The 57,671-nt window shown below is 35.3% G+C and carries 57 protein-coding genes (1 of these 57 running past the window's edge); 37 read left to right on the forward strand and 20 right to left on the reverse strand.

Annotated features, from left to right (window positions below; all coding sequences use genetic code 11):
• Window positions 1–1,322: 1,322 nt before the first annotated feature.
• Window positions 1,323–3,857, forward strand: coding sequence for a DUF5686 family protein (locus J2772_RS11230; RefSeq protein ID WP_245365209.1), 2,535 nt, complete (start codon window positions 1,323–1,325; stop codon window positions 3,855–3,857).
• A 62-nt stretch (window positions 3,858–3,919) separates the two neighbouring features.
• Here J2772_RS11230 and J2772_RS24415 read toward each other — a convergent pair whose 3' ends face one another.
• The 5 genes from J2772_RS24415 to rplU all read right to left on the reverse strand — a co-directional run bounded on the left by J2772_RS24415 (window position 3,920) and on the right by rplU (window position 6,084).
• Window positions 3,920–4,087: a bacteriocin-like protein gene (locus J2772_RS24415; RefSeq protein WP_410494426.1), complete on the reverse strand. Its 168-nt coding sequence runs from the start codon at window positions 4,085–4,087 to the stop codon at window positions 3,920–3,922.
• 25 nt (window positions 4,088–4,112) lie between these two features.
• The gene (locus tag J2772_RS24420) at window positions 4,113–4,337 is read right to left on the reverse strand and encodes a bacteriocin-like protein (protein ID WP_410494427.1); all 225 of its coding nucleotides are present in this window, start codon (window positions 4,335–4,337) and stop codon (window positions 4,113–4,115) included.
• Between the two features lie 539 nt (window positions 4,338–4,876).
• A complete protein-coding gene (locus J2772_RS11235) occupies window positions 4,877–5,041 on the reverse strand; it encodes a bacteriocin-like protein (RefSeq protein ID WP_167356193.1) in 165 nt (54 codons plus the stop codon).
• Window positions 5,042–5,238: 197 nt separating this feature from the next.
• A complete protein-coding gene (gene rpmA, locus J2772_RS11240; protein ID WP_027372929.1) occupies window positions 5,239–5,496 on the reverse strand; it encodes a 50S ribosomal protein L27 in 258 nt (85 codons plus the stop codon).
• Between the two features lie 12 nt (window positions 5,497–5,508).
• Window positions 5,509–6,084 (reverse strand): 50S ribosomal protein L21, encoded by a 576-nt coding sequence (gene rplU, locus J2772_RS11245; protein WP_073299989.1) that lies wholly within the window; start codon window positions 6,082–6,084, stop codon window positions 5,509–5,511.
• Window positions 6,085–6,267: 183 nt separating this feature from the next.
• Between rplU and J2772_RS11250 the strand changes: the two genes are divergently transcribed.
• The 8 genes from J2772_RS11250 (at window position 6,268) to J2772_RS11285 (ending at window position 16,311) form a co-directional block, all read left to right on the forward strand.
• Window positions 6,268–7,155 (forward strand): metalloprotease, encoded by an 888-nt coding sequence (locus J2772_RS11250; RefSeq protein WP_209916652.1) that lies wholly within the window; start codon window positions 6,268–6,270, stop codon window positions 7,153–7,155.
• A gap of 118 nt (window positions 7,156–7,273) precedes the next feature.
• The gene (locus tag J2772_RS11255) at window positions 7,274–8,368 is read left to right on the forward strand and encodes an acyltransferase family protein (protein WP_209916654.1); all 1,095 of its coding nucleotides are present in this window, start codon (window positions 7,274–7,276) and stop codon (window positions 8,366–8,368) included.
• Window positions 8,369–8,536: 168 nt separating this feature from the next.
• Window positions 8,537–9,115 (forward strand): tRNA-(ms[2]io[6]A)-hydroxylase, encoded by a 579-nt coding sequence (locus J2772_RS11260; protein ID WP_209916656.1) that lies wholly within the window; start codon window positions 8,537–8,539, stop codon window positions 9,113–9,115.
• Between the two features lie 24 nt (window positions 9,116–9,139).
• Window positions 9,140–9,757, forward strand: a complete 618-nt coding sequence (locus J2772_RS11265; protein WP_045492390.1) for a DUF502 domain-containing protein — start codon at window positions 9,140–9,142, stop codon at window positions 9,755–9,757.
• A 90-nt stretch (window positions 9,758–9,847) separates the two neighbouring features.
• Window positions 9,848–11,224, forward strand: a complete 1,377-nt coding sequence (locus tag J2772_RS11270; RefSeq protein ID WP_209916658.1) for a tryptophanase — start codon at window positions 9,848–9,850, stop codon at window positions 11,222–11,224.
• Between the two features lie 248 nt (window positions 11,225–11,472).
• Window positions 11,473–12,549, forward strand: coding sequence for an FAD-dependent monooxygenase (locus tag J2772_RS11275; RefSeq protein ID WP_209916660.1), 1,077 nt, complete (start codon window positions 11,473–11,475; stop codon window positions 12,547–12,549).
• 3 nt (window positions 12,550–12,552) lie between these two features.
• Window positions 12,553–13,710 (forward strand): pyridoxal phosphate-dependent aminotransferase, encoded by a 1,158-nt coding sequence (locus J2772_RS11280; RefSeq protein ID WP_209916663.1) that lies wholly within the window; start codon window positions 12,553–12,555, stop codon window positions 13,708–13,710.
• A 162-nt stretch (window positions 13,711–13,872) separates the two neighbouring features.
• Entirely contained in the window at window positions 13,873–16,311 is a 2,439-nt protein-coding gene (locus J2772_RS11285; protein WP_209916665.1) for a TonB-dependent receptor plug domain-containing protein, read from the forward strand.
• Between the two features lie 167 nt (window positions 16,312–16,478).
• Here the strand turns inward: J2772_RS11285 and J2772_RS11290 are convergent, their stop codons facing one another.
• Window positions 16,479–17,696 carry a PQQ-dependent sugar dehydrogenase gene (locus J2772_RS11290; RefSeq protein WP_209916667.1) on the reverse strand — a complete coding sequence of 406 codons (1,218 nt, stop codon included), beginning with the start codon at window positions 17,694–17,696 and terminating at the stop codon, window positions 16,479–16,481.
• Window positions 17,697–17,801: 105 nt separating this feature from the next.
• Between J2772_RS11290 and J2772_RS11295 the strand changes: the two genes are divergently transcribed.
• The 3 genes from J2772_RS11295 (at window position 17,802) to uvrB (ending at window position 21,754) form a co-directional block, all read left to right on the forward strand.
• Window positions 17,802–18,173 carry a BlaI/MecI/CopY family transcriptional regulator gene (locus J2772_RS11295; RefSeq protein WP_209916669.1) on the forward strand — a complete coding sequence of 124 codons (372 nt, stop codon included), beginning with the start codon at window positions 17,802–17,804 and terminating at the stop codon, window positions 18,171–18,173.
• 2 nt (window positions 18,174–18,175) lie between these two features.
• On the forward strand, window positions 18,176–19,573 hold the full coding sequence (locus J2772_RS11300) for a M56 family metallopeptidase (protein WP_209916671.1): 1,398 nt from the start codon (window positions 18,176–18,178) through the stop codon (window positions 19,571–19,573).
• 189 nt (window positions 19,574–19,762) lie between these two features.
• Window positions 19,763–21,754, forward strand: coding sequence for an excinuclease ABC subunit UvrB (uvrB, locus tag J2772_RS11305; RefSeq protein ID WP_209916673.1), 1,992 nt, complete (start codon window positions 19,763–19,765; stop codon window positions 21,752–21,754).
• 76 nt (window positions 21,755–21,830) lie between these two features.
• Here the strand turns inward: uvrB and J2772_RS11310 are convergent, their stop codons facing one another.
• From J2772_RS11310 to J2772_RS11325, 4 genes are all read right to left on the reverse strand, one after another.
• Entirely contained in the window at window positions 21,831–22,058 is a 228-nt protein-coding gene (locus J2772_RS11310; RefSeq protein ID WP_209917321.1) for a DUF3820 family protein, read from the reverse strand.
• A gap of 20 nt (window positions 22,059–22,078) precedes the next feature.
• Window positions 22,079–23,155 carry an AI-2E family transporter gene (locus J2772_RS11315; RefSeq protein WP_209916675.1) on the reverse strand — a complete coding sequence of 359 codons (1,077 nt, stop codon included), beginning with the start codon at window positions 23,153–23,155 and terminating at the stop codon, window positions 22,079–22,081.
• 16 nt (window positions 23,156–23,171) lie between these two features.
• On the reverse strand, window positions 23,172–23,909 hold the full coding sequence (locus J2772_RS11320) for a beta-carotene 15,15'-monooxygenase (protein ID WP_209916677.1): 738 nt from the start codon (window positions 23,907–23,909) through the stop codon (window positions 23,172–23,174).
• A gap of 72 nt (window positions 23,910–23,981) precedes the next feature.
• Window positions 23,982–24,707 carry a hypothetical protein gene (locus J2772_RS11325; RefSeq protein WP_052480476.1) on the reverse strand — a complete coding sequence of 242 codons (726 nt, stop codon included), beginning with the start codon at window positions 24,705–24,707 and terminating at the stop codon, window positions 23,982–23,984.
• A gap of 44 nt (window positions 24,708–24,751) precedes the next feature.
• Here J2772_RS11325 and J2772_RS11330 point away from each other — a divergent pair, with 44 nt between their 5' ends.
• Window positions 24,752–25,729: an aminodeoxychorismate synthase component I gene (locus J2772_RS11330; protein WP_209916679.1), complete on the forward strand. Its 978-nt coding sequence runs from the start codon at window positions 24,752–24,754 to the stop codon at window positions 25,727–25,729.
• The gene (locus tag J2772_RS11335) at window positions 25,713–26,339 is read left to right on the forward strand and encodes an aminotransferase class IV (RefSeq protein WP_209916681.1); all 627 of its coding nucleotides are present in this window, start codon (window positions 25,713–25,715) and stop codon (window positions 26,337–26,339) included. Before J2772_RS11330 ends, J2772_RS11335 begins: the two co-directional genes overlap by 17 nt.
• Here J2772_RS11335 and menD read toward each other — a convergent pair.
• Entirely contained in the window at window positions 26,336–28,012 is a 1,677-nt protein-coding gene (gene menD / locus J2772_RS11340; RefSeq protein ID WP_209916683.1) for a 2-succinyl-5-enolpyruvyl-6-hydroxy-3-cyclohexene-1-carboxylic-acid synthase, read from the reverse strand. The two genes, J2772_RS11335 and menD, sit on opposite strands and share 4 nt — an antisense overlap.
• 84 nt (window positions 28,013–28,096) lie before the next feature.
• Here menD and J2772_RS11345 point away from each other — a divergent pair, with 84 nt between their 5' ends.
• Entirely contained in the window at window positions 28,097–29,047 is a 951-nt protein-coding gene (locus J2772_RS11345) for an isopenicillin N synthase family dioxygenase (protein WP_209916685.1), read from the forward strand.
• Window positions 29,048–29,091: 44 nt separating this feature from the next.
• On the opposite strand, the gene J2772_RS11350 is transcribed toward J2772_RS11345, so the two are convergent.
• Window positions 29,092–29,361 carry a hypothetical protein gene (locus J2772_RS11350; protein ID WP_209916687.1) on the reverse strand — a complete coding sequence of 90 codons (270 nt, stop codon included), beginning with the start codon at window positions 29,359–29,361 and terminating at the stop codon, window positions 29,092–29,094.
• 216 nt (window positions 29,362–29,577) lie between these two features.
• Between J2772_RS11350 and J2772_RS11355 the strand changes: the two genes are divergently transcribed.
• Both J2772_RS11355 and J2772_RS11360 read left to right on the forward strand, forming a co-directional pair.
• The gene (locus J2772_RS11355) at window positions 29,578–29,742 is read left to right on the forward strand and encodes a bacteriocin-like protein (RefSeq protein ID WP_209916689.1); all 165 of its coding nucleotides are present in this window, start codon (window positions 29,578–29,580) and stop codon (window positions 29,740–29,742) included.
• Between the two features lie 145 nt (window positions 29,743–29,887).
• Window positions 29,888–30,058, forward strand: a complete 171-nt coding sequence (locus tag J2772_RS11360; RefSeq protein ID WP_209916690.1) for a bacteriocin-like protein — start codon at window positions 29,888–29,890, stop codon at window positions 30,056–30,058.
• 38 nt (window positions 30,059–30,096) lie between these two features.
• On the opposite strand, the gene J2772_RS11365 is transcribed toward J2772_RS11360, so the two are convergent.
• On the reverse strand, window positions 30,097–31,143 hold the full coding sequence (locus tag J2772_RS11365) for a PA0069 family radical SAM protein (protein WP_209916692.1): 1,047 nt from the start codon (window positions 31,141–31,143) through the stop codon (window positions 30,097–30,099).
• Between the two features lie 122 nt (window positions 31,144–31,265).
• Window positions 31,266–31,460, reverse strand: coding sequence for a hypothetical protein (locus tag J2772_RS11370; RefSeq protein ID WP_045492359.1), 195 nt, complete (start codon window positions 31,458–31,460; stop codon window positions 31,266–31,268).
• Window positions 31,461–31,632: 172 nt separating this feature from the next.
• Between J2772_RS11370 and J2772_RS11375 the strand changes: the two genes are divergently transcribed.
• Window positions 31,633–31,983: a hypothetical protein gene (locus J2772_RS11375; protein ID WP_209916694.1), complete on the forward strand. Its 351-nt coding sequence runs from the start codon at window positions 31,633–31,635 to the stop codon at window positions 31,981–31,983.
• Between the two features lie 117 nt (window positions 31,984–32,100).
• Here the strand turns inward: J2772_RS11375 and J2772_RS11380 are convergent, their stop codons facing one another.
• Window positions 32,101–34,758: a hypothetical protein gene (locus J2772_RS11380; RefSeq protein ID WP_209916696.1), complete on the reverse strand. Its 2,658-nt coding sequence runs from the start codon at window positions 34,756–34,758 to the stop codon at window positions 32,101–32,103.
• Window positions 34,759–34,792: 34 nt separating this feature from the next.
• Window positions 34,793–35,590, reverse strand: a complete 798-nt coding sequence (locus J2772_RS11385) for a DUF2797 domain-containing protein (protein WP_209916698.1) — start codon at window positions 35,588–35,590, stop codon at window positions 34,793–34,795.
• Between the two features lie 90 nt (window positions 35,591–35,680).
• On the opposite strand from J2772_RS11385, the gene J2772_RS11390 reads away from it, so the two are divergent.
• From J2772_RS11390 to J2772_RS11440, 11 genes are all read left to right on the forward strand, one after another.
• Window positions 35,681–36,709, forward strand: coding sequence for a GDP-mannose 4,6-dehydratase (locus J2772_RS11390; RefSeq protein WP_209916700.1), 1,029 nt, complete (start codon window positions 35,681–35,683; stop codon window positions 36,707–36,709).
• A 136-nt stretch (window positions 36,710–36,845) separates the two neighbouring features.
• Complete coding sequence (locus J2772_RS11395) at window positions 36,846–37,067, forward strand: DUF2795 domain-containing protein (RefSeq protein ID WP_002662059.1); 222 nt, start codon at window positions 36,846–36,848, stop codon at window positions 37,065–37,067.
• 125 nt (window positions 37,068–37,192) lie between these two features.
• Window positions 37,193–40,267, forward strand: coding sequence for a preprotein translocase subunit SecA (secA, locus tag J2772_RS11400; RefSeq protein WP_209916702.1), 3,075 nt, complete (start codon window positions 37,193–37,195; stop codon window positions 40,265–40,267).
• Window positions 40,268–40,417: 150 nt separating this feature from the next.
• Entirely contained in the window at window positions 40,418–42,646 is a 2,229-nt protein-coding gene (locus tag J2772_RS11405) for a TonB-dependent siderophore receptor (RefSeq protein WP_209916704.1), read from the forward strand.
• A gap of 39 nt (window positions 42,647–42,685) precedes the next feature.
• Window positions 42,686–43,888, forward strand: coding sequence for a PepSY-associated TM helix domain-containing protein (locus J2772_RS11410; RefSeq protein WP_209916706.1), 1,203 nt, complete (start codon window positions 42,686–42,688; stop codon window positions 43,886–43,888).
• A complete protein-coding gene (locus J2772_RS11415) occupies window positions 43,888–45,999 on the forward strand; it encodes a TonB-dependent receptor (protein ID WP_209916708.1) in 2,112 nt (703 codons plus the stop codon). The genes J2772_RS11410 and J2772_RS11415 overlap by 1 nt, the downstream gene beginning before the upstream one ends.
• A 24-nt stretch (window positions 46,000–46,023) precedes the next feature.
• Window positions 46,024–47,235 carry a PepSY-associated TM helix domain-containing protein gene (locus J2772_RS11420; RefSeq protein WP_209916710.1) on the forward strand — a complete coding sequence of 404 codons (1,212 nt, stop codon included), beginning with the start codon at window positions 46,024–46,026 and terminating at the stop codon, window positions 47,233–47,235.
• A gap of 79 nt (window positions 47,236–47,314) precedes the next feature.
• Window positions 47,315–48,283: an ROK family protein gene (locus J2772_RS11425; protein ID WP_209916712.1), complete on the forward strand. Its 969-nt coding sequence runs from the start codon at window positions 47,315–47,317 to the stop codon at window positions 48,281–48,283.
• 241 nt (window positions 48,284–48,524) lie between these two features.
• Complete coding sequence (gene msrA / locus J2772_RS11430; RefSeq protein ID WP_209916714.1) at window positions 48,525–49,079, forward strand: peptide-methionine (S)-S-oxide reductase MsrA; 555 nt, start codon at window positions 48,525–48,527, stop codon at window positions 49,077–49,079.
• A gap of 30 nt (window positions 49,080–49,109) precedes the next feature.
• On the forward strand, window positions 49,110–49,280 hold the full coding sequence (locus J2772_RS11435) for a hypothetical protein (protein WP_209916716.1): 171 nt from the start codon (window positions 49,110–49,112) through the stop codon (window positions 49,278–49,280).
• A 42-nt stretch (window positions 49,281–49,322) separates the two neighbouring features.
• Entirely contained in the window at window positions 49,323–49,493 is a 171-nt protein-coding gene (locus tag J2772_RS11440; protein ID WP_209916718.1) for a hypothetical protein, read from the forward strand.
• A 47-nt stretch (window positions 49,494–49,540) separates the two neighbouring features.
• Here J2772_RS11440 and J2772_RS11445 read toward each other — a convergent pair whose 3' ends face one another.
• Window positions 49,541–50,395: a hypothetical protein gene (locus J2772_RS11445; protein ID WP_209916720.1), complete on the reverse strand. Its 855-nt coding sequence runs from the start codon at window positions 50,393–50,395 to the stop codon at window positions 49,541–49,543.
• Between the two features lie 402 nt (window positions 50,396–50,797).
• Here J2772_RS11445 and J2772_RS11450 point away from each other — a divergent pair, with 402 nt between their 5' ends.
• The 8 genes from J2772_RS11450 to J2772_RS11485 all read left to right on the forward strand — a co-directional run bounded on the left by J2772_RS11450 (window position 50,798) and on the right by J2772_RS11485 (window position 55,822).
• Entirely contained in the window at window positions 50,798–50,959 is a 162-nt protein-coding gene (locus tag J2772_RS11450) for a hypothetical protein (protein WP_209916722.1), read from the forward strand.
• A 75-nt stretch (window positions 50,960–51,034) separates the two neighbouring features.
• Window positions 51,035–52,669, forward strand: coding sequence for a tetratricopeptide repeat-containing sensor histidine kinase (locus tag J2772_RS11455; protein ID WP_209916724.1), 1,635 nt, complete (start codon window positions 51,035–51,037; stop codon window positions 52,667–52,669).
• A 12-nt stretch (window positions 52,670–52,681) separates the two neighbouring features.
• The gene (locus tag J2772_RS11460) at window positions 52,682–53,347 is read left to right on the forward strand and encodes a response regulator (protein ID WP_209916726.1); all 666 of its coding nucleotides are present in this window, start codon (window positions 52,682–52,684) and stop codon (window positions 53,345–53,347) included.
• 122 nt (window positions 53,348–53,469) lie between these two features.
• Window positions 53,470–53,733 carry a hypothetical protein gene (locus J2772_RS11465; RefSeq protein WP_209916728.1) on the forward strand — a complete coding sequence of 88 codons (264 nt, stop codon included), beginning with the start codon at window positions 53,470–53,472 and terminating at the stop codon, window positions 53,731–53,733.
• On the forward strand, window positions 53,705–54,028 hold the full coding sequence (yidD, locus tag J2772_RS11470; protein WP_209916730.1) for a membrane protein insertion efficiency factor YidD: 324 nt from the start codon (window positions 53,705–53,707) through the stop codon (window positions 54,026–54,028). The genes J2772_RS11465 and yidD overlap by 29 nt, the downstream gene beginning before the upstream one ends.
• Window positions 53,994–54,326 carry a YegP family protein gene (locus J2772_RS11475; protein ID WP_209916732.1) on the forward strand — a complete coding sequence of 111 codons (333 nt, stop codon included), beginning with the start codon at window positions 53,994–53,996 and terminating at the stop codon, window positions 54,324–54,326. The genes yidD and J2772_RS11475 overlap by 35 nt, the downstream gene beginning before the upstream one ends.
• A 10-nt stretch (window positions 54,327–54,336) precedes the next feature.
• A complete protein-coding gene (locus tag J2772_RS11480; protein WP_209916735.1) occupies window positions 54,337–55,404 on the forward strand; it encodes a type I restriction endonuclease in 1,068 nt (355 codons plus the stop codon).
• A 76-nt stretch (window positions 55,405–55,480) separates the two neighbouring features.
• A complete protein-coding gene (locus J2772_RS11485) occupies window positions 55,481–55,822 on the forward strand; it encodes a hypothetical protein (protein ID WP_209916737.1) in 342 nt (113 codons plus the stop codon).
• Window positions 55,823–55,916: 94 nt separating this feature from the next.
• Here J2772_RS11485 and J2772_RS11490 read toward each other — a convergent pair whose 3' ends face one another.
• The 3 genes from J2772_RS11490 to J2772_RS11500 form a co-directional block, all read right to left on the reverse strand.
• Window positions 55,917–56,366 carry a GNAT family N-acetyltransferase gene (locus tag J2772_RS11490; protein ID WP_209916739.1) on the reverse strand — a complete coding sequence of 150 codons (450 nt, stop codon included), beginning with the start codon at window positions 56,364–56,366 and terminating at the stop codon, window positions 55,917–55,919.
• Entirely contained in the window at window positions 56,359–56,982 is a 624-nt protein-coding gene (gene yihA / locus J2772_RS11495) for a ribosome biogenesis GTP-binding protein YihA/YsxC (protein ID WP_209916741.1), read from the reverse strand. The genes J2772_RS11490 and yihA overlap by 8 nt, the downstream gene beginning before the upstream one ends.
• 64 nt (window positions 56,983–57,046) lie before the next feature.
• Window positions 57,047–57,671, reverse strand: partial view of an alpha/beta fold hydrolase gene (locus J2772_RS11500; protein ID WP_209916743.1) — the 3' portion only. Its footprint extends 137 nt past the window's final position; the window shows 625 of its 762 coding nt (coding positions 138–762); its start codon lies beyond the right edge, outside the window — the gene reads right to left on this strand; its stop codon occupies window positions 57,047–57,049.

A 57,671-nucleotide genomic window follows, 5' to 3' on the forward strand; every position in this document is an offset into this window, starting at 1 on the left:
ACTCCTGCGCTCCCTTAATTGGGACTGCAAAGATAAGAACTTTATTCTAACTCACAAATTTTATCTGATAAAATTAAAAGCTTTTTTTTTCGTCCCTTTCTTTAGTAGAATAAATCTTTATGCTTATCTAAAAGCCCTTCTGCGCTTACCGAATCTCTTTCGTTTTTCAGTGGGGCAAAGATAACAACTTATTACAACGCAAAACAAACTTTATTAACTTTAATTTCATATTCACGTAATATTCTTCCTTAATACTCTGATAGCATGGATGAAAAATTTTAAACATTTGTTTGAGAGATTGGCATAGAGAATACAGAATACAGGGAAAGAGGGAAATGTGGGTGTTTTGTGAGGACGTGGATATATATAAAATATATGGGTAATGGGCAATCGAAGGTATACATATATTATATAGTACGAAAAATGCATTTGGTTATTTTAAGTATTTAATTGATGAATGGAATAACATTCTTTACATCCTTACTGGATGACAAAGATTTTGCAAAACAGAATGGGAAATAAAGAGACCAAATGATATAATGCTTATTACAAAGGGGCTATTATAAGAAATGGTTAGAGATCAGTGTTTTTTATCTTCCCACTGATCGCACAGATTTGCACGGGTTTTCATAGAGAACCGGAGATAACTGGATAACCACCCCGTCAAAAATTCTTTGAATTTTTGACACCCCTCCAAAGGATGGGAATGATGGAGGACATTCCTTATGGATAATGGTTAATATTACTAATTAATGACACCTATTCTCTATTCCTCATTACTCATCATTTATAATTATGGTCCCCTACCCTAGCCCCGATAGCAACGGTTACCCCGCAGCACGCGTAAGCCTTAGCTTTGGCGCGAGGAGTATGAGTGGATAGCGGGATCAAGCTCCTAATGAAGTTTGAGAGTTTGAGTGCTGAAAAGTAAGAAAGGTGAAAAATAAAGTTGGAGAGACAGGCTACCCACATTATATAATTATAATATATTAAGGTGTAAATAAGGAAACTTAAACATAAGTTCACATTTAAAAGAATTCATTTTTTTTGTGGAGTCGTTAAATACTTTTTATTTTACTCTATGTTAAAAAAGGGAATTTGAGTAAATATAAGTCATAAATAGAGTGACTTTTCACGTTGTCATTAATTAATTGATCCTTATCTACTAAGGTAATAAACATCGTATTTATTTTTTCTCAAATCATAGTACTATTTTTGTTAAATTTGCCGTTTTACATAGAAACTGAAGAATATTTTATTTTTTTATATATTTTTTAAAAAACTGCATACTTTTTGTTTGTGCTAATTGCCTGAAGAAACGAATGATGTTAAACAAGAACTCCAAAAAACACTATTTTTTATTTTTTTTCCTGACCATTACCAGCTTTACCTATGCTCAAAACAGGGCCAGCGGAAAGATTGTTGATGCCAAAAACAACAAGGAAGTAAGCAAAGTTGATATTTTTATCAATGATAATAAAGCCCCCTCTCTTACCACTACCTCGGGAAGCTTCAGCGTTCAGTCTGATAGCATTATCCAGAGACTAAGGTTTATCAGAAAGAATTATACCACAGAAACTCTTGATATTACTCCGGAGAATGCTGAGAATATTTTTGTTCAGCTTTCCCAGGCCAAAGTGAGCAATATCCAGGAAGTAGTAATACAGGCTGGGAAACCTAAATACAAAAACAAGAAGGAAAACCCTGCTTATGCAATTATGCAAAAAGTATGGGCTCAAAAAAGGAATAACGGTCTTGAAAAATTTGATACGTACTCGTATAAGGAATACGAAAAGACTCAATTTGACCTTAACAATATAGACAGCGCCTTCATGAAGAAGAAAATCTTCAATAAGCTGGATTTCATTTTTGATTATGCAGATTCTACTGCCAGTGGAAGACTTGGTCTTCCTGTGTTCTTAAATGAAGCGGTGTATGAAAATTATGGTAAAAACAAACCGGATAAAGACAGTAAAAGAACTTTAATTGCTCAAAAGACTTCAGGTTTTCAGGATAATCAGGTCATTACTGTTTCTGCAAAGAACCTTTACAGGGATGTTAATATTTATGATAATACTTTAAACTATTTTGATATTGGGTTTCAAAGTCCGGCCGGAACAGATGGATTTGGGACTTATGATTATAACCTTGTGGATACCATTTCTATTCGTGGGGAGAAAGCTTTTCAAATAAGATATCAACCTAAACGTAAGGATGTCCTGGCATTTCAGGGAAATCTTTATATAGATACGGATTCCTATGCTGTTTTGGGAGCTACTTTAAGATCTACACAAAAAATCAATGTTAACTTCGTCAACAGTGTTTATACTCAATTGGAATACGACAATCCGGATGAATCAACATTTCTTCCCAAGAAATTGGTTACAGAAGTTGAAATGAGTCCTTTTTCCAAGAAGAAAGGGTCTAAAAGCATTATTGCAAAAAAATCGGTTGATTATTCTAATTACGAATTTAATATTCCTTTAGATCCTAAAGTTTTTAAACGTACTGAAGAGGAATATGAGGATAAGTTCACCGATAAAGATGATGCTTATTGGACAAAGGCAAGACCAGATACTTTATCCAAATCTGAACAGGGAGTATATAAAATGTTAGATCAACTACAGCAGACTCCAAAGTTCAACCGTATGGTGAAATTATTTGAAACTCTTGGTTCACGTTATTATAATGCTTTTAAAGGAGTAGATTTTGGTCCTATCTTTTCAGTTTATGGAAGAAATGAGGTGGAAGGAGACAGAATAAGAATTGGAGCAAGATCGTATTTTGGATTGAATGACCCTTGGAGAGTTCAGTTCTACACTGCTTACGGATTTAAAGATCAGCAGGTAAAATATGGTGCTGAAGCAAGATATATGTTCAACAGACTTAACCGATTTATGATTGGAGCCGGAACCAGCAGAGACATAGTTCAGCTTGGTGGACAGCTTACATCCGGTGACGGAGTAGCATCCCGTTCTTTATCTTCCAGTACATTTTTTGCGAGAGGAGAGAATATTTCTTTAAGTTCTGTAAACCAAACGAGTGTTTTTGCCGCTATTGAGCCATGGAAAAACGTCCAGATAAGGGTTGACGGAGTGATGCAAAGTATTAAGTCTGCGATTCCGGAGAAGTTCAACCTGATGTACTATCAACCTGATGGACAACTAAGAAAAACGGTAAATGATTCTCATGTTACCATTAGCTTAATTGCAAAGCCCGGAGCAAGATTTTCTCAAACGGGAATTGACAGATATCAGGCAAAAAACCTTGCGCCTACTATTGTTTTAAGATATACCAGAGGTATTGAAGGATTATTCAATGCTGACTTCAACTATAATAAGCTTCAGTTTATGTTCTACAAACCATTTTTGATCGGAACATTAGGAAAAACGATTGTGAATTTTGAAGCAGGGAAAAATTTCAATACAGTTCCATTGGCTTTACAGAATATTATTCCTGCTAACCTTTCTTACGGCTTGGCACCTAATACATTTTCACAGCTTAATTATTATGAATTTGTTGCAGACGCTTATACAACTCTTCATTTGGAACATCATTTTAATGGAAAGATTCTTTCTTATATTCCTTTGATCAAAAAGCTAAAACTTAGAGAAGTGGCTTTTATCAGAGGAGCGTATGGTACTTTAAGTGATGCCTCTAAAGCAATTAATGTAGAGGGATTCAAATATTCAGCCCCAAATGAGCATATTTATTTTGAATATGGGTTTGGTATTGAAAATATAGGAATTGGAAACCTAAGAATTTTCAGGGTAGACTTCAACTGGAGAGGTAATTATCTTGACAGGCCTGACATTTCAAAATTCGGCGTTAAAGCTGGTTTCCAGGTAGGATTTTAAAATATACGATAACAATCCGGCGGCTTCTTCGAAACCGCCGGATCTTATTTTAAGCCTTATTATCAGCAATTACAAGACTCTTCTAAAGTATTCAAACAATATTGCTGTTGCCACGAACTCAGTCGACACCATTGTGCACAAGTTGTTATCATGAAGTCCGGACATATATAATCATTTCCACCTCCAATTGATTTCAACTCATTTTTAGTGATTTTCTTAAGATTTTTCATACTCTTTTATTTTAACAATTACAGTTTAGCACATGCACTCCTCTTCTACATCAAGAAGGCAACGCATTTTTTGCAATGGAGTTAAACCACACCATAAATCACATGATCTGATTGGCCTTGCAGGACATAGCACATCCCCACCGCCATTAATTGTTTTCAAACTCATCTTGGTTAATTTTTTCAGATTTTTCATATTGTTTAGTTTTAATTTGTTGCCTACTCTATATGCTTTTCGGCTTCCGCAATTCATTTATTATTTGATTGTTATCAAATATATAAATATCTCACCAATTAAGGATAATTTATAAAGTTTACTTTTGTAAAGAATCAGATACAGAAAAACTCTTTTGCCTTCAAAATTCATATATTAAAATCAACATAAGAAGATCATACGTTGAAATACCCAGCACTAAATAATATTGGTGACTATATATAATTTTACACCATTGTCCTTCTGACGAAGGACAGGGTCATAATAATAAGATAACAAGATTATGGTAAAATTGTATATAATCACCATAATATTAAAGCAAAAAACCACAGCTTCAAAGAAACTGCAGTTTTCTAATTTTCATTTCATCTACATAGGTTAGTAAGGCGCACACGACTCTCCAAGCAGACAATGTGATTTTTGCCACGGAGTCCATCCACACCAATATTCACATGTATCTGTGACGGGGGGACAGTATATTCCGCCACCGTTATTATTTTTCAAACTTCTTTTGGTAAGTCTTTTTAAATTTTTCATTGATTCTATGCTAATTTACTGACTAATTAAATAAGTTCAGATTAGCAATTACATGGCATTTCATCAATAACAGCATTAGCACAATGAGCTTTTTGCCAAGCCGACCATCCACACCACTCACTGCACCATGAAGCAGGAATCGGACATCTCTCACCTCCAGCAATTGTTTTCAACTGTTTTTTCGTTAATTTTTTTGAATTTTTCATATTATTTAGTTTTAATGTGTTGCCTACTCTATGTGCTTTTCGGCTTCCGCAACTGATTTGTTATTTGATAGATAGCAAATATATAAATATTTCACTACAGAAAGAATATTTATAATAAATTTAATTTTTAGAAAGAAAAAACAAAAAAAGCCTCAGCAAAAAATGCTGAGGCTTTAATTTTTATAAAACGCTTTTAATTATGCGTTTGGCTCTACAGATACGAAAGATCTGTTATTTGCTTTCTTTCTGAAAACTACTTTACCATCTACTAATGCAAACAAAGTGTGATCTTTACCGATTCCCACGTTATCACCTGGGTGGTGCTGAGTACCTCTTTGTCTAACAATAATATTTCCGGCAATAGCTGCTTGTCCTCCGAAAATCTTCACACCTAATCTCTTAGAGTGAGACTCTCTACCGTTCTTGGAACTACCGACTCCTTTCTTGTGTGCCATTTTATTACTGGATTATTTGTTAAGTGCTTTAAATTGATCGATATTCTTAATGATAGCAGCATCTACTTCTTCATGAGTAAGAATATTTTTCTCTAATTCAACTTTAACTGCTTTACCTAAAGTAATTAAAGTTTCTCTGTTCTCTTTAGACTGAGACAAGTTGTTTTTCTTTAGGTGATAGTTCAACTCGTGATCTTCACTAAAGTTAACAGTTGCGTTGTCAGAAAGAACTTCAGACTTTACAGTTTCTTTTTTAGCAGCTTTTTTAGCTCCTGCTTCAAATCCTGTAATACCAGTGATTACGATTTGAGTTAAAGATTGTCTGTGACCGTTTTTAACTTTGTAACCTTTTCTTCTTTTCTTTTTGAAAACGATTACTTTATCAGCTTTTACGTGGTCAAGAATCTCTGCTTCCACAGTGATTCCGCTTACAGCTGGGGCGCCTACAGTGATTGCTCCGTTTACAGTAAGAAGAACTTTATCGAAAGAAACTTTCCCTCCTTTATCTCCTTTTAAACGGTTCACAAACAACTTTTGGTCTTGCTCAACTTTGTATTGAAGCCCTGCTATTTCTACAATTGCAAACATTGTTTATAAATTTTTAGTTATTTCGAGGTGCAAATATACAAATAAAATTCTAAACACCTTACAATCAAAGCAATGTTTTTTATTGAAAAAATATATTCACTATGTTTTGAATAATTTTTAATACTAAAGTGCTCATACATAAAAGATAATTTCTTAACTTCGTTTCACCAACTAAATAATTATATGAAAAGAAACTTTAACCTCTGCTTACTGGCAGGCACCATTGCTGCAACATTCCTGACAGCATGTAGTGATGACAAAATGGAAGAAACCGTTCTTCCTCAACAGGAAAGCCTTAGTGCGAAAATTGAACAACCCGGAGCTGTTGAAAAAAACTGTTCTTATGTAGACAACAACTGGAGCTCGTCTTCTGTTTTGGTGACCGGACTTCAGAATTCTACAGACACCAATTTTATGAATTCCCAAATGACTAAAATTGCAAGTTTATGGGGAAGAAGCAATCCTACTCTGAGATTTGTGAATGATCCTTCCAATTTCAATTCAACGTACAATGCCATCTCTTACTCTACAGGAAAAATCTATTATGGATACGCCATCTATTATGATGCAAAGGCCAAAGGCGGAGATATTGTAAATGCAATGATCCTTGCTCATGAGTATGGACATCAGTTACAGTATATTTTTGGACTTCCTTCCGTAAACGAAAACACAGCAAGACCTAATGAACTTGAAGCAGATGGTTTCGCAGGATATTATTTAAGAAGACCAAATGGTTATAACAAAACTAATTTCTCTGAAATTGCTGCAGCTTACGAGTTTGCACAAAGCATTGGAGATTATCAAACATCAGATCCCGGACACCACGGAACTCCTGCACAAAGAAGATCAGCCGTTCGTTTAGGGTTCCTCTTAGGACAGTATGACCTTAATGCTTCCAACTTCGACTATAACTTCTTCTATTATTATCAGGGAGTTCTTAACGGAACTTATAAAATGGCTAAAAATACTGTAAACCCAGAAATTGACGCTTACATGAGCCAATATATAGATGAATTAAGAAAAATTCAGTCCGGAGAAATTTCAGCGGAAGAATTTAAACATCTTCAATAAAGAAACATTCATTTTTAGCATATTTAAGAAAGGAGGCGGACAATTGGGTTCTGCCTCTTTTTATTTGTTTTGAAAAATAACAGAAGTTTATTTACTTTTGACACCATATCCAATACTAATGAACAGAGACCTCTACATTGACTTCGCCAAAGGACTGGCTACCCTATCCATTATCTTCATCCATACAGCTTTCTGGTCGGGCCAGTTTTATATTCCTGCAGAAGTAAGGGTCTTTTCCCTTGTTTTTGATGTTGCATTATTTTATGCATTGAGCGGAATTACTTCAGGAACAAATATTGAGAAAACTTTTTATAGATTACTGAAACTACAGATCACTTATATGATCTTTGTAACCTTTCTGTTCTTTCTGGATTATTTCTTTAAAGTAGTTGGCCTCTCTTTCTTGTCTTTAGAATGGCTACAGAGCTTTTATTCAACATTTGGATCAAAATATTCCACAACCAGTATTTCAACGATGCCTCAATGGCAAAATTTAGGCAACTGGTACCTTCATCAATACACCAATGCTGATACTTTTCCAGTTGTTATGGGAAGCTTCTGGTATCTGAAAGTCTATTACATTCTTACCGTTCTGGGTGTATTAATCTTAAGATTTTTCCCTAGACACATCAATTGGTTCATTGGACTTTGTATTGGCCTAACCTTGCTATTCAATATTTTCCCAGAATATTATCCAACAGGACAAGTGGGTTATGTTGCCTTTTATATGGGAGTATTCTTAATTGGAAACAGAATGCGTGGAAAAAAGATTCCTACGAAGCTTATTCCTATTCTATATATGCTTGTAGGTGTAGCTTTAGCATGGATGTTCTGGTATTACGGAAATGAAATTTTCTATAAAATCAATAAGAATAAATTCCCGCCCCAGATTGCTTATATCATTTGGGTACAATTCTCATTGGTTACCTTATTTGTTCTTTACAACCGATTAAAAGTAACCAAGGAAAACATCATTACTTATATTGGTAAAAATGCCATTTTCTTCTATTTTGCACAAGGAATAAGCTCATCCTTAGTTTATTTTCTGGTAGTTCTTCTAAAGGAAAATATGCCGTGGTGGCTTTTGATGATTATCATTTACGTCATTAATATTGCCTTAGCATTTGTTATTTCTGCAGGATTGAAAAAAGTAGATGCACTCGGATGGAATATCCTTGAGTTTTTAAGAAGAAAAACAGCTATTAAGAACTGATTTTCTCATTTAATGCATTCTGAAGGCTCCATTATAAGAACTCCAGCATTTATAAATACTATACAAAACATGCTCCTCATTAAATAAAACTCAACAGAAAATAAATTCTATCTTATCAGAAGCACCAAATATGTCTAATTTGTTTTAAATTTACAAAAATTTTACAACATGTTTAAGTTGAAACTCCCAACCGATCCAAGGTGGGCAAACATTGCAGAAGGAAACATCGAAGAAATTTTAACAGACCATGCCTGGTGTGAACAAAAAGCAGCTACCAACGCAATCGGACTGATCACAATGCTTCCTGAATATCCGGAGATTGTTACAGAGCTTCTTGCCATTGCTCAGGAAGAACTGGATCATTTCAACCAGGTTCATGAGATTATTAAAAAAAGAGGCTACAAGTTTGGAAGAGCCAGAAAAGATGATTATGTAAATGAGTTGGCAAAATTTATCATCCAAGGAAGCAGAGAGGATCTTATTGTAGACAAAATGCTTTTTGCTGCGATGATTGAAGCCAGAAGTTGTGAAAGATTCAAGGTTCTTACTGAAAATATCAAAGATGAAGAGCTTAAAGTCTTCTACAAAGAACTTATGATTTCTGAAGCTAACCATTATACAACCTTCATTGGATTTGCAAGACAGCTTGGAGATCCTGAAAAAGTAAATGAACGATGGGATGCATGGCTAGAGTATGAAGCCCGTATTATTAAATCTTATGGAAATAAAGAAACCATCCACGGTTAAAATATAAATAGTAAAGAAGAAACGTTGAAGAAACCAAGCTTTGAAAGTATTGCTAATCTATTCCTGAAAAACTTTTTTCAGGGGCTGGTTATTATTGGGCCAATAGGACTGACGATTTTTGTAATCTGGTATATTGTAAGTGCAATAGACAATCTTGTTCCTTCTCTTGCCAAACAGGTTCCAGGGCTTGTTTTCGTTTCAATCATATTACTTACTGCTATTTTAGGCTATCTGGGAAATAAATTTGTAGTGGGAAGATTCTTTTTCGACACTATGGATAGCTTACTGGAAAAAACACCTGGAGTAAAACATATTTATACTCCTACAAAGGACGTTATGTCCTCATTTGTAGGCGACAAGAAAAAATTCAACGATCCTGTATGGGTAAAGACCAACGAAAATCCGGAGATCTGGAGAATCGGTTTTTTAACCCAAAAAGAAATGTCGGATGTTGACAAGCATAATTACGTTGCGGTATATTTACCTCATTCCTATGCAATTTCGGGCTGGGTAATTGTTACTGAAGAAAAAAATATCAAACCTGTAGTGGGGATGACTGCTGCTTCTGCGATGAAGTTTGCCGTGAGCGGCGGTGTAGCCGGATTTCATTCTGATGAAAATATATTTAAAGCACCGGAATAATCCACCTTCACTTTACATGTACATTGATGAATTTGAAAATAATTTTCAAACAAATTTTCTTTTACAAACAATTTAAAAACATACCAACCCATGAATTTACCGTACGCGGAGCCTTTCCGCATTAAAATGGTGGAAGAAATCCGCCAATCCACAAGAGCTGAAAGAGAACAATGGCTTAAAGAAGCTAATTATAATCTCTTCAACTTAAAATCTTCACAAGTTTTTATTGATCTTTTAACTGATTCCGGAACCGGAGCAATGTCTGACAGGCAATGGGGGGCATTGATGACCGGAGACGAGAGCTATGCAGGTTCCCGTTCTTTTGAACAACTTCAGAACAGTGTTGAAAAAATTACCGGATTCAAATATCTATTACCTACTCACCAGGGAAGAGCTGCCGAAAATGTACTTTTCTCTGTATTGGTGAAAGAAGGAAATATAGTTCCGGGAAACTCACATTTTGACACTACAAAAGGACACATTGAGTTCAGAAAGGCCCATGCTATTGACTGTACCATTGACGAAGCTTTTGATATTAACAATACCCACCCTTTCAAAGGAAACATCAACCTTGAAAAACTGGAAGAGATTTATAAAAGCCATCCTAAGGAAAATATTCCTTTCTGTCTGATTACCATTACCTGCAATTCTTCAGGAGGACAGCCTGTTTCTCTGGAAAATATGAAAGCTGTAAAAGGCCTTTCCGATCAATATGGAATCCCTGTATTCTTTGATTCTGCAAGGTTTGCGGAGAACGCTTACTTCATTAAGAAAAGAGAGCAGGGCCAGGAAAACAGAAGCATCAAAGAGATCTGCAAAGAAATTTTCTCTTACGGAGACGGGATGACGATGAGTTCTAAAAAAGATGGATTAGTAAATATTGGTGGATTTATCGCTTTAAACAGCGAGGAAGTTTTCAGAAAAGCATCTAATTTTACAATCATCTATGAAGGATTTATTACTTATGGAGGAATGGCAGGAAGAGATATGGCTGCTTTGGCGGTAGGTCTTGATGAAGCTACAGAATTTGCTTATCTGGAAAGCAGAATTTCTCAGGTAGAATATCTTGGAAACAAGCTCATTGAGTATGGAATCCCAGTACAGAAACCAATCGGAGGGCACGCAGTTTTCATTGATTCTTTAAGTTTCCTTCCTAATGTTTCCCGCGAAGAATATCCGGCACAAACTTTAGGTCTTGAAATCTATAAGGAAGCAGGAATCAGAACTGTAGAAATCGGAACTTTACTGGCCGACAGAGATCCTGAGACAAGACAAAACCGTTATCCGAAACTGGAACTGGTACGCCTTGCCATCCCTAGAAGAACCTATACCAACAATCATATGGATTATATTGCTGCTGCGATAAAAAATGTATATGAAAGACGTGAAGAAATCGCAAAAGGATATAAAATCACCTGGGAGCCGGAAATATTAAGGCATTTTACAGTTCAGCTTGAAAAAGCATAAGAATAAAAATAAAACCGGAATTCATTTCCGGTTTTTTTATACTTTTTATTCATGTGGTTAATATCCTCTTCAAAATCTTACCTTTATCTTCATGTATTCCTTATGCTTTTCATCTTATTTTTCAAAAAACAAGAATCAAATTAATTTATTTTTTAAAAATAATGAATGATTTTAATTTACTTTTGTACCCATAAAAAACAGACCGAAAAGTATTTAAACACCAACCTGAAAAAACCATTATTCCGAACATGAACAAAATTGTTGTCGTGGGCGCTGGTATTTCCGGCTTAAGCATGGCGAATCACCTCGAAAAACACAAAATTGATTATCACATTTACGAAAGAAGAAAAAAAGAAGATTTGGCCGGCCATGGTTTTCTTATTCCACAGGAAGGCATTGAATATCTTAACCAGATTATAGATCCTGCAGTACTTTTTGAACATGGAAGCTTTCTGAAAAAATATGTACAATATTCCCATAACGGAAAAAAACTTGCCGAAAAGGAACTCAAGAATGTTTTTGCCATTTCCAGACAGTCACTCATTCATCTTTTATCCGGAAATATCTCCCCTGAAAAAATAACATATAATGCCACCGTAATTCCCTCTGATACAGAAAAAGGAAAACTGAAACATTCTGACGGAAGTTATATAGATGCAGACATCGCTATTGTTTCAGATGGTTCTAAAAGCCGTATCAGAAGATGTCTCTTCAAGGATGAAAAAATGAGACAAGTACGGGAAAATGAAGTAGTCAATATCATTCAAGATGAAGAAATAGCTGCTTCTATAGAAAATGATTTCATGAAATTTCATCACGATCAGGGTGGGCTTACTTTTGGGATTCTTAAACTGTCTCATGATACTATTCTTTGGTATTCTCAGTTTGACAATGAAAAATATAAGATCAATGAGTTCTGCCCAGATAATCTGAAGAAATATATGCTCGAAGTTTTTGCGGACTGGGATCCTTTAGTTTCTTCAATTATCCAAAAATCGAGTTACAAAAATGTGCATTTATGGTGCGTTTATGAACTGGTGGAACTCAACTCTTTTTATAAAGATAACATTGTATTCATAGGCGATGCAGCGCATCCGCTTATTCCTTTTACAAGTCAGGGAGTCACCTCAGCACTGAAAGACTCTCACATACTGACTAAATATTTAGTTGAAGAACGCTCTATTACAGAAGCTTTTCGTAAATATGAAGCAGAAAGAAAGCCTGAAATAGAAACCCATATCAATAATGGAAGAATATTATTGAACCAGTTTCTTCTCCCGACGGACCAACAGACAGACAATATTTTACCCATATCATATAAATAAAAAATGTTTACCAATAACGATATCAACTTTGAGGCCTTAAAAAGAAAAGCCTATAACGGAAGATGGGCAACTCTGGAAGACGGAATAATCCCTTTAACAGCCGCTGACCCAGACTTTAGAACAGCTGCCGAAATAGAACAGGGCATCATTGAATACATAAAGGATGGCTATCTGAGCTATGGCCCATTCTCAGGAATTCCTGAGTTCAAGAAAAGTCTTGCAGAGCATTTTAACCAGGAAAAGCATGGAAATTTCTCTCCTGAAAATGTATTGGCAGTCAACAGTGCCGCACAAGGGATGTTCCTGATCGCCAAATATGTTTTAAAACCCGGTGATGAAGCTATCATTCTGGATCCTGTAGATTTCTTATTTAAAAAATCTGTAGAAACTGCTGGTGGAACCGTAAAACTTTGTCCTGTAAATACCCAAACCGGAGAAATTGATTTTGAAAAACTGAGTTCCTTAATCAGTTCCAATACAAAACTTATCTGTATTTGTAATCCACATAATCCGCTTGGTAGAGTATATTCCAAAGAAGTTTTGAAAAAGGTTTCAGAAATTGCTGCAGCTCATGATTTATGGGTAATGAGTGATGAAATCTGGAGTGATATTATTTATGACAACGGGGATTTTTATACCTATTCATCAGTTTCTGAAGAAGCCAAAAGAAAAAGTTTCACAGTTTATGGATTTTCGAAGTCATTTGGAATTGCAGGATTGAGAATTGGAGCTGTTCTATGTAATGATCAGGAAATTTTGGAAGATTTTACTGAGAAATCTAATTTCAATTCTACCATAGAAGGAGTTTCTACCCTATCACAAATTGCCGGGAGTGTTGCATTGGAAAGGGCTAAACCTTGGTACAAAGAGTTTTTAAATCACTTACAACAAAACAGAGATTTAGCTTTCCAAATTCTGAACGGATCAGGACTTGTAACGCCCAATCTTCCTGAAGCTACTTTTGTATTATTTCCGAAAATTGAAAACGGTATGTCCAGCGACCAGTTTGCCCAGCATGTTCTGCAACATGGAAAAGTAGCCATTGTTCCCGGATCAGAAAGATGGTTTGGAAAAGGAGCTGAAGGACATATCAGAATATGTTTCTCTACTTCTAAGGAAATTCTGGAAGAAGGGCTTAACCGAATCATTACCAGCTTTTAATATTAAAAATTTTCGTTAAATTAAGTATTTTAACTATTATTTTACTTTCATTTAAGATAAACATAATTAAATTAAGACATTCATAACAAATAATTAATTTAAGTATTGATTTAAAAATAAATATTGATAATTTTGAGTTAACCATCACTCAAAATTATCAATATGAAGATAAAATACATAAGCATCATTTTTCTTACGGCATCTTCTCTATCTTACGCTCAACAGGTAAAAGATACGCTGACAAAAGAATCAAAAATAGACGAAGTAGCTATTACCGGGAGTCGGAACAAAAAAAGAACCGTCATCAATACTCCTGTTCCTATTGATGTTATAGATATCAAACAGGTAAGCCAATCTACGGGTCAGGTAGAAGTGAACCAGCTTTTACAGTTTTCTGCACCATCCTTTAACTCTAACAAACAATCAGGATCAGATGGTGCTGATGCAGTAGACCCGGCTACATTAAGAGGACTCGGCCCGGATCAGACTCTTTTGCTCCTTAATGGGAAAAGATACCATCAATCTTCATTGATTAATCTTTTCGGAACCAAAGGAAGGGGTAATACAGGATATGACATGAATACGATCCCTATTGGAGCGATTAAACGGGTAGAAGTTCTTCGTGACGGGGCTTCGGCTCAATATGGTTCGGATGCTATTGCCGGAGTTATCAATGTTATCCTTAATGATCGGGATAAAGGTTTTGAAGGAAATGCCTTCTATGGAATGAATCTTTTTAAAAGTCCTGGAAATAAAGATGTGGTTTCCGATCATAAAGTAGATGGAATTACTTTTGATTTCAGTGGAAACCTGGGAACAAAAATTGGTAACAAAGGAGGTTTCGGAAATTTCACGGCAGAATTCATCAACAAAGATTATGCAATCAGAAATGCTAACCCTGACATTTATAATGCTCCTAGACAACGTTTCGGAGATGCAAAAGCTCAAAATGTTTATTTCTTCGGAAATATTGAACTTCCATTAACAGATGGACTGAAGTTTTATTCCCGTCAGGGCTTTTCACACAGAAATACCAAGGCCTATGCCTGGACGAGAACTCCTGAGGCCAACGGCAATATCCCTGAAATCTACCCAATGGGCTTTGATCCTATTGAAGATACCAGTATTAGTGATTTTACCTTTGATAATGGTTTAAAATTCAAAGTAGCTAATTGGGATGTAGATTTTTATAATGCCTTTGGAAACAATAGATTCACTTATGATATTACCAATACGGTCAACGCAACTTTAGGTCCTAAATCTCCGACTCAATTTTATGCTGGAGGACATTCATTATTACAAAATACAACAGGTTTTAATGCAGTAAGACAGTTTAAGGTACTTGAAGGGTTAAATATTGCCTTCGGATCCGAATTCAGATATGAAAAATTCAATATCATTAAAGGAGAAGAATCTTCCTATACCATGTATGATATCAATGGAAATCCTGTAACGCCTAATACTCCTGACAATTTATTGGTTACCAATCCTCTCGCTGATCCGGACGACAACATAAGACCGGGAGGTTCACAGGGATTTCCTGGTTACTCTACAGACATCGGTAAAAACAGAAATAATTTTGCCGCTTATCTAGATACGGAACTTGATATAACTAAAAACTGGATGATAAGTATAGCCGGAAGATTTGAGAATTACAATGATTTCGGAAGCACATTAAATGGTAAGTTCGCGACCCGCTATGCCATTACCCCACAATTCGCCTTTCGAGGATCTGTCTCTACTGGATTCAGAGCTCCATCTCTTGCTCAGAAGTATTACAGTCAGCAGTTCACTAATTTCCAAAATGGCAAATTGGTTACTATTCAACTGGCTTCTAATGACAGTGATCTCGCCAACAGGTTAGGTATTGAACAATTGAAACAGGAAACCTCTGTAAACGGAAGTGCCGGATTTACTTTTAATACGGGTAAATTTACAGCAACTATTGATGGTTATTATATCAGTGTAAAAAATAGAATTGTTCTGACAGGGAATTTCTCAAGAGATGATTTACCTACAGATGTGCAAGCTGATTATCCATATATTGATCAGGCACAATTCTTTTCCAATGCTATTGATACCCGAACTAAAGGGATTGATATTATCCTGAGTTATAGCGAAAGTTTAGGTTCAGGAAAATTAACGGCAACATTGGCAGGAAACTATAATGACATGGAAATTACCAAAGTCAATACTTCACCCAAATTACAAGGTAAAGAAGATGTTTACTTAAGTGCCAGAGAAAGAGCTTTTATTCTGGCTTCTGCTCCTAAAACAAAAATTAACCTCAACCTCAACTATAAGATCAGTAAGTTCAATGCAAATCTTCAGCTGGTAAGGTTTGATAAGGTTACATTAATTGGATATGATGATGCAGAACAGGTTTACAATCCTAAAGTAACCACTGATATCTCTTTTGGATATGAGATTTCAAATAACCTCAACTTTACTTTGGGAAGCAAAAATGTCTTTAACAGATACCCAAGCTTGCAAAGCGCACACGTAAGTGAAGGAAATACAGAAGCTGGTGGAATTTTTGACCCGGTGCAGATGGGGTTTGCAGGAAGACAGGTTTTTGCCAGACTTAATTTTAAGTTTTGATAAGATTGGAAGCCGGAAGAGGGAGACTGGAAGTTTCTAGCTGCCATACAGGCACTTAAAATTTCTTTAATAATAGATAGAGGATTTTATTTATTATGACTGCAATCACTTCCCTTCTCCAGCTTCCTTACAAAAAACGTCTGCTGAAAATTTTCAGCAGACGTTTTTTATTTCTTTGAAATTCTATACAATTTTCCGCTATCCGTAACTGCATAGAGATTTCCATCCATACCGTCTAAAACATCTCTGAATCGTTCACTCTGATCTACCAAAAGGCGTTCTTCACCTACAACTTTATTATCTTTCATCACAATTCTGTTGATATGTTCACCACTCAGACATCCAATGAATAGATTTCCTTTCCATTCGTCTATATTTCCGGTATAAAAGGTGACTCCGCTTGGAGAAATTACAGGATCCCAATAATAAACAGGCTGCTCTGTGCCTTCTTTCTGGGTAATTCCGCTACCTACTTTAGCCCCGGAATATTCAATACCATAGGTTACATCTCCCCAGCCATAGTTTTTTCCCGGCTGAATAAGGTTAATCTCATCACCTCCTCTCGGCCCCATTTCCACGTCCCAGAGATTTCCATTTGGATCAATAGCCAACCCCTGAGGATTTCTAACACCATAAGCATAAATTTCAGGTTTATATCCCTGTTTTCCTATAAATGGATTTCCTGGAGCAGGTAATCCGTCCTTCGTTATTTTGATGATTTTACCTAAATAATTATCTGTTTTCTGGGCATAAACACGAGTTACTTTATCAGACCTCTCACCTGTACTGACAAATAAATTTCCGTCTTTATCAAAAACCAGCCTGCTTCCGTAATGTTTGTCTCCATCATACGAAGGCTCTGCCCGGAAAATTATTTTCACCCCTGAAATAGATTTAAGATCATCTGATAATTTTCCTTTAGCTACAGAAGTCAGATTTCCTTTTCCAAAGGGTTCTGAAAAGCTGAAATAAATAATAGCATTGGTCTTAAAATCAGGATCCAACGCCACATCCAGCATTCCACCTTGTCCTCTCGCATCTACCTTTGGAAAGCCTTCTATTTTTGCAATCTGTTTTCCATCCTTGGAAACAACATTCATATATCCTCTTTTATCTGTAATAAGGAATCTTCCATCTGGTAAATTAATTATTCCCCAGGGTCTCCCGAGGTCTTTATTCAATATCTCAACATTGTAGGCTGTGTTTGTTTTTACCCCCTTTATCCTTGTCTGACCCTTAAATGCAGGTTGGTACTCAGAATTAGGTTTTTCTGTCTCTACACTCTCATCATTTCCGGTCTGTTGTGCTTGTGCATTGTTCTTTTTACATGAAGATAAAGTAAGAAAAAGGCTCAGTACCGGGATGTAAAATTGATTGATTTTCATTGCATTATGATTAGATACTTGAAAAGATATGGAAAAATAATGACATAAAATTTGTATAATTAAATTTTTATTCTACATTTGTAGAACAAATTACAACATTGTAGAATGAAAGAGATTAAACTTACTGATTCTGAAAAAGTTCTTATGGATATTCTTTGGGAGAGAAAAAATATTTTCATGAAGGATATTCTGGAAGCTTATCCGGAGCCTAAGCCAGCAGCCACTACAATAGCAACCTTATTGAAAAGAATGCAAAATAAGGAACTTGTAGGTTATAAATTATATGGAAACTCCCGCGAATACTATCCAATGGTAGAGAAAGGAGAATATTTCAAGGAAGAGATGACTTCTATGATTGACCGTTTTTTCAACAGCTCTGTAACACAGTTTGCTTCATTTTTTACGTCAAATGCCAAACTTAGCCAAAAGCAATTGAAAGAACTTCGTGATATTATTGACGATCAGATAAAAGAATAGTTATGTTACCTATTATTCTAAAAATAATTCTGTGCTCATCGCTTTTCATTGCGGTATATTACTTGTTTTTGGAAAAAGAGAAGATGTATAGATTCAATCGTATCTATCTGTTGAGCTCACTTATTCTATCGTATACAATTCCATTCATTACATTTACTGTACAGGCTCCAAAAACAAATCATCCACAACTGGTTATTGAAGAAGCAGCACAGTATGTTTCCATAGTACAAACTAAACAGGAAAATTTTAATTGGACAAACGTAGTATGGATAATTTATGTAATGGTCACTCTTTTTATATTGATTAAAAGCTTCTTGGCTATCATAACCATTAAAAGAATACAGGGAGAAAAACGTATATACCAAAATTACAATATTATATTCACCCAAAAAAATCTATTCCCATTTAGCTTTTGGAATACCATCTATATGGGAAAAGAGTATCTGAAAAATGATATCATTGATCCAAGAATTTTTCTTCACGAGAAAAGCCATCTTAGCCAAATGCATAGTATAGACCTCATCCTTATACATCTTGTAAAAACCTTTACATGGTTCAACCCTGCTCTTTTCCTATATAAAAATGCAATCATTTCCAATCATGAATTTTTAGCAGATGAAGCTGTGTTAAAGAATCAATTCAATCTTAAGGAATACCAGAACCTTATTCTGGATGAACTTATGGGCAGCCAAAATATACCCTTTACCCATTCACTTAACTTTAACAACACCAAAAAACGATTTATCATGATGAAAGCTCAAAAAACAAAATTCAGTTTATTACGAAAAACAGTAGGCATCATTACGCTTGTAGCTGCTACAGTACTACTTTCAGAAAGAACTTATGCCAATATCTCTGTTAAATCCGAGAACAATACAGATTTATCTACCAATATACATAAGAAAACCACCAATACTGAAGCACCAAAAGTTGTACAGTATTTTATGAAAAGTATACCTGAAGATCTTCTTCAGAAAAACAATCCTGCTACTCCTATAACATTAAAGAAAGAATCTGTAAAATCTGTCACTGACACCATTTCTCCAAAAAAAAACCAAGAAGGTAAAAACACAAACAACAAGGAAGACACAAATTTTGTCAGTGCAGAGTATCCGGGCAGTATGGCGGACCTTAGAGATCAAATAGGTAAAATCATGGATGTAAGTGCACTTCAACCTATAAAAGGAGTGATAAAAGCAACTGCCTATATTCATATAGACCAAACAGGAAAGGCTACCAATGTGACAACATCAGGTGATAATGATATTTTCAATAAGGAATTCCTTAAAACAATGACAGCCATCAGTAACGATACAAACTGGAAACCCGCAACAAAAGATGGACACCCCATCGCATCAGTGCTAAAGGTTCCGGCAACCATGAACTTCACACAACCATGAGAATGAAGCGCTTTTACAGCGCTTTTTTTATTTCTGACCCCTGATATTTTCTCTTAAATCCATCTTTTAAAAAGAAACAAAAGCTACCTAAACAATCAACCATAGTTTTGACCACCAAAATATTCATCATCAAAACTTTATCATGCCTAATAATTTCTTTCGTATTTTTGTTCTATACATTCTTTTCTTATGGATTTTAAGCTTCAATCAGAATATAAACCCACCGGGGATCAGCCTCAAGCCATCGATAAATTAACTGCAGGAATAGAGATTGGTGAAAAATACCAGACTCTACTTGGGGTAACCGGATCCGGGAAAACCTTTACGGTTGCCAATGTTGTTCAAAATGTTCAGCGTCCTACTCTCGTTCTGGCCCATAACAAAACGTTGGCGGCACAGCTTTTCATGGAGTTTAAGGAATTCTTTCCGGAAAATGCTGTGGAGTACTTTGTAAGTTACTATGACTACTATCAGCCGGAAGCTTATATTGCTACAACAGGAACTTATATTGAAAAGGACCTGAGCATCAATGAAGAAGTTGAAAAATTACGTCTTTCTGCTACTGCCAGCCTTCTTTCAGGGAGAAGAGATGTCTTGATTGTTGCTTCTGTTTCCTGTATTTATGGTATTGGGAATCCTACGGAATTTCACAAATCATTAATTTCTATTGCTATTGGTGAAAAAGTTACGAGAACCGCATTACTCCATTCCTTAGTTAATGCTTTATATGCAAGAACTTTGAATGAATTTCAAAGAGGAACGTTTCGTGTAAAAGGAGATGTCATTGATGTTTTTCCAGCCTATGCAGATAACGCGATCAGGATTCAGTTTTTTGGTGATGAGATTGAAAAAATTCAAAGCTTTGACCCCGTTACCGGGAATGTAGAAGATAATTTTGATCAAATTCAGATCTATCCGGCGAACCTTTTCGTTACATCCAAAGAAACACTAAACGGAGCGATCAGAGAGATTCAGGACGATATGCTAAAACAGGTTGATTTCTTCAGCTCTATAGGAAAACCACTGGAAGCGAAACGACTTCAGGAAAGAACCGAACTGGATCTTGAAATGATAAAAGAATTGGGCTACTGCTCTGGTATTGAAAATTATTCCCGATATCTTGACGGAAGACTTCCCGGTACACGACCTTTCTGTCTGATTGATTATTTCCCTAAGGACTTCTTAATGGTAATAGACGAAAGCCACGTAACAGTTCCTCAGGTTCACGCCATGTATGGTGGTGACCGAAGCAGAAAGGAGTCTTTGGTGGAATATGGTTTCAGGCTTCCTGCAGCTATGGACAACAGACCTTTAAAGTTTGAGGAATTTGAGGCCATACAGAATCAGGTTATCTATGTTTCTGCTACTCCGGCAGATTATGAACTGGAAAGAACAGGAGGCGCTTATATTGAACAGATTATCCGTCCAACAGGACTTCTTGACCCAATTATTGAAGTAAGGCCCAGCTTAAATCAGATTGATGATTTAATGGAAGAAATCCAAAAAAGAGCTGATGCCGATGAAAGGGTTTTGGTGACTACCTTGACCAAGAAAATGGCGGAGGAATTAACCAAATATTTTACAAAATTCGGGATCAGAACACGATATATTCACTCGGATGTAGAAACTCTGGAACGTATTCAGATTATGCAAGATCTGCGTTTAGGCCTTTTTGATGTCTTAATTGGAGTAAACTTACTAAGAGAGGGTCTAGACTTACCTGAAGTTTCTTTAGTAGCTATTCTGGATGCTGATAAGGAAGGAATGTTGAGAAGCAGAAGATCCATGATACAGACGGTAGGACGTGCTGCAAGGAATATCAATGGGAAAGCGATTATGTATGCTGATAAAATCACGAAATCTATGCAGGCAACATTGGATGAAACCGAATACCGCCGTGCAAAGCAGATGAAGTACAATGAAGATAATGGCATGGTACCAAAAGCTCTGAATAAAAAGATTTCTGAAAACCTTGTAGGAAGAAGTAAAGATTTTCCTGATGAAAAATACACCCAGAAAGAAATTATGCAGAAAGTTGCTGAAGTTAAAGCAACGTATGCCAGTGAAGATGTTGAAAAAATGATTGAGCAAAAGCAAAAAGAGATGGAAGCGGCGGCTAAAAACCTCGACTTTATTAAAGCGGCTAAGCTAAGGGATGAAATTGCGGCGTTGAAAAATTAAAAATAACTAATAAAATAGTATCGGCGGCTTCTTCGAAGCCGCCGATACTTTATCTCAAAAGAGAATGTTCTTATTTTTACAACCCATTTCTTACAGAAGCTCTGATGGGTATTAACAGCTCCATCAATCCATTTATTTTGATCTCATAGACGGTTGACAACTGCATTCCCAGCTTTCCTTTAGGCATTCCACTTCGGTGAAACCATTCAAGGTAACTTATAGGAAGATCTGCTAAAACTGTTCCTTCGTATTTACCAAACGGCATTTTCACTACACAGATCTCTTTTAATATTTCCGGATTTATTCCCTCCACTTTTTATATAATTAAATCAATTTATCATTTACTTCAGCATTATTAGATAATTCCAGATCAGGAGGAGCATTCTCATCCGTAAACTCATTTCTGTATACCTGTATCAAAAGAAGGGTTAATGAGATCAGAATAGGACCAAAAATAAGCCCCATAAAGCCAAACAGGTTCATTCCCATGATAATTCCAAAAACGGTATTCAGAGGATGGATATTTTCAAGTTTCTTTAAAAGGGTAAAACGAAGCAGATTATCTGTAAGTCCTACTACCACTACACAGTAAATGGCAAGACCAATTCCTTGTGCTGTATTTCCTTCTGCAATCATAAAGATACAGACAGGAACATATATAATAGCGGTTCCCACAACCGGAATAACAGAAGCCGCAGCCGTTAAAGCAAAAATCAGAACTGCTCCGGGAGCTCCAAATATCAGATATCCGATAAGAGATACAATCCCCTGCCCAATAGCAACTACAGGAATCCCTATCGCATTCGCCATAATCAACTTTCTCAACTTTTCGCCTAGCAATGAAACATTTGATCGCTTTAAAGGTGCCGAATTGGTCAGAATCCTCTCAAACAATTTTGGCTTTTCCAGCATGAAATACAGAATAAAGTACATGGACATCACTACCGTAAGCGTGTTGAATGTTCCGCTTAACGCCGAAGTAGAGAATTTCCCTACAAAATTTTTCAGCTTATTCATGTTTTCCTGGCTTAGAATATCAAAACCAACCTTATTATAGATATAGGAATGTATTTTATCCAGAAATACATTGAATTTATCCATATAAGCCTGTGCATTTCCTAGTTTATCAATAATCAGATCTGCAATGAAATAAATAGGCAGGATCAGAACAATAAGACTCGCAAACATTAAGGCAAAAGCAGCAAGAGAAGGCTTCCATTTCTTTTCTTCCTGAAGGTAGAAGTTATACTTTCTGCAGACTACATAAATAGTAATAGCTCCCAAAACTGATGGAATAAACAATGCAAGATTAAAGCAGATCAAACCTGCCATCACCAAAATAATGGCGAGCAAAGAAATCTGCTTTATGGCAACACTGCTTATTTGATTGTCTTTATTCATCAAGTATTATTTTATCTTATTGTTTTGTATGTATGATCTGTCTTGGCTTTCCAATAAAGGCACAATAGGCAGAATACATTACGATCATAATGAACGGAGCTGTTAAAATAAGCCCGATTCCACATAGAATGACCCCTGCCATTGAGACTAAAAGCCCAAGGAAACTTACGCCTAAAAATGTTCCATAATTCTCTTTGGCCATATTGAATGATTTGCTTAAAGCATCAATAGCCGATGAATTTTCAAATAATAAAATAGGATATCCTAATAAAAGAAACGGATAAATGAAAAAGAAAGGTATGAAGCAAAGCGTCAATGCAACAGAAGAAATAATCCCTGAAAGAAAACTGTATATTAATATATTAACAAAATTCTGACGATATCCAATAAAAAGGTCAGAAAACTCAATTGGATTTTTAGTATTGAATTTATTCACCATGTAAATCAAACCTACGTAAAGAGGAGTCAGTAACAGTAAAAAAAGACTGGAGAATGTCATATACATTGAAAATCCAGGGGTTTCCCAGTATCTAAAGTTCCCATAATCACCTGAAGTTTGCATTTCTTCCATGATGGCAGCAGAATTGAAGCCAGTAACACTTTGGATGATAAATCCTCCAACGATATAAATTATCATGGCAACAATGGCGTACCCAAAAACACCTTTATACATTTCAAAGGCATGCGAGATGATTGATCCCGTTTCCTTATTGGGCACGGAACCTTGCTGATCAAATTCGTTAAATTCAGACATAGTTTAAATATTTAATGATTTTATCAAATTTAACTTTTTTTAATAAAAAAACATATTAAACCTGGTTGAATTTTAGCTTTTTTCCGAAAATATTGTTTTATACAATGAATAAATCATAGCATTCCAGAAAGGAAACGTGAAAAGTCCTCCAATTAAAAATAAACTGAAACCCAAATATTTAAATAAAACAGCAACGAATACACATACCATGATTTCTACAAAATACATTCTAAGGGCTTTAAAATTCAAAGAAATGGCTTCAAATATCCTTTTATTGGTAAAAAACATGAGTGGTGCTACAAATACCGTTACCGCTACCCAGATAATGGCAAGAAGGATCGTAGGAACCGTTAGTCTGTAGATCATGAACCAGAAAAGATAATATCCCAGGTATTTAAAAAAGTTTATTCCGTTATAGCCTACAAATAAATCTCCGAGTTCAATTTTTTCGTTAAGGTCAAGTTTTCTGAAAATCTGGAACATTCCAAGGTTCAGAGGATACAGAAATGCCGTGGTGGCCCAGATCGCAAGTGTAAACATCTGATAACCTTCTGTAGCACTTAATTCCGCGATTTTTTCCATATACGCCTTTGTTCCTTCTTTTAAAGCTTCTGTCAATACTTGATTCTGCTCCCATATTCCATACCAGTTCCCAAAGAAGAACAGGGAAGTAAGAAAGATTCCAAAAAAGATCATTGAAAACATCAACTGAAAAACCAGTGTTTTATTCCAGTAGAAAAAAGCCTGCTTCAATATAAAATCAATTCCTGGTTTCTGAGGATATTTGCTCTGCATCATAAAAATTTTATGCAAAAGTAAACATCAATAATTATTTTTGCCGAATGTTTTCAGTGAATCATCAAAAATTTATAGAAATGGACGAACTTTCTTTCCAGAAGGTTCCTTATTTCTTTGTTATCGACTTCCTTTCAGAGAATGTTGAAATCTATAGAGAAGACGAGATTGAAAAATCAGGCTTATTAATTGATTTTCAGACATTTTCAAACTCAAAAAAAGAACCTGATATTGATAAAAAAATAGAGTGGAAATCCTTTCCGGAAACCCTGGAAAGCTTTAAAATAGGGTTTGATAAAGTTCAAAAAAATATTCGTCTCGGAAATTCTTATCTGGTAAACTATACCCGGAGAACCGAAATTGAGACCAATTTAAGCCTTAAAGAAATTTTTTATCAATCAGAAGCTAAATACAAGGTTTTTTATAAAGATTTTTTTGTATTTTTTTCTCCTGAAACTTTTGTGAAGATTATTGACGGAAAAATTTTAACCTACCCTATGAAAGGTACTATTGATGCCTCCATAGAAAATGCAGCAGAAATCCTGAAGAATGACCCCAAGGAAAAAGCCGAGCATTATACAGTAGTAGATTTACTCCGCAATGATCTGAGCATGGTTGCAGATGATGTATGTGTAGATCAGTTTCAACATATTGACTTCCTCAAAACCCGGCAGAAAGATTTATATGCCATGAGTTCGGAAATTTCAGGAATAGTAAAGTCTGAATTTGATGGAAAAGTAGGAAGTATTATGCAGAAGCTTCTTCCTGCAGGTTCTATTTTGGGAGCCCCAAAGCCTAAAACATTGGAAATAATTCAGGAAGCAGAAGGTTATAACAGAGGATACTACACAGGAGTTTGTGGCTGGTTCGACGGTAAAAATGTCGACAGCTGTGTAATGATACGTTTTATTGAAAAAGAGGATAATAAACTCTATTTCAAAAGCGGAGGCGGTATAACGCACATGAGTAAATTAGAAGACGAATATCAGGAAATGAAAAATAAAATCTATGTCCCAATTCATTGAAAGCATTAAGGTAGAAGATCAGGAAGTTTTTTTATTAGACCTCCATCAAAAACGTGTTAATCAAACATTCTCCCACTTTGGAAAAGAGGGATCTATTGACCTGGCCAAAATCTACAAAAACCTGCAGCATGATGAAGATGGACTTTTCAAGCTGAGAATTTCTTATGATCTGGATAAAAAGGTTCGGACTCAAATGATTCCTTATGCTATTCCTGAAATTCAGGATTTCCAACTGGTGGAAAATAACAGCTTCGATTACTCGTTCAAATTTGAAGACCGTAAGGAATTGGATAAAATGAAAATGAAGTCTAAGGCTGAGGAAATCATCATTGTTAAGAATAATCATATCACCGATACCTCTTTCTCCAATATTTTATTTTTAAAAGGTAAGGATTGGTTTACCCCGAATTCCTTCCTTCTGAATGGAGTGCAAAGGCAACATCTTCTAAAGCAGAAAAAAATAAAAGAGGCTGAAATTACTTTACAAAATATAAAGCAGTTCAGCCACTTTCAACTCATCAACGCCTTAAACGATTTTGATGATATGTTCATTTATCCTATTGACAGAATCAAAAATCTGCCGGGAAATGAAGAATACCTCGATCTTTAGTTTTCTTTCATGAAATTAAAGTAAGCTTTCTGAACATCAGCACTGTTCTTCCCGTAAGTATTCACTTCCAGAATTTTTGGTTGTGCATCCGGCTTAAAGAAATTCTCCAGTACTCGATCTAATGTAAGATCATCTTCCACTTTGATGTAAGAGAACCCAAAGTGCTTTGCTAGATGCTCAGCATTTTTACGGTGTTTGGTTGCAATGAACTCATCCAGTGTATTCGGATTGGCATTTCCTGGTCCAGGAATGATTTTAAATATGTTTCCTTCTCCATTGTTGAAGATGATGATTCTTACAAAAGGAGGGATATATTGGTTCCAAAGGCCATTGATATCATAGAAGAAACTTAAATCTCCGGTAATCAGCAAGGTAGGATTTACATTCTTAATCGCAAAGCCCATTGCTGTAGAAGTTGAGCCATCAATACCACTGGTTCCTCTGTTGCAATACATTCTTCTTTTACCAAAATCAAACAGCTGTGCATATCTTATGGCCGAAGAGTTTGCAAAATGAATATTATAATTTTCAGGAACCGTTTGGGATGCTTTATTGAAAAAATAAAAATCTGAGAATTCAACAGTATTTAAAAACTGCTGGTGCTTCGCATCTTTTTTATCTCTCAGAACGTCCCAAAGATTGAAATAAGGTCTTGGTTCCAAATTAATAAATTTCAACAATTTAGAAAAGAATACTTCCGGTTTTACCTCTATTTTTTCTGTCAATGAGAAATAAGTATCCGGCTGCCAAACTTCATCCAAATGCCAGTGCTGTTTTGGTCTTGCACTTCTCAGGAACTGCTTTACTTTTTTAGACACCACATTCTGCCCTACGGTAATCAACAGATCCGGAGCATACGTTTTAAAATCTTCTTCTGTAAAGTTGAAAATATAACGGTCTATATGTCTGAAAAATTTCTCATGATACAAATTGGAATTCACTTCACTCAATACAACAACAGAATGGTTTTTAACCAATTGTGTTAACTGATTTTCCAATTCCGGGCTGTAATCTCTTGTGCCTACCAACAACATAATTCTTTGAGAAGTATGCCATTCTGCAATCAGATGGGATGGGATCTCATAGTCTTTATGCTTGATTGTTTTTTCAACCGTTGGGAAGGTTGGTAGTTCTGATACCAATTCATACAATGGCTCTTCCAAAGGAATATTGATATGTACCGGCCCCTGCTTTTCAAAGCAAAGCTCTATAGCCTTTTTAATAATGTCAAAATTAATATCTTCTGCATTCTCCTTACTGTCTTCCAGCAATTGAAAGTCTCCGTAAGAATGCTGATGAAAAACATCCTTCTGCCTGATAGTCTGCCCATCAAAAATATCAACAAAATCCGTTGGCCTGTCAGCTGTTAACACTAAAAGCGGAATATTCTGATAAAAAGCTTCAGTAATTGCAGGATAGTAATTAACCACTGCAGATCCACTGGTACAGGTAATTGCTGCTGGTTTTTTTTCACTCTTAGCCATTCCCATTGCCACAAAGGCAGCACTTCTTTCGTCTACAATACTGTAGCAATTGAAGCTGTCTATTTCTGAAAAATGAATCGCTAAAGGAGCATTCCTTGATCCTGGTGAAATTACAACATCTGCAATTCCGTACTGCTGAAGAAGATGTGCAAGTATTTGGATACTTCTCTTAGAAGAATATTTTTTCATACAGCAAATTTAACTTATAAATAATGATTTTAAAATCATTTAATTTAAAAAAAATGTAATTTTGCTATTCGTAAATTTCTAAAAATGGATAAAATACCTAGTGTAGACCTGCGTGATTTCCTTTCGGACAACCCGGAACGCAAACAGAAATTTGTAAATGAAATCGGAAAAGCTTATGAAGAAATTGGTTTTGTAGCCTTAAAAGGCCACTTTCTTGATGACAACCTTGTAGAAGATTTATATGGAGAGGTAAAAAACTTTTTTGACCAACCAGTGGAAACGAAACAGAAGTATGAGATTCCCGGAATTGGTGGCCAGAGAGGGTATGTAGGATTCGGTAAAGAAACTGCAAAAGGTTTCAAAAAAGGAGACTTAAAAGAATTTTGGCACTTTGGGCAGTATCTAGCTGATGATTCAAAATACAAAGCTGAGTATCCAGACAATGTAATTGTTGATGAACTTCCAAAATTCAACGAAGTAGGTAAAGAGGCATTCCAGATGCTTGAAAAAACAGGACAGTATGTTTTAAGAGCATTAGCTTTACACCTTGGTTTAGATGAGTTCTATTTTGACGATAAAATTGCAGAAGGAAACTCAATCTTAAGACCTATTCACTACCCGCCAATCACTGAAGAACCAGATGATGCGGTAAGAGCAGCGGCTCACGGAGACATTAACCTTATTACTCTTTTAATGGGAGCGCAAGGAAAAGGTCTTCAGGTTCAGAACCATAATGGAGAATGGATTGATGCTATTGCAGAACCGGATGAATTGATGATTAACGTTGGAGATATGTTATCAAGACATACCAACAACAAACTGAAATCTACGATTCACAGAGTGGTAAACCCGCCAAGAGAATTGTGGAGCACTTCAAGATTTTCAATTCCTTTCTTTATGCACCCAGTAAGTGCGATGTCATTAAACGCTCTTGAAAACTGTGTGGACGAAAACAATCCAAAGTTATACGAAGACACAACAGCAGGAGAGTTCTTACATGAAAGATTGATAGAACTAGGCTTGATTAAAAAATAATCATAATGAATAATAGTCAGTAATTAAATTACTGACTATTTTTTTTATCCTGTTATACAATAAAACTCCGGACAAGGAGTAGACTGTGTGACAGTTCCCCACGGACAGATACAGGTATAACTGGCGCCACCACCAGAGCCATCACCGCCGCCAGGATTACCTATATAGGGTACACACTTCCCTCCTGAACAGATATATCCTGATGCGCAACCACCTGTACCAGGCCCTTCACCTTCAAAACAATAGACAGGTCCTACACCTCCCGTAATCATTTTCTTCTGATCTTCTCTTGAAATTTTTTTGAAATTTTTCATAGTTTTTGGTATTTAGTTTTTCCTACTCTATAAGCTTTTCGGATATCGCTTTTCTAAAATTAATTTTTATTTCGTTAACAATCAAATATTTGTATATAAAAATCACATTATTTGGATTTTTTTAAATAAATTCTACTTTTTAACACATCGTGCTTCATCTAATTGAAAATTTTTTAATTAATTTTGTTTTACTATCAAATTTTTAATCAAAATAATATGAAAAATCTAAAGAAACTAAGAAAAGACCAATTAAAAGGAATTTCCGGAGGTGCTAATTTCCCAGGTGTTGAATACTGTTTGTATGCCTGTAATGGCACCATCATTTGTGCTGCTTGCAGTGATGATTTTAAATGCCCTGTTACAGGAGTCGAAATAATGTAAGATCATTCATGAAAATGTAATTAGCCGTTTCTTCTGAAGCGGTTTTTTTATTTTCCAGCATTTTGATACAGTAATGAAATAAAAAACTAATAAACAAACACTTACGAATATTTTCATATCTTTATTTAAACCAAAATCAAACTATATGAAAAATTTAAAGAAATTAAGTAAAGGCAAATTGAAAACAATTTCCGGAGGGATAAGTTTTCCTTATCCTGGAGAATGCTTTTATGGGTGCAGTGATGGAATACAGTATAAAGCATTATGCAGGTTAGAATTCCTTTGTCCTGATGGAGAACAACCAATTATTTACTAGAACAAAAAATGCTCCTTTTGGAGCGTTTTTTATATATTCTAATCAAACAATCTCAATTGCTGCTCCTTTGTCCCTGTAAAGTTGGCAGTTGACAGTTTAGGAAACTCTTTTCCATCAAAAAATTTTTTCCTTCCTATTCTAAAGGTTGTGTGAATCATTTCAGCAATATTCCCCTCTCCTCTCTGTCTTTCAAAATATCTTTTATCACCTAACTTTCCACCACGCATAGAACGGATCAGGTTCAACACTTTCTGTGCCCTGTCCGGAAAGTGAGATTCAATCCAATTGACAAAAACAGGTTCTACAGTATCATTGAGCCTCACCAGTGTATATCCGAACCCCAAGGCTCCTGCATCAGAAATAGATTTTAAAATATTTAAAGGTTCATCACTGTTCAATCCAGGAATAATTGGCGCCACCATTACGTGAACAGGAATTTTATTTTCGGAGAGAATTTCAATCGCTTTTAATTTATTGGGAGCAGAACTCGTCCTTGGTTCCATTTTTCGTCTTAGCTCCTCATTGATCGTAGGAATACTTAAAGAAACTGAAACAAGGTTTTGCTCAGCCATGGGCTTTAAAATATCCAAATCTCTCAATACCAATGCATTTTTTGTCAGAATATTGACAGGATGTCTGTAATCAAGACAAACCTGCAGGAGTTTTCTGGTTATTTCAAATTGCCTTTCAGCCGGCTGATAACAATCCGTGTTTCCGGAGAGCAAAATAGGAGCCGCTTTATAGCCTTTTTTCTGAAAAAACTTTTCAAGCAGTTCAGGAGCATTTTTCTTCACCATGATCTTTCTTTCGAAATCAATTCCGGCACTATAGCCCCAATATTCATGGGTAGGTCTGGCAAAGCAGTAAGAACAGCCGTGCTCGCAACCCTGATAAGGGTTCATAGAATACTCCATTGGAAGATCCTCGCTTTTAACCTGATTCACAATGGTTTTCGGAAAGACTTCTGTAAAAGAGGTCTTAACGGTTTCGAAATCTTCATCATCAGGCTCATAGGTATACCTGTCGAAACGATTGATAACGTTTCGCTGAGCTCCCTGACCTTTTATGAAATTTTCGTTTGACATTCTGATGTAAAATTAGAATGGATTTTTTATAAAATAATGAACTTTAACATTTAAGTTTTCCACAAAAAAATCCAACACTTTCAAAAGCGTTGGATTTAAACATAATTTAATATATTTTTTTACTACTTCAGCGCGTAAAATTCCACTCCGTGTGTTTCATCGTCGTGGTTCTTTTCATCAAAGTGTCTGTGATAATCTGAATAATTATCACTATATTTTTTATCTTTTTTAGTCAAAATTTTCTTGATACTTATTAAGCTTAATACTGCCAAAAGACCTACTCCTCCTGCCAGTAAAACTCCAACTTCTTTTTTCATATTTTCTTGATTTATTGTGATGAGTATTGCAAAAAGTGTACCTATTTCTTTTTTCCGAATTATAAATTTTGTTAACATTAAACCCTATTTTTAAGAAAATTATAATCCGCTATTTTTCTTATCTTTAGAAAAGCAATGGTTTAATTATTGTACTTATCAACAAAAAAATATTATGGAAAATCAAGAAAACATTGATCAAATGACCACCTTAAGCCAGGTCATGAACAAGCTCTCTGAGAGAGGGATAAAGAGAGAATTCAGAATGAATGAAAACTGTGAGATGAAATTTGAGAATTCTGAAAAAATTTATACTCCTTCTGAACTGACTGTTTTAAAAACATACCGCTTTGAAGGGGATAGTAACCCGGATGACAATGCCGTATTGTATGTGGTAAAGGATGATGCCGGAAACCGCGGAATGATTATTGATTCTTATGGAGCCGACAGCAATTATTCCGGAGATAAATTTGATGAATTTCTGAGAGATATCCCCGTTCACGAAAGTGATGAATTCAATTTTTAAGCATTGAAACGCAATATTAATTTTTTAAACTATTAAGGCTGTTTTAAATTAAAATAAAATTGATTTCATGCCAACCGTAAAGATATGTTTATGATTACACTTTAATGGTTTAAAAAATTATTTCTCTTCACTATTATCTTTCTTTTTAAAAATACCATTTAAGAAACCTTTTTTCTCTTTTTTTTCTTCCTGGGGTTGAGAAGTATTCTTTTTCTGTTTGATTTCCTCTTTAATGTCTTTTACAGACTGTTTCATTTCTTTCACTGACGAAACTGCGTTTTTAACTTTCTGTTCAGTTTTTTCAACATTTTTTCCAATAAGAGTTTTCTTCAGCCCTTGTTCAATTCCCTTCCAAAAAAGGTTAAAGAAGGATTTCGTAGGGTCACGTTCCACATTTTCCACCGTTACTGATTCCGGATAATTTCCTGAGCTTGACTTCAGGAAAACATTGGCTACAGCTGTTAAAAAGCCTTTCTTTTCATGATTATTTTTGTTCAGGACAGCAATCTTCAGGTCTTTATGCTTTAAATTAAATGTTCCATGCAATCCGGCAGGATTTCCTTTAAAATTAAACAGCATTTCCTGAATGGTTCCAGCCGTAGCCGTCACATGCAGATAAGGTCTGATAAACGGATTAATTCCATTCGCAGGAAGATTGGATGTCTTTCCTGAAATTGTAAAGGCATCATACTGATCTGCAACATCAAAGCCCCAGTTTACGGAAAGTGGTGATAAATTCATGAAGGAACAATGGATATTGATATCAACCTTAGTGGGTTTTCCTTTTGCTTTTGCAGAGTTAAGGTTTTTTACATTCATATTAAAGTTACTGAATGTGAGTTTACCCGGCCCCATACTTTCGGGAGTATCTTCCTCGTATACCAAAACAGAATTCTTCAGATCCAGAGTATTGATATTCATAGGAATTTTAATCGAACGAAGCAACTTGGAATATAAAGGCTTAATCTTTGGATCGTCCTTTGGAATTTTACTCCTGAAAATATTAGCATCCGCAGATTGAATCACTACATGCGAAGCATTAATGAACTTATGATCTGAAAATAGATCCCAGTCTCCCTCAGCTGTTACCTGACCAGCCTTCAAATCATACAGATCTCTTTCCACAGGTATCATTTTGATAAACTGATTTCTCGAAACGAGAGGCTTCATTGCAAAATTATTGATCTGAATTTTATTTTTATTCAGCTTTAAAAGCCCAAGACTGATATTATAAAACTGAGTTTTATAAGCAAAATTACGGGTAGTCAGAAAATAGTCTTTTACGGTAAAGGAAAGCCCTTGGTTATTTGCTTTCGGTCTTATTTCAACATCGTTTACAGTAGCATTCAAATCATGGAAAGCCAATGGCTCTTTTCCTTTATCATAAATAAGGTTCGAATTCTTCAAAGAGACTTTTCTTATGATGGCAGACTGTAAGAATCCGGAATTGGCATTTTTCTTTTGCTTATTCTCTCCTGCCTTTATCATTCCGTTTGCATTTTCAACCAGAACGTCTTTAACATCAAGATTCAGCTTTTTATTAATGAATTCCAACTTATTGATATTAAATGCAATATGGCTGGATTTTAAATCCATTATCATCTTTCCGCTAGGTTGAGAACCTGGAGTGAATGAAAGATCTTTGATTTCTCCGTTAGTAGGTTTTAAAGCAATACTTTTAATTGCAATATTCTGATGGTCAGCATACACGATATCTTTTCCAGAGAATGTAAAATCTTTATATCCAAGCGGAATTACCCGCTCAGCAGTTTCTTTATTGAATACAAGCTGATTGATATTCAGATTCAGATTTCCCACAGACAAAAGCCTGCTTCCATCGGCATTGTTAATTTGAGCTACAGCATTGTTAAGCTTTATATTCTCCAAATTAACCTCAAAGTTAGACGTCTTGCTTTCCTTCTTAGTATTCTTCACACCGGTATTATACACCGTAAAAACCAGATTTTGAAAATCTGCATCAGCAAGAGAAACTTTATTTTTATTTAAAACTACATCTTTAAACTCCATTTTGGGGATGGTAAATTCAAATAGCTGAGTTTTTTGAGGATAAAACCTTTTAAACTGAGCAAAAGACAAGAGCGGAATCAGTTTAAAATTCTCAACTGCCATCTGCCCATCCGCTGTATTAATGGAATTAATAGTAACAGCATATATATCTGCCGGTCTGAAAAAGAAGTTTTGCCCTTTAATACTATATCGGTCAAAAGCAACAGGCAGCTTATCTTCTACAGACTCTTCTGTCATCTGCAGATTTTCTACCACTAAATCAAGTTGTTGGACTGACAAAAACTTCTGTTTGTTATGTTTAAAAACAGTAAGTTTCCCATCATTGATCCTGATATTTTCAAATGAGACAGGATTTCTTTTTTTTCCGGTTTTTTGGTCTGCTGGTTTTGCAAGGATGATATTCAGGTTTGGTTTTGCCAGCAATACATCAGATGAACTTATTGTTTTATTGAAAATAGCATCATAAATCCCAAATCGACTGACCTTTAATGTATCAATAGTTCCCTGAAGGCCAATAACATTAGTGTTTTGTGGATCTTTACTGTTGACTGAAATTCCTGTCGCCAGAATGTTTCCTGTGCTAAGATCCACATCCAGGCTTTTGTAAGAAATTCTATAATCCGTATTGTTTTTTATATATTCCGGAAGCTGAGTTTTAAGCCAAAAATTCAGTCCGAAATTGGCTGCAAGAAGAAGCCCTGCAATAATTCCGATACTGATTAATAGCCTTTTAACCCATTTTTTCATATTTGTGATTTGGTTGATTTTCTTATAATTAAGATTAGTTTTTGATTTTGAGCTCTATCACATACCCTTCATGCCCTCTTACATTGATAAAGTTTCCGCCTTCAAATCCCAGATACTGCCCTTTTATTCCTGTAAGTCTTCCGGTAAATTCCGGTTTCTTATCTAAAGTAAATGAAGTTACTTTCTCCGGTTTTTCAAATGGATAATCAAATGCCCAAAGTTCTTCTCCTTCACTGTAGAACGTCTGGAATTCCTCTGGAAAATATTCTTTGATCTTTTGCCTGAAGTCTGCTAGATCTACTTCTCCTTCAAAGTCATCCTGAAGCATTTTTCTCCAGTTTGTTTTATCTGCTAAATGTTCTTTTAGAGCAACTTCTATCATTCCCGCTTCATAACGGTTTTCAGTTCTTGCAATAGGCAAAGCAAAAGTAGCTCCCTGATCGATCCATCTTGTAGGAATCTGAGTATTTCTGGTCACCCCAACTTTTACATCTCCTGTATATGCCAGATATACGGTGTGAGGCTGAAGCTGAATTTCTTTTTCTACTTCCAGATCACGTTCTGCAACTCCTAAATGTGCCGTTGAAAGCTCCGGACGGATAATGGTCTCACTTGCATAGGGACTTTCAAAAAAGCAGCTTTTACAGAAACCCATTCTATAAATAGGTTTATTTTCACCACAGTTTACACATTGAAACCCTACATGTTTAATGCTTAATTCCTTCCCCAACAACTCATTGATATGAATCAAATCTCCTGAAAGATTCAGATAATATTGGATGGGTTTAGCATCGTAGCTTATCATTTTTAAAATTTGCCCTTGAAACTGCATATTATATTTATATTACTTTTTTACGTAAATTTAATGATTATATTTTTCAAAAAGTAAAATTTATATTTTTGTATTCATAAAAAACCATTGATGATTTATCTTGTAACAGGCGGTAGCGGGTTCATCGGTTCCCATTTAGTTGAACAATTATTAAGAAATGGACATTCTGTCATAAACATTGACAATTTTGATGATTTCTATAGCTATCAGATAAAAATTAAAAATACTTTAGAGTCTATTGATAGAATTTCGGATTTTGAATTCTCTGATAAAGAGACTGACATTCAACGTCTGGTTTCTCTCTCTAATTCTGACAAATACACCCTCTATTATCAGGATATCAGAGATAAAAAAGGACTTGAAGACATTTTCAGAAACCACTCTATTGATATGGTGATTCATCTGGCTGCATTAGCTGGTGTTCGCCCCTCTATTGAAAGACCTCTGGAGTATGAAGAAGTAAATGTTCGCGGCACCATGAATCTTTGGGAGTTGTGTAAAGATTTCAATATCAAAAAATTCATTTGTGCATCTTCATCAAGTGTTTACGGAAACAATGAAAAAGTCCCTTTTGCAGAAACCGACAATGTAGACAATCCTATTTCTCCTTATGCCGCAACAAAAAAAAGCGGAGAAATTTTAGGTCATGTTTATCATAATCTTTATCACATTGATATGATTCAGTTAAGGTTCTTCACCGTATATGGGCCAAGGCAGCGGCCAGACCTTGCTATCCATAAGTTTACAAAACTTATTTCAGAAGGTATAGAAATTCCATTCTATGGTGATGGAACAACTGCCAGAGATTATACTTATATTGATGACATTATTGACGGAATTACTAAATCTGTTCTGTACCTGGAAAACAATTCCAATGTATATGAAATCCTTAATTTAGGAGAAAGCCAGGTTGTAACCTTAACAGAGATGGTAGCCACTATAGAAGACGCACTGAAAGTGACAGCCCACAAAAAAATTCTGCCAATGCAGCCGGGAGATGTCACAAAAACCAATGCCGATATTACAAAAGCAAAGACTTTAATAGGGTATAAACCTGACACAGACTTCCAAAATGGCATAAAAAAATTTGTGGAATGGTTTTTGAGAAAACGACAATAAGCAAATTACTGACATGGCTGTCATGCAGTTGGTGACAGTGATTTACAAGAAAATATTATAAAAAGAATTGAAAATCAAGTATAAAAAAGTTTATTATACAACCTATTTTTATACTTTTGCAAAAAATTAGAAAATTATGTACTGGACATTAGAATTAGCTTCATATCTAAGTGACGCACCTTGGCCAATGACAAAAGCAGAGCTTATTGACTACGCAATCAGAACTGGTGCACCTATGGAAGTAGTTGAAAACCTTCAGGCAATTGAAGATGAAGGGGAAATTTATGAATCTATTGAGGAGGTTTGGAGCGACTATCCAACAGACGAGGACTTCCTTTGGAACGAGGACGAATATTAATAAAGCGATAAGCTTTAGGCTGAGGGCTTAGAGCTTTTTTGCCCTTTTTTATATATTAACTTACACGATAAGCGTGTCATTAAAACGCTTAAAGCATCTTGCATTAAGCATAAAGCAAAAAATTTATGAGTTTTTTAAACAAAGTTCTTAAAGGGTTTTTGGGAGACAAAAAAGCGCAGGACCTAAAAGAAGTAAAAAAAGTTGTAACAAAAATCAAGGCTGTAGAACCTAACATCCAACAATTGTCGGATGATGGACTGAGACAAAAAACTGCTGAGTTTAAAGCAAATATTAAAAATGCTACCAGCAAGATCACAGCTCAGATAGAACAGATTAAAGAGCAAATAAAAAACTCAACAAACGTTGATGAGAAAGAAGCTCTTTTCTCAAATATTGAGTCTCTAAAGAAAGAATCTTACGAAATTGAAGAGAAAGTTCTTATTCAGGTTCTTCCGGAAGCTTTTGCATTGATAAAAGAAACCGCAAGAAGATGGGCACAGAACGGAGAAATTCGTGTAACAGCAAGTGACTGGGATAGAGAACTGGCTGCTGCAGGAAAAGATTTCGTTAGTATTCAGGGAGATCAAGCTGTTTGGAAAAACTCATGGGACGCTGCCGGAACTCCAGTAGTTTGGGATATGGTCCACTATGATGTTCAGTTTATCGGAGGTATTATTCTTCACAGTGGTAAAATTGCCGAAATGGCAACCGGTGAAGGTAAAACTTTGGTAGGAACATTACCTATTTACTTAAATTCACTTCCTGAAAGAGGGGTTCACGTTGTAACCGTGAATGACTATCTTGCGAAAAGAGACTCCGCTTGGATGGGACCTCTTTATCAGTTCCACGGAATGTCTATCGACTGTATCGATAACCACCAGCCGAACTCAGACGGAAGAAGAAAAGCATATAACTCGGATATTACTTACGGAACGAACAACGAATTCGGTTTTGATTATCTGAGAGATAACATGGTGACTTCACCTTCAGAGCTGGTACAAAGAGAATTGAACTTTGCGATCGTGGATGAGGTGGATTCCGTATTGGTAGATGATGCAAGAACACCGTTGATTATTTCTGGTCCGGTTCCGCAGGGAGACAGACAGGAATTTGACGTTCTTAAGCCTTCTATCGACAGAATCGTTGAAGTTCAGAAGAAAACAGTTTCGGTAATCTTCAATGAAGCGAAAAAATTAATCGCAGCAGGAAAAACTAAAGAAGGAGGATTCAAATTGCTTCAGGCATACAGAGGTCTTCCTAAAAACAGACAATTAATCAAATTCTTATCGGAAAGCGGAAACAGAGCATTGCTTCAGAAAACTGAAGCTCAATACATGCAGGATAACAACCGTGATATGCCGATCGTAGATAAAGACCTTTACTTCGTTATTGAAGAAAAGAACAATCAGGTAGACCTTACAGACAAAGGTGTTGAATACATGTCTCAGGGGAACTCTGATCCAAACTTCTTCGTTCTTCCGGATATCGGAACTGAAATTGCTGAAGTAGAAGCTAAAAATTTATCTAAAGAAGAGGAATTTGAAGCTAAAGAAAAACTTTTCGGTGATTTTGCTGAAAAATCTGAAAGAGTTCACACAATGAGCCAGCTATTGAAAGCCTATACATTATTTGAAAAAGATGATGAGTATGTGGTAATTGATGGTGAGGTAAAAATCGTAGACGAGCAGACTGGTCGTATTATGGAAGGTAGACGTTATTCTGACGGTCTTCACCAGGCGATCGAAGCTAAAGAAAATGTGAAAATTGAGGCTGCTACTCAAACTTTTGCGACAATTACGCTTCAGAACTATTTCCGTATGTACAACAAACTTGCGGGGATGACTGGTACTGCTGAAACTGAGGCTGGTGAGCTTTGGGAGATCTACAAATTAGACGTTGTGGTTATTCCAACCAACCGTGTGATTTTAAGAAATGACAAACAAGATTTAGTTTTCAAAACTAACAGAGAAAAATATAACGCTGTAATTGAAGAAATTGAAAAATTAACTGCAGAGAAAAGACCTGTACTTGTAGGGACAACATCTGTTGAAATTTCTCAGTTGCTTTCAAAAGCACTTCAGTTAAGAAAAATTCCTCACCAGGTATTGAACGCGAAGCTTCACAAGAAGGAAGCTGAGATTGTTGCTGGAGCAGGACAGCCGGGAGTTGTAACTATTGCAACAAACATGGCAGGTCGTGGTACGGATATTAAACTTTCTAAAGAAGTAAAAGAAGCAGGAGGTTTAGCTATTATCGGTACTGAAAGACACGATTCAAGACGTGTTGACAGACAGTTAAGAGGTAGAGCTGGTCGTCAGGGAGATCCGGGAAGTTCTCAGTTCTATGTATCTCTTGAAGATAACTTAATGCGTTTATTCGGTTCTGAAAGAATTGCTAAAATGATGGACAGAATGGGTCATAAAGAGGGTGAAGTTATTCAGCACTCTATGATTAGCAAATCTATTGAAAGAGCTCAGAAGAAAGTGGAAGAGAACAACTTCGGAACGAGAAAGAGACTTCTTGAATACGATGACGTAATGAACAAACAACGTGACGTAATCTATAAGAGAAGAAAGAATGCTTTATTCGGAGATCACTTGAAATACGATATCACGAACATGATTTTTGATGTAGCGAATTCTATCGTTGCGAAAGGAAAAGCTACAGGAAGTTATAAGGATTTCGAATATGAAATCATTAAAACATTTACAATGGAATCTCCGGTTTCACAAAATGATTTTAATAATAAAAACATTCAGGATCTAACGAATATCTTATTCAAAGCTGCTCAGGAAGATTATCAGATGAAACTGAACCTATTGAAGGAGAAATCATTCCCAATCATTGAGAATGTGTATCAAAACCAAGGTTCAATGTTTAAAATGATCCAGGTTCCTTTCACAGACGGACACAAAACAATGACTATTGTAGCTGATCTTAAAGAGGCTTATGATACTCAGTGTGAAAGCTTAATCAATGATTTTGAAAAGAACATCACTTTATCAATCATTGATGAAAACTGGAAGCTTCACCTTCGTGAGATGGACGACTTAAGAAGATCTTCTCAGGGAGCTGTTTATGAGCAGAAAGACCCACTTGTAATTTACAAACAGGAATCTTTCCACTTATTCAGTGAAATGATGGAGAAATTAAACAAAGAAATTATTTCTTTCTTATACAAAGGAGAAATTCCAGCATAAGAAATAATTAACGATATTATTAAAAACCGCTCTGGCATTGGCTGGAGCGGTTTTTTGTTGTGGATTGTATAATAATTTTATGATAAATATCAAGATTATTGTTTATTTAGAATAGTTAAAAACAATATATTTGCATAAAATTTGACTTTCATGAAAAATGTACTGATCTGTGCCTCTATTCTAGGTTCTATAGTAACCTTTGCACAGGAAAAGGATTCTATTAAATCTAATAATATTGAAGAAGTAGTTGTTAACGGAAGATATTATAAGAGGTATGTAGAAAAACAGGGCTCTTCTTCTCTTCGTCTGGATGAGGCCCTTATCAAAATTCCTCAGAACATTTCAATCATTACCAATAAAGCATTAGAAGACCAGCAGGTTACCACTTTAAGTGACGGAGTATTAAGAAACGTTGCAGGAGCTCAGAGATTAGAGCATTGGGGTGATATGTATACCAGAGTTAATATGAGAGGAGCCAGAGCAGCTGCATTCATGAATGGAGTCAATGTAACTTCTAGCTGGGGACCTTTAAGTGAGGATATGAGCTATGTAGACCATATTGAATTCATCAAGGGACCATCAGGATTCTTAATGTCAAATGGCGAACCAAGTGGTATTTATAATATCGTTACAAAAAAACCTACAGGAAACGCTCTAAATGGAACCGCAAGAGTAACATTGGGAAGTTTCAATATGTACAGAGGTGAGGCAGATATTGATACTAAGATCACTGACAAGGTAGCATTTAGATTGAACTTAATGGCTCAGAACAAAAACAGTTTCAGAGACTATGAATTCAATGACCGCTATATCATCAATCCGTCAATTAAAGTTAATCTTAGTGATAAAACTACTTTAACGGCAGAATATATCTATCAAAAAGCAAAGATGTCTGAAGTAGGTTCTGCTTACGTTTATAGTTTTGAAGGATATGGAACAAAGCCCCGTGAGTATACAATTACTGATCCTAATCTTGATCCTACCAGAGTAACAAACAATACAGTTAATTTAAATTTACAACATAAGTTTAATGATAGCTGGAAACTGACTTCTCAATTAAGTTATGTAAATGAATATACAATGGGAAGTGATATCTGGCCAAGTATGTTTGAAGGCAATTATATGCTGCGTGGACTTAATTATTGGGAAGCCAGCAATGAGATGAAGTTTGGACAGATATTCCTAAATGGTTATGTAAAAACCGGAAGTATTTCTCACAAAATATTGGCTGGGCTAGACCTTGGAAGCAAAAAATATATGGCAGACTGGTCGCAGTCTTATGGTCTTGATAAATTCAATGAAACTAACGACATTAAGCTCGCACCAGACTTTAATTATTGGTATAATCTTGCTACAAATAATTATGATAGTAATGGCAGATATCCTTATTCAGGACCGAATAATACTGCGGGTTACAAACCATTTGACAAAAGCAGACCTTTATCTGAAAGAGCAGGCGCAGGTGGAACTATTGAGCAAAATTATACTGGTTTATATTTACAGGATGAACTAGGCTTTTTAGATGATGCACTAAGATTAACTCTGGCGGCACGCTATACCACTGTAAAAGAAAATAGCTATGGTTCAAAATCTGAAGCGAACAAAGTTACTCCACGTATTGGTGTAAGCTATTCTATCAATGAGAATATGTCTGCTTATGCATTATATGACCAAGCATTTGTTCCTCAGTCTGTTATCCTGAGAAGCGGAGAGTATGTAAAACCTATTACAGGAAACAACATAGAAATTGGAGTTAAAAAAGATTGGTTTGGCGGAAAATGGAACACCACCCTATCCGCTTATAATATTACAAAAAATAACAGCACTGTTTCAGACCCTACAAACTCACCAAGTGATCCTTACTCCATTTTATTGGGAAAAACTAGGGTACAAGGAATAGAATTTGATCTTAAGGGAGAAATTACAAAAGGTTTCAATGCAATTTTTAACTATGCCTTTACAGAAAATAAAATAACAGAATCCAATGATCCAGCCAATAATCCAGTAGGAAAGAGAATCCCAGGTTATGCTAAACATACAGCAAACGGCTGGCTTAATTATACCTTTACAAACGGCATACTTGAAGGAGTTGGATTAAGCTTTGGTGGAACCTATATGGGTGACAGAAGCAGCTGGAACTGGGGAAGTGCTACTTCTTCTCTTAATATGAATGATTATGTAAAGTTTGACGCAGGTTTATCTTGGGAAAATACTAAATTCAGAGTAAACTTTAATGTGTTTAATTTATTTGACAGATATCTATATAGCGGAAGTAGTATCGGATTCCTTCAATCTGATGGAAAGACGTATAAAACCGGATATTATACTCAAGCAGACGCCCCTAGAAACTTCAGAATCTCAATCGGATATAAATTCTAAAAAATAAAGGTTAACCCTCTCGGGGGTTAACTTTTTGCTATGAAAAGAAAGCATCATCAAAAAAAGAAAATTTCTCCAGCAAAGAAATGGTCTGCCAAACTGCATTTGTGGTTTGGTTTGTCTGTTGGTATCATTGTATTCATAGTCTCTCTTACGGGGACTTTGTACGTTTTTAAGGATGAAGTACAGAACATCCTTCGCAAGGACGCTATTTACGTACAACAGGAAACCTCTGCACAAAAACCTCTCTCGATTAGTATTCTTCGGAAAAAAGTAAGCCTTGAACTCAATGAAAAATACCCAATAAATTCTGTTGAAGTATCTTTAGACAAAGAGAAATCCTATCGTTTTCTGTATTATGAAAAGAATAAAAAGGGCTGGAATTACTTTCAGGAAGTCCTTATCAACAAACAGGTCTATGTGAATCAATACACAGGAGAAATTCTGGCTGTATACAACGAAAAATATGATTTCTTCAATATTTTAAAGTATATCCATTGGGGATTGCTTTTAAAATCAGACTGGGGAAAATATGTTGTAGGTATTCCAACAGTTCTTTTCATTTTCATGTTGATAACAGGAATTATCCTATGGTGGCCTAAAAACAAAAATGCAAGAAAAGGCCGGTTCCGGTTCAGCTGGGAGAATGTAAAAACCTGGAAACGTAAAAACTATGATCTTCATAATGTACTGGGCTTTTATGCCTCATTCATTGCACTGTTAATGAGCATCACTGGGATTTATTTTGCCTATCCATACGTTAAAAATGCTTTCAATTATACTTTATCCGGTTCCATTGATCTTCCTAAAGAAAAACAGATCAAATCTCCGGATTCATTGATGGCTAAGAGACCTGATATTTTTGACATGACTGCCCTACAAACTGAAAAACTGTATGCCGGAGCCTCCAGCTACAGAATTTCACTCAATGGAAAAAACAAGAAAGGAAAAGAGCTTAAAAACCTTCCCATCACGATCTATGGACAGGAAGGAAGATTCAGTGAAAGAAGCATCCTGACTTTTGATAAATATTCCGGAAAACTACTAACCAACAAATCTCATCAACAACTGAGCAACGCCGAAAAATATGCCAATGCCAACTATGATATCCATACAGGATCCTACTTTGGATTATTTGGAAAAATCATCTGGTTTATTGCCGGTCTTATATGTACATCACTTCCTGTTACCGGATTTCTGATCTGGTGGGGAAAAAGAAAGAAACAAGGAAAGAAAATATAATGAAAAAAGCGCTTTTATCAGCTGCATGTCTGGGAACAGTAATAACTTTTGCCCAGAAGAATGATTCTTTAAACACTCAAAAAGTTGAGGAGGTTGTTATGACCGCCTCCAGGAAAAAAGAAAATATTAAGGAGGTACCAAGTTCTATAACTATTGTTGGGGAAAAGCAGATTCAGTCTCAATTGACAGTCAATTCAGATATTACAAGCATATTACAATACACCGTTCCGAGTTTAGGAACCAATTCCGGACAAACTTCCAATACAGGGCAAACTTTGAGAGGACGTCAGGTGTTAGTTTTAATAGACGGAATTCCACAGTCTACACCTCTTCGAAACGGAGCAAGAGACCTGAGAGTTATTGATCCTTCTGCTATTGAAAGAGTTGAAGTTATTAAAGGAGCTTCATCCATCTATGGAAATGGTGCAGACGGTGGTATCATCAATTATATTACGAAAAGAAATAAAACCAATAAAAATATTTCCGGGATTTCACAGATTGGTTTCACAGGACAGCGCTCAGGAGGAACATTAGGAATAAGAGCCAGCCAGCTTTTATCCGGAAAGATCAATAAGTTTGATTATACTCTTTCCTTAGCCTATGAAAGAACAGGGTATATGAAAGACGCCAATAAAGTCTATTTAAGCCCTACTTATAGTACCGCAAAAATGGATAACTACAACGGAATGTTGAAGTTAGGCTATGATATTAATGAAAATCAAAGAATTGAAGCCTCATATATTGGGTATTCTTCAAAATCCGACCTGAATCTGGGGCTAAATACAGGAATATATGGTGTAAAACCAACGATTGGTGAAGGTGAAGGAAAAAGTCTGGAAACAACACCTCAGGGAACTCCGAGAAATCATAATATCAGGGTAAGCTATGACAATAAAAATCTGTTCGCCGGAACTGCTTTAAATGTAAACCTTTATTATCAGGATTTTAAGACCGTTTATGGTTATAGTGACACCTTTTTCAATGGTGGCCAGTCTAATGTTCTTTCTAAAAAAGCAGGGGCAAGATTCAATTTTGACACCCAGCTTTGGAATACTCAAAACTCTCAGGCAGAAATCATCTATGGTGCTGATATTCTGAATGATGAAACAGTACAGAAGCTGGAAGACAGTCGTTTCTGGACTCCCAATATGAATATGACCAATATTGCTCCTTTCTTATTGGCAAAAATTGATCTGTTCAAAAAGTTAACCATTAAAGGAGGGCTTCGATATGAAAACATCAAAGTAAATGTAGATGATTTCAATACACTTTCCGTTATCAAAAACAACGGAACATTTACCCCAAGCATTCCGGTAGCAGGAGGAAAATTAAGTTATAATGCACTCGTAGGAAATATTGGACTACGTTACAATATTGAGCCTTATATCAACCTTTTTGGAAGCTTTTCACAAGCCTTCTCTATCAATGAACTGGGAAGAATCCTGAGAACCTCAACTTCTGAAACCATCAAAAACCTTGAAACAAAGCCTATTATCGTAAACAATTATGAATTAGGAGCTACAGGACAGGTTTCCAACTGGATGAATTATGAATTAACCTCTTATGTAAGTACTTCAAAACTAGGTGCTACCTTTGTTCAGAGTGCAGACAGAGCTTTAACCATCAAAAGAGCACCAGAAATTATCTATGGTGTAGAAGGATTTTTACACTTCACACCTGTTAAATGGCTTCAGTTTGGAGGAAGCTATAGCTGGATGGAAGGAATCTCTTCTCCAGATGATAACGGAAATTATTCAGCTAAAATTAATAACAGCAGAATCTCTGCCCCTAAAGTTCTTGCTTACGTACAGATAAAACCTGTTCCTGAATTTTTCCTTGGTGTGGATATGCTTCACTCTTTTCAGCAGGACAGATTTGAACCGGGTGCTAATAAACAATATACTTATGGAGAAGGATTTGTTCCTGATTACACCGTATTTAATTTAAAACTAGGCAGTGAGATCAATAAAAACTGGAAGCTTTCAATAGGAATTGAGAACTTATTCAACAAACTGTATCAGCCATCTATTGCATGGTGGTCCGCAAGAGATAGTGAGTTTGTAAATGCTCCGGGAACAAGAGGAACTCTTATTCTCGAATACAAATTTTAATAAAAACTAATCTACCATTACAATATGAAGAAAAATCATTATCAAAAAAAGAAACCAGGATTCTTTAAAAAGTGGTCCTCAAAGCTTCACTTATGGTTTGGACTGGGAATTGGATTTTTGATCTTTATCATCTCCATCACCGGGGCATTGTATGTCTTTAAAGATGAAGTAGAGAATTACACCCGAAAAGATGTAATCTACCATCATGAACAGAATATTGAGCAAAAGCAGATCCTTCCCATTCGTGTGATGGAAAAGGCTGTTGCCGAGCAGGTAAAGGAAAAATACCCGATTCATTGGGTTAACATTCCTATGGACAAGAAAATGTCTTATATGTTCTTCTGGTATGAGCACAATACAGATGCCTGGAACTATTTTGATGAATTTCCTATCTATAAACAAGCTTATGTAAACCCTTACACAGGAAAGGTGCTGAGAGTATATGATGAAAAGAACGGATTCTTCAATATTGTTAAAATGATCCACTGGAGCTACCTTCTGAAGCAGGACTGGGGAACGTATGTAGTAGGAATACCGGTGATTATCTTTATCATCATGTTGATTACCGGAATTGTTTTATGGTGGCCTAAAAACAAAGCAGCAAGAAAGCAGCGCTTTTCATTTAAATGGAGGAATATCAAGAGCTGGAAAAGAAAAAACTATGACCTTCACAATATATTAGGGTTCTATGCTTCAATTTTCGCTCTGATCTTCTCGATAACAGGTTTATTTTATGCATTCTTTATAGTTCAGGCTATGATTTATGTACTATTTTCCGGAGGAGAAACCGCATATCCAGACTTCTCTCACATCAAAACAAAAGCTCCAATTGAGATGAGAACTGAAACCACTCTGGATAAAATCATCAATACCGTTAAAGAAAAATATCCTGAGTCTTATGGTTTTGCCATAGATCTTGGCCATAAACATATGGATGACCACGAGCATCCTAATTTTGAGGTATATGTAAAACACCTTACTTACTCATATCACAAAAGCAGCAGCCTTATTTTTGATGAAAACTCAGGAGAATTGCTTCATACTCATGATCCAAAGGATAAAAACTTTGGAGAAAAGGTGGTAAATGCTAATTATGATATTCACGTAGGAGCTATTTTAGGCCTTCCTACAAAGGTTATCGCTTTTATTGTAAGTCTTATCTGTGCTTCTCTTCCGGTAACAGGATTTATGATCTGGTGGGGACGAAGAAAGAAAAAACCGTTAAAAACAGCTTAATCTTTTAAATAATACGAGGTTAATAAGCTATTAATACAATCTTTTTTATAATTTTAGCACCTAGAATTTAATAATAGAAATGTCATTAATAGATTTATCAAAACAGGTTGCCCTTGGAGTTGACATCGGCGGAACCAATACCAAATTCGGAATTGTAAACCACCGCGGAGAAGTTCTGGATAAAGGAAACCTTAAAACCGATGCCTATGATAAAGTAGAAGATTTTATCGACGCTTTATATGAACATGTATACCCTTTAATGGAAAAACATGGTACAGAAAAGCACTTCGACGGAATTGGTGTAGGAGCTCCCAACGCAAACTATTATAAAGGAACGATTGAATTAGCACCCAACCTACCATGGAAAGGTGTAATTCCTTTTGCCGAGCTGATGACCGCAAAATTCAATCTGCCATGTACAATAACCAATGATGCTAATGCAGCAGCCTTGGGAGAAATGCTTTTCGGGGCAGCACGTGGAATGAAGGATTTTATTATGATTACCCTGGGAACAGGAGTAGGAAGCGGAATTATTGCCAATGGAAACCTGATCTACGGACATGATGGTTTTGCCGGAGAATTAGGGCACACTATTGTAAAACCAGGCGGAAGAAAGCACTGGAGCACTGGATCTGAAGGAAGCCTTGAGGCTTATGCTTCTGCAACAGGAATCACCATTACAGCTAAGAAAATGAGAGCCGAATTTCCTGAATCTATGCTGAACCAATATCCTGAAGACGAGATCAATTCTAAAACCGTATATGAATGTGCGATGAAAGAAGATCCTATTGCGATTGAAGTTTTCAGATACACAGGACAAAAGCTGGGTGAAGCATTAGCCAATTTCGTAATGTTTTCTTCGCCGCAAGCTATTCTGTTATTTGGTGGAGTGATCAAAGCCGGGGATTTTATCTTAAAGCCTACTAAACTTCATATGGAAAGGAATTTACTTCCAATCTTCAGAAACAAGGTACAACTAGTATTCAGTGAGCTAGACGAGGCCGATGCTGCTATTCTTGGCGCAAGTGCTTTGGTTTGGGAAAAATAACTGATACACAAACAATAATATAGTAAAGCGATCTCAAATTGAGATCGCTTTTTCTTTAGCAACGAATGCACGAATGAATGTATTCGTGCATCCGTTGCTAGCCTATATCATCAGTATTATCTATGAAAACAATTCATTTAATCCGTGTCAGAATCCATCAACTTTTTCTTACTTTTGATTGGCTTTTTCTAAAGCCTTCGTAGCCAAGGAAAGTGTCATAAAACAATATAATTACCAAAAAATGGATAACAATAATTTAGAAACCATCGTATTCGGTGGCGGATGTTTCTGGTGTGTAGAAAGCTGTTTCAATCTGTTAAAGGGCGTTGAGTCTGCCATCTCGGGATATTCAGGTGGACACAAAGACAACCCTACTTATCAGGAAGTTTGTACCGGAGAAACAGATCATGCGGAAGTAGTAGAGATCACTTACAATCCTTCCATAATTTCCTATGAGCAATTAATGGATGTTTTCTTCTTCCTACACGATCCTACTCAGCTTAACAGACAGGGAAATGATATAGGAACTCAATACCGTTCCGTAATTTTCTATAAAGATGATGCTGAAAAGGCAAAAGCTGAGGAAGCGATCAAAGCCTCTCAGGAATCAGGAAGATGGGCAGGAACTTATGTAACTGAACTGGCTCCATTTGAAAAATTCTGGTCCGCAGAACAATACCACCAGGGTTATTATAATGAAAACCCTACTCAACCTTACTGTAGTGCTGTGGTAGGTCCTAAAATCCAGAAGTTTAAAAAGTATTTTGGAGAACTGGGAATGCTGAATGCAGAATAAAATATGTAAAAACAATTATAACTATAAAACATGTTTCAATTTATTTTAATGCTTTTGGGCTTGGTATTTCCAAACAATAATACCAATACAATAACAAGTGATAACAATCAATTAATAACTTACTCTATAGTATCACCTACTTATGAGGACGGAGGACCTGTAACAGGAGAAACGGGACAAACACCCCCTCCAAGAAAGTAGTATTAACAGTATAATTTCAAAATAAAATTTTAACCATACAAAATGATTCAATTTATTTTAATGCTATTAGGCATAATGCCTTCAAATGATAAAGCCAATACAGTAGCACCAAATAATTCAGCTCTAATAGCAACACAAAGTTTAGTAAATAATATAAGTGAATCAACTGAAGATACAAGTGGAGACAATGGACAGTTACCTCCCAAAAAATAAAAGGCTCTCATAAAAAAGCGGAATATTTTATATTTCGCTTTTTTTATTCACTCAAATTCTACTGAATCCCTTTGCTTTCCGGCATACTTATAAATAATAAATGATGAGGTTTTTCTTAATTCCCTTCCATTATCAGGGTCTATTCCATCATCTGTAAAAAATTCAACTTCATTATTATACTTTGAATACCAAGTTTTTCCAAGAGAATTTACATCTGTCAAAGTATCCTTTCTCATAATTCTTTTGAAATGCAGCAATTTATGAACATTCATAGCAACAATGTCTATTCCCGGACTAATATAGCTGCTGTCTGTTCCAATATATCTTTCCCCATTCCAATACATATACTTTTTTTCTGTCATTGGTTCTATTCCCGATATAAAACCTAAGGAATATGAAGAACTATTACTCATTTTCTTACTATTAGAAAAAAGTACGTTTCCGGTTACAAGACACAAAATCAAAGAAATTTCTATAATACCTAATCCATTTTGCTTTATAAAATCAGGTATTTTAAAATGCTGTTCATTGGTAATATTGATATTTAATTTCGAAAACTTTTCAGAAATAGATTGCTCATCTTCATCAACAGTTATTTTAATTGTTGTCTTATTTGCTTCTTCCTCCTTCTTGACAAAGGTATTTGAAAAATCAAAAAAATCTTTATAACCTACATATTGACTCATTTTATCTAATCTATCAATATGAATACCTTTTTCTTCACCTTTATCATCTATGTAAGTGTCATAATAGCGGGCAAAGGTCCTGTCATTAATTTCAAAACCTATATCCTCCTTAAAATAAAGCCATAAATAAGCAGCAAGCCCATTCTTTGTATCTCTTCCAGATACCTCACGTGCTTTTCTGAACACTTCATGAATTAATAGTTTTTTCTTGGACATATATCGTTTTTTCAGTCTTTACAAAATAGGCGATTTCCATTCATACCACATTACGGATTCCCATAAAGCCCACATTGTCCATTTCATGTCCATCAATGTCCAAAACGTGACTAACACCTGCGTCACTTCTTGTCGCATCTTTGCTTCAGAAAATCAGTGAAAAACAAAACATTACAAAAACAAATTTACAAAACTGATTTCAAAATCACCAGATAAAACGGAGGGAAAACTCCGGGTTGGGAAGCAGATGTTTTTCCTCCGTTTTTGAAGGTTCACTTCCCAAAAAATTTAGAAGCGCTTCAATTTTTTTAAACGTGTACCACTATCTGCGATCCGTTTCGCAGGGAAGAACACGAATGCTTTAACAATAAATTTTTTGAAAAAATGATACAGTTTATTTTAATGCTAATAGGCTTAGCATTCCCAAATAATAACACCCATACAACAACTGATAATAATCAAAACCCAGAAATAATAGTTACCTACTCAGGCACAGAACAAGGAATGGACGATGGAGGACCGGTAGGAGGAAATTCCGGACAATTACCACCACCCAAACCTTAATTTTTTTTAATAATTTAATAAAAGGACAGATTGTATAAATCTGTCCTTTTTGTTATTTTGCATTAAACTATTATCATGAAAAGAATCTTACTTTTTATTTTCCTCACACTCCTATTTTCCTGCAAAAAGGAAAGTAAAATTCTGCATGAAGATTCTAATTATCAAAAGGCCAGATCCTGTAGAGATTCTTATGTAACAGACTCCGCTTTCTACTATTATAACTTGGCTAAGAATGATTTTCTGAAAGTCTCTGATTCTTTAGGTGTAGGTAATTCTTTAGTAAATATGGCAGTCATCCAAACCAATAAGGGCGATTTCTTTGGAGGAATTGAGTCATCGCTTGAGGCCAATAAATTTCTAAAAAAAAATAAAGATAGCGCCCATAGAAAAGCTCTTGCGGCAAACTATAACAATATTGGTCTTTCCTTTCACTTTCTTAAAGATTTTGAAAAATCCTCATTATATTATATCAAGACATTACAATATATTGATAGTGATGAAGACAGAAATTTATGCTATAACAATATCGGAGATTTATTAATAAGCCAAGGAAAGTTTGATTCAGCAAAAATTTATTTAGAAAAAGCACTGATTACTAAAGATAGTGGAACTCTATCTAAAGTTATAAACAATCTGGCCAAAGTAAAATATCTCATTAATAATGATTATAATCCATTGCCAGAATTTTATCACGCATTAAAAATAAGAGAATTAAGAAATGATGAATTGGGTAGAAACTCTAGTTTTGAAACGTTATCCACCTATTTTCTTAATAGAGATAACAATCTCTCATTATCTTTTGCTAAAAATATGCTGGATGCTGCACTAAAAAATGAAAGCCCTGATGATCAGATAACAGCATTAAAAAGAATCATAACTTTAGATAGTAAAAACTATTTGCAAAACTTTCAAAAGTTTGATTCAATAAACGATCATCTGCAGATCACTCAAAGTAAACATAAAAACCAGTTTGCTCTAATACGATTTGATGTAGAGAAAATCACTAAAGAGAGTACTGAAAAAAGCAATAGTATATTAAAACTTTTGATTGGAGTTGTCATATTAATTGTTGCCATCATATTTATTATTCTCGGCTACAGAAGACGACAGCTAAAATTAAAACAAGAAAAAGAACTTGAGATAAAGAACACTCAGCTTTTAATGTCTAAAAAAGTTCACGATGTAGTGGCCAATGGTATTTATCAGGTAATGACTAAGATTGAAAATCAGGAAAACTTTGATAAAGATAAAGCCCTTGATGAACTGGAATTTGTCTATGAGAAATCCAGAGATATCTCCTATGAGAAAGAAGAGACTAATGATACTGTAGAATTTGCTGAAAGAATTTTCAACCTTATTGAATCCTTTAGAAACAGTAATGTAAATCCATTTGTTACCGGAAATAGTCAAAATATGTGGAATGGAGTGGATGCAGCAGCTCAGGACGAAATCTTTCAGGTAATCCGTGAGCTATTGGTGAATATGAGAAAACACAGTCAGGCCAGTCTTGTTGGTTTTAAATTTGAGGAAAATAACGGGCGTATACATATTCAATATAAAGATAATGGAATTGGCATTCAGGGAGAAATGATTCATGGAAATGGATTATCAAATACGGTTTCCCGTATTGAAAAAATAAAAGGGACCATTATTTTTGACAATAAAACAGAAAAAGGATTGAAAATTAATATTTCATTCCCTACTTCTTAAAATGAAAAAGAAATGTTTAAAAAAATTTTAATAGCCGAAGACCACGAAAGCATCAGTATTTCTGTACAAAAAACACTGGAAGAACTTAATATACCCCATTCGGACTATGTATCATATTGTGATGATGCATTAGCAAAGATTCAGAAATCGCACCGGGAAGGAGATCATTATGATTTATTAATTACAGACCTTTATTATGAAGAAGATCATCATGAACAAACACTGAAAGATGGTAAAGAACTCATTCAGGCCATAAAAAAGATACAGCCTTCTCTTAAAACCATTGTATTTTCTGCTGAGCACAGATCCGGGGTTATAGATTCTCTCTTTAAAGAATATGGAATTAATGGTTTTGTACGTAAAGCCAGAAATGATTCCAAAGAGCTGAAAAAAGCAGTAGCCTCCGTTTATGACAATAAAAACTATTTGTCTTTGGACCTTAAACAGGATGTAAAACAACTGAACAGCTATGAGTTTACCGAATATGATATTATCTTGGTCTCTCTTCTCGCTCAAGGAGTTCTGCAAAAAAACATTCCTGTGTATCTCCAAAATAACAATATCAAACCCAACAGCCTGAGCAGTGTTGAAAAGAAACTGAACAGCCTGAAAGAAGAACTTGGAATTACCAGTAACGAACAGCTTGTTGCTTTTTGTAAAGATCTGGGAATTATTTAGACTAAAAACATCTCACCTTTTATAAAACCTTTCAAAATTTTGAAAGGTTTTTTTGTTTTACGGGTTCCCGTAAGGATAGGGTTTTAAAGAGTTATATTTTTGACCCATAAACAAAAACAATCATGGAATACAAAGTAGTACCATTTGTTGCCACTGCCAATCAACAAAATATGGGTTCAAAAAATATAGCAGAACAATTAGACAATTTAATAAAAGTGCACACTAGTGACGGTTGGGAATATCTAAGGTTAGAAAGTGTATCCACATTTATACAACCTGTTGACGGATGCTTTGGGCTTGGCCATAAACCAGGCTATATGACATCTTACCAAATGGTTGTTTTTTCAAAAAAAGAAAATGAAAAATCTATTAGTTCTTCTTATTAAAGTCTATTGGTTGGTAATTCCACCTGCGAAAAGAAGAAAATGTATTTTCAGAACAAGTTGTTCCAAACACGTTTACGAAACAATAACAAACGAGGGATTTGTTTCTGGATTAAATGCTTTTATATATCGATTTAAAAACTGCAGATCTGGTGCATATATTTTGGAAAATCCCTCAGGAGAAACTCAAATCATTTTACCAAATCAACAAATTCTTAATGAAATGGAAATTTCAGAAAGATTTATTAAAAATAAAAATAATCATGGGAAAATTTGTGATCACCAAAAGAGTAAATAAAGAATATCAATTCAACCTAAAAGCTAAAAATGAAGAAATTATTCTAACCAGTGAAGGCTACGTTCAAAAGGCATCTTGTCTTAAAGGTATAGAATCTGTAAAACTCAATTCTCAGGAAAATTCAAGATATGAAAGGAAGGTTTCAGTAAATGATAAAGACTATTTTGTTCTGAAAGCCAGAAACGGAGAAATCATTGGTAAAAGTCAATTATACAATTCTAAGGCAGCAATGGAAAATGGAATAGCTTCAGTAAAAAGCAATGCTCCTGATGCAGAAATAGTAGATGAAACCCTTTAAAAATAACATCATGGATCTAAAGATTAAACTTGAGCAATTACAACAAAAAGTCGTAGCCTTAAAAGAGCAGATTGCTACTGAGGAAGCTACTAAAAATGCCTTTGTAATGCCTTTTATACAAATTTTAGGGTATGACATATTTAATCCAACTGAAGTTGTTCCTGAACATGTTTGTGATATAGGAACCAAAAAAGGAGAAAAAGTAGACTATGTGATTAAAAACAATGATGAACCAATTTTCATCATTGAGTGTAAACACTGGAAAGAAAATGCTGATGCTCATAATTCGCAGCTTCACAGATATTATCATGTTTCCAAAACACGGTTTGGAGTTCTTACGAATGGTATAATCTATAATTTTTATACTGATCTTGAAAAACCTAATATTATGGATGAAAAACCATTTTTCACTATTAATATTGAAGATTTGAAAGACAGTTCTATTAAAATACTTGAAAGTTTTACTAAGAAAGATTACAACCTTGAAAACATTCTGGATTCCGCAGAAGCTTTAAAATATATCAAAGCGATAAGAAAAGAGTTTGAAAAAGAAATCGAGGGCCCATCTGATGAGCTCGTTAAACTTTTGGTGAACAGATTTTTTGATAAACCTATTACAGCTAGCAGATTAGTTTCTTTTAAAGAGTATACAAAAAAAGCATTAACAACCTCTATCAATGAATCTATAAGCTTTAGGCTTAAATCTGCTCTAAGCATTAATGAACAAATTGAAAAACAAGATGATGATGTAAAAACATCACAATCTATTGATGACAATAATGATTCTAAGATTGTTACTACTGAAGAAGAACTTGAAGGCTTTCAAATTGTAAAAGCTATCATGAGAGAAAAAATTCCTTCAGCACGTATAGCTTACAGAGACACATTATCTTATTTTGGAATTTTGCTGGATGACAACAACAGAAAACCACTTTGCAGGTTACATTTCAATACAGCTAATAAGTATATTGAAACATTTCATAATGGGAAGGACTCCGGTGAAAAAGTACTACTCAATAATCTTGATGAAATATATAATTTTAGAGAAGAGCTTCATAAAACATTAGAAAATTATTAAATACTTTCGACAAAATAATTTGCAATAAAACGACTCATTAACCACGAAAACTATTATATATAAAAAAACAAATACTATGAAAAAACTACTTTTTACAGGTCTTTTAGGACTTGGACTTTTATTACCCGCAAACATTTCCGCATCTACCAACAGTACTGTTTCAGCAACAGAATTTACTAAAGGCCCTGGAAAAGGCAAGAGCAAATCCAAAAAAAGCAGATCAAAAAGATCAAATTACACACCATCAAGATCGTATTCAAATTCCTCTTCTCCAAGATCTTACACTTCAGGTTCAAGAAGTAAAGGATGTACTTACAACGGAAATCAATTGTATGTAGGATCAAGAGGTGGCTGTTATTATTACTCCGGAAACAGTAAGCAATATGTAGATAGATCTTATTGCGCAGGATGCAACTAATTAAAATTAATAACCATAAATCTCAAATAATCTAAAAAAACACTCAACATATAACCATTGAAAAAGGTATCCCTTCCGAGATACCTTTTTTATTTTATTTTCTAACCATTTCCGTATGTGGAATATCATCCTCCAGATACTTCTTTCCTGTATCTTCAAAACCGAAATCACCATAGAACTTCAACAGATAATCCTGTGCTGAAATTCTGATCTCAGGAGTATGAAAACGATTTTCTATTGTGTCAACTGCATATTTAATCAATAGCTTTCCTAAACTTTTTCCTCTTGCCTTCTCCGTTGTCAGAACCCTTCCAATAGAAGTTTCATCATATTTTATCCCTTTATCGAAAATACGGCAGTAAGCCAATACATCCCCGTTTTCCTCTGCCCAAATGTGAACCGCTTTCTGATCATAATTATCCAAATCAGGGTAAGGACAGTTCTGCTCAATAACAAAAACATCAATACGAGCCTTTAAAACAGAATACAACTCAGGAACTGTAAATTCATCAAACGTTTTGATTTTCCAGATAATATTACTCATCGAAGCTTACACTATTTTGAATTAAAAAATCATTCGTCTTTTCTATAAAGTCTAAAATAAGATCTCCACCTTCTTTCTTCTCTGCTGAAGTAATATATAATTCAGGAAGATCCTCCCATGTTTTGTGCAGTTCTACCTTATAATCTTCAACATTTTTAATCACAACATTTGGCTTCAGCTTATCTGACTTTGTAAAAACAATTGAAAACGGAACACCGCTTTCTCCACACCATTGGATAAATTCCAGATCAATCTTCTGTGGAGAGTGTCTTGAATCTACCAATACAAAAAGGTTCACAAGGTTTCTTCTGTTCAGAATATAATTGGTAATAAGTTTCTCAAAATCCTTTCGCAGTACTTTTGAAACCTTTGCATATCCATATCCCGGTAAATCTGTAAGATACCAGTTTTCATTAACAAGAAAATGATTAATCAGCTGGGTTTTTCCGGGAGTCTGTGATGTTTTAGCCAAGTCTTTATGATTCATCATAGCGTTGATCAACGAAGACTTTCCTACATTAGATCTTCCAATAAAAGCATACTCAGGAAGATTCGGGTCAGGACAATCCTGCCATTTTCCACTACTTTTTACAAATGTTGCTGTCTTAATAACCATTTTGAAATATATTTTAGAAAAATAAACCATTAAGAAAAGCTCTTAATGGTCATTTATTATGTTTTTAAACTTTATCTTTTATCCAGTTGTACAGGATTTCATTGAATTCATCCGGTTTTTCCATCATGGCAGCGTGACCACAATGATCTATCCAGAATAAATCCGAGTTAGGAATAAACTTATGCATATCCTCTGCCACTTCCGGTGGTGTTACATTATCCTGTTTACCCCAGATCAGGCATGTTGGCGTCACGATCTTTGGAAGATCATTCAGCATATTATGTTTGATGGCACTTCTTGCCAGCATTACCGTTTTTATTCCTTTCATTCTGTCATTCACCACTGCAAAAACTTCATCTACAAGATCTTCAGTAGCCACTTTGGGATCGTAAAAAACCTCTTCTGTTTTCTTTCTGATATAAGATCTGTCATTCTTTCTTGGAAAACTGTCTCCGAAAGTTCTTTCGTACAAACCTGAGCTACCCGTTAAAACCAGATTCTTTACCAGATCAGGTCTTGCTAAGGTCAAAATAAGCCCTACATGCCCTCCCATTGAATTTCCAACAATGGAAACAGGTCCAGAAATATGACTTTCTATAAACTTGATGATATATTTTGCAATAGTGGTAAGATTCGTATTGAGTACCGGCAAATCATAGATGGGTAACTGAGGAACATATACTTTGAAT

Origin of the sequence: Chryseobacterium jejuense, assembly GCF_017877355.1 — a bacterium.
GTDB classification, from domain to species: Bacteria; Bacteroidota; Bacteroidia; order Flavobacteriales; family Weeksellaceae; genus Chryseobacterium; species Chryseobacterium jejuense_A.

Coding starts and splice junctions, on each gene's coding strand:
- J2772_RS11325 (WP_052480476.1), bottom strand. CDS start 24,707: ATGATGCAGAGCAAATATCCTCAGAAACCAGGAATTGATTTTATATTG.
- J2772_RS11315 (WP_209916675.1), bottom strand. CDS start 23,155: ATGAATAAAGACAATCAAATAAGCAGTGTTGCCATAAAGCAGATTTCT.
- J2772_RS11355 (WP_209916689.1), top strand. CDS start 29,578: ATGAAAAATCTAAAGAAACTAAGAAAAGACCAATTAAAAGGAATTTCC.
- J2772_RS11485 (WP_209916737.1), top strand. CDS start 55,481: ATGAAAAAACTACTTTTTACAGGTCTTTTAGGACTTGGACTTTTATTA.
- J2772_RS11235 (WP_167356193.1), bottom strand. CDS start 5,041: ATGAAAAATTCAAAAAAATTAACGAAAAAACAGTTGAAAACAATTGCT.
- uvrB (WP_209916673.1), top strand. CDS start 19,763: ATGGATTTTAAGCTTCAATCAGAATATAAACCCACCGGGGATCAGCCT.
- J2772_RS11330 (WP_209916679.1), top strand. CDS start 24,752: ATGTTTTCAGTGAATCATCAAAAATTTATAGAAATGGACGAACTTTCT.
- J2772_RS11370 (WP_045492359.1), bottom strand. CDS start 31,460: ATGAAAAAAGAAGTTGGAGTTTTACTGGCAGGAGGAGTAGGTCTTTTG.
- J2772_RS11480 (WP_209916735.1), top strand. CDS start 54,337: ATGGATCTAAAGATTAAACTTGAGCAATTACAACAAAAAGTCGTAGCC.
- J2772_RS11465 (WP_209916728.1), top strand. CDS start 53,470: ATGGAATACAAAGTAGTACCATTTGTTGCCACTGCCAATCAACAAAAT.
- J2772_RS11260 (WP_209916656.1), top strand. CDS start 8,537: ATGTTTAAGTTGAAACTCCCAACCGATCCAAGGTGGGCAAACATTGCA.
- yidD (WP_209916730.1), top strand. CDS start 53,705: ATGAAAAATCTATTAGTTCTTCTTATTAAAGTCTATTGGTTGGTAATT.
- J2772_RS11230 (WP_245365209.1), top strand. CDS start 1,323: ATGATGTTAAACAAGAACTCCAAAAAACACTATTTTTTATTTTTTTTC.
- J2772_RS11450 (WP_209916722.1), top strand. CDS start 50,798: ATGCTAATAGGCTTAGCATTCCCAAATAATAACACCCATACAACAACT.
- J2772_RS11390 (WP_209916700.1), top strand. CDS start 35,681: ATGATTTATCTTGTAACAGGCGGTAGCGGGTTCATCGGTTCCCATTTA.
- J2772_RS11275 (WP_209916660.1), top strand. CDS start 11,473: ATGAACAAAATTGTTGTCGTGGGCGCTGGTATTTCCGGCTTAAGCATG.
- menD (WP_209916683.1), bottom strand. CDS start 28,012: ATGAAAAAATATTCTTCTAAGAGAAGTATCCAAATACTTGCACATCTT.
- J2772_RS11345 (WP_209916685.1), top strand. CDS start 28,097: ATGGATAAAATACCTAGTGTAGACCTGCGTGATTTCCTTTCGGACAAC.
- J2772_RS11280 (WP_209916663.1), top strand. CDS start 12,553: ATGTTTACCAATAACGATATCAACTTTGAGGCCTTAAAAAGAAAAGCC.
- J2772_RS11415 (WP_209916708.1), top strand. CDS start 43,888: ATGAAAAAAGCGCTTTTATCAGCTGCATGTCTGGGAACAGTAATAACT.
- J2772_RS11445 (WP_209916720.1), bottom strand. CDS start 50,395: ATGTCCAAGAAAAAACTATTAATTCATGAAGTGTTCAGAAAAGCACGT.
- J2772_RS11385 (WP_209916698.1), bottom strand. CDS start 35,590: ATGCAGTTTCAAGGGCAAATTTTAAAAATGATAAGCTACGATGCTAAA.
- rpmA (WP_027372929.1), bottom strand. CDS start 5,496: ATGGCACACAAGAAAGGAGTCGGTAGTTCCAAGAACGGTAGAGAGTCT.
- J2772_RS11455 (WP_209916724.1), top strand. CDS start 51,035: ATGAAAAGAATCTTACTTTTTATTTTCCTCACACTCCTATTTTCCTGC.
- J2772_RS24420 (WP_410494427.1), bottom strand. CDS start 4,337: ATGAATTGCGGAAGCCGAAAAGCATATAGAGTAGGCAACAAATTAAAA.
- J2772_RS11435 (WP_209916716.1), top strand. CDS start 49,110: ATGTTTCAATTTATTTTAATGCTTTTGGGCTTGGTATTTCCAAACAAT.
- J2772_RS11490 (WP_209916739.1), bottom strand. CDS start 56,366: ATGAGTAATATTATCTGGAAAATCAAAACGTTTGATGAATTTACAGTT.
- J2772_RS11295 (WP_209916669.1), top strand. CDS start 17,802: ATGAAAGAGATTAAACTTACTGATTCTGAAAAAGTTCTTATGGATATT.
- J2772_RS11285 (WP_209916665.1), top strand. CDS start 13,873: ATGAAGATAAAATACATAAGCATCATTTTTCTTACGGCATCTTCTCTA.
- J2772_RS11375 (WP_209916694.1), top strand. CDS start 31,633: ATGGAAAATCAAGAAAACATTGATCAAATGACCACCTTAAGCCAGGTC.
- J2772_RS11350 (WP_209916687.1), bottom strand. CDS start 29,361: ATGAAAAATTTCAAAAAAATTTCAAGAGAAGATCAGAAGAAAATGATT.
- J2772_RS11335 (WP_209916681.1), top strand. CDS start 25,713: ATGTCCCAATTCATTGAAAGCATTAAGGTAGAAGATCAGGAAGTTTTT.
- J2772_RS11250 (WP_209916652.1), top strand. CDS start 6,268: ATGAAAAGAAACTTTAACCTCTGCTTACTGGCAGGCACCATTGCTGCA.
- J2772_RS11300 (WP_209916671.1), top strand. CDS start 18,176: ATGTTACCTATTATTCTAAAAATAATTCTGTGCTCATCGCTTTTCATT.
- J2772_RS11270 (WP_209916658.1), top strand. CDS start 9,848: ATGAATTTACCGTACGCGGAGCCTTTCCGCATTAAAATGGTGGAAGAA.
- J2772_RS11290 (WP_209916667.1), bottom strand. CDS start 17,696: ATGAAAATCAATCAATTTTACATCCCGGTACTGAGCCTTTTTCTTACT.
- J2772_RS11405 (WP_209916704.1), top strand. CDS start 40,418: ATGAAAAATGTACTGATCTGTGCCTCTATTCTAGGTTCTATAGTAACC.
- J2772_RS11360 (WP_209916690.1), top strand. CDS start 29,888: ATGAAAAATTTAAAGAAATTAAGTAAAGGCAAATTGAAAACAATTTCC.
- J2772_RS11475 (WP_209916732.1), top strand. CDS start 53,994: ATGGGAAAATTTGTGATCACCAAAAGAGTAAATAAAGAATATCAATTC.
- J2772_RS11365 (WP_209916692.1), bottom strand. CDS start 31,143: ATGTCAAACGAAAATTTCATAAAAGGTCAGGGAGCTCAGCGAAACGTT.
- J2772_RS11395 (WP_002662059.1), top strand. CDS start 36,846: ATGTACTGGACATTAGAATTAGCTTCATATCTAAGTGACGCACCTTGG.
- msrA (WP_209916714.1), top strand. CDS start 48,525: ATGGATAACAATAATTTAGAAACCATCGTATTCGGTGGCGGATGTTTC.
- rplU (WP_073299989.1), bottom strand. CDS start 6,084: ATGTTTGCAATTGTAGAAATAGCAGGGCTTCAATACAAAGTTGAGCAA.
- secA (WP_209916702.1), top strand. CDS start 37,193: ATGAGTTTTTTAAACAAAGTTCTTAAAGGGTTTTTGGGAGACAAAAAA.
- J2772_RS11420 (WP_209916710.1), top strand. CDS start 46,024: ATGAAGAAAAATCATTATCAAAAAAAGAAACCAGGATTCTTTAAAAAG.
- yihA (WP_209916741.1), bottom strand. CDS start 56,982: ATGGTTATTAAGACAGCAACATTTGTAAAAAGTAGTGGAAAATGGCAG.
- J2772_RS11255 (WP_209916654.1), top strand. CDS start 7,274: ATGAACAGAGACCTCTACATTGACTTCGCCAAAGGACTGGCTACCCTA.
- J2772_RS11320 (WP_209916677.1), bottom strand. CDS start 23,909: ATGTCTGAATTTAACGAATTTGATCAGCAAGGTTCCGTGCCCAATAAG.
- J2772_RS11410 (WP_209916706.1), top strand. CDS start 42,686: ATGAAAAGAAAGCATCATCAAAAAAAGAAAATTTCTCCAGCAAAGAAA.
- J2772_RS11440 (WP_209916718.1), top strand. CDS start 49,323: ATGATTCAATTTATTTTAATGCTATTAGGCATAATGCCTTCAAATGAT.
- J2772_RS24415 (WP_410494426.1), bottom strand. CDS start 4,087: ATGAAAAATCTTAAGAAAATCACTAAAAATGAGTTGAAATCAATTGGA.
- J2772_RS11380 (WP_209916696.1), bottom strand. CDS start 34,758: ATGAAAAAATGGGTTAAAAGGCTATTAATCAGTATCGGAATTATTGCA.
- J2772_RS11460 (WP_209916726.1), top strand. CDS start 52,682: ATGTTTAAAAAAATTTTAATAGCCGAAGACCACGAAAGCATCAGTATT.
- J2772_RS11425 (WP_209916712.1), top strand. CDS start 47,315: ATGTCATTAATAGATTTATCAAAACAGGTTGCCCTTGGAGTTGACATC.